Source organism: Mucilaginibacter sp. McL0603 (assembly GCF_049992945.1).
GTDB lineage: Bacteria > Bacteroidota > Bacteroidia > Sphingobacteriales > Sphingobacteriaceae > Mucilaginibacter.
On the sequence record NZ_CP188251.1, the window covers coordinates 5413957 to 5471627 of the forward strand.

Annotated in this window: 53 protein-coding genes, 1 tRNA gene and 1 pseudogene (1 of these 55 running past the window's edge); 29 read left to right on the forward strand and 26 right to left on the reverse strand. The window is 38.9% G+C overall.

Features of this window, described 5'->3' with window-relative positions; all coding sequences use genetic code 11:
* The 4 genes in view from ACPPVU_RS24785 to ACPPVU_RS24800 are tightly spaced (at most 14 nt apart) and all read right to left on the reverse strand, a layout consistent with a single transcriptional unit that may run on beyond the window.
* Positions 1-1238 carry the 5' portion of a C45 family autoproteolytic acyltransferase/hydolase gene (locus tag ACPPVU_RS24785; protein WP_426669417.1) on the reverse strand. It extends 445 nt beyond the left edge of the window, so 1238 of the gene's 1683 nt are visible here — the first part of the coding sequence; its start codon is at positions 1236-1238; its stop codon lies off the left edge, out of view.
* On the reverse strand, positions 1231-2742 hold the full coding sequence (locus ACPPVU_RS24790; protein ID WP_426669418.1) for a phytoene desaturase family protein: 1512 nt from the start codon (positions 2740-2742) through the stop codon (positions 1231-1233). The genes ACPPVU_RS24785 and ACPPVU_RS24790 overlap by 8 nt, the downstream gene beginning before the upstream one ends.
* 7 nt (positions 2743-2749) lie before the next feature.
* Positions 2750-6496, reverse strand: coding sequence for a 1-acyl-sn-glycerol-3-phosphate acyltransferase (locus ACPPVU_RS24795; protein ID WP_426669419.1), 3747 nt, complete (start codon positions 6494-6496; stop codon positions 2750-2752).
* 14 nt (positions 6497-6510) lie between these two features.
* Entirely contained in the window at positions 6511-7707 is a 1197-nt protein-coding gene (locus ACPPVU_RS24800) for a DUF2062 domain-containing protein (protein WP_426669420.1), read from the reverse strand.
* 429 nt (positions 7708-8136) lie between these two features.
* On the opposite strand from ACPPVU_RS24800, the gene fabG reads away from it, so the two are divergent.
* From fabG to ACPPVU_RS24880, 16 genes are all read left to right on the forward strand, one after another.
* Entirely contained in the window at positions 8137-8865 is a 729-nt protein-coding gene (gene fabG / locus ACPPVU_RS24805) for a 3-oxoacyl-ACP reductase FabG (RefSeq protein ID WP_426669421.1), read from the forward strand.
* A 103-nt stretch (positions 8866-8968) separates the two neighbouring features.
* Entirely contained in the window at positions 8969-10189 is a 1221-nt protein-coding gene (locus ACPPVU_RS24810) for a beta-ketoacyl-[acyl-carrier-protein] synthase family protein (protein WP_426669422.1), read from the forward strand.
* A 12-nt stretch (positions 10190-10201) separates the two neighbouring features.
* The gene (locus ACPPVU_RS24815) at positions 10202-10456 is read left to right on the forward strand and encodes a phosphopantetheine-binding protein (protein ID WP_426669423.1); all 255 of its coding nucleotides are present in this window, start codon (positions 10202-10204) and stop codon (positions 10454-10456) included.
* Entirely contained in the window at positions 10456-11334 is an 879-nt protein-coding gene (locus ACPPVU_RS24820) for a hypothetical protein (RefSeq protein ID WP_426669424.1), read from the forward strand. Before ACPPVU_RS24815 ends, ACPPVU_RS24820 begins: the two co-directional genes overlap by 1 nt.
* Positions 11325-11759 (forward strand): 3-hydroxyacyl-ACP dehydratase, encoded by a 435-nt coding sequence (locus ACPPVU_RS24825; RefSeq protein WP_426669425.1) that lies wholly within the window; start codon positions 11325-11327, stop codon positions 11757-11759. Before ACPPVU_RS24820 ends, ACPPVU_RS24825 begins: the two co-directional genes overlap by 10 nt.
* Positions 11760-11783: 24 nt before the next feature.
* The gene (locus tag ACPPVU_RS24830) at positions 11784-12434 is read left to right on the forward strand and encodes a hypothetical protein (protein WP_426669426.1); all 651 of its coding nucleotides are present in this window, start codon (positions 11784-11786) and stop codon (positions 12432-12434) included.
* A 261-nt stretch (positions 12435-12695) separates the two neighbouring features.
* Complete coding sequence (locus ACPPVU_RS24835) at positions 12696-13376, forward strand: hypothetical protein (RefSeq protein WP_426669427.1); 681 nt, start codon at positions 12696-12698, stop codon at positions 13374-13376.
* 135 nt (positions 13377-13511) lie between these two features.
* Positions 13512-13937, forward strand: coding sequence for an acyl-CoA thioesterase (locus tag ACPPVU_RS24840; protein ID WP_426669428.1), 426 nt, complete (start codon positions 13512-13514; stop codon positions 13935-13937).
* A gap of 55 nt (positions 13938-13992) precedes the next feature.
* Positions 13993-15240, forward strand: a complete 1248-nt coding sequence (locus tag ACPPVU_RS24845) for an NAD(P)/FAD-dependent oxidoreductase (protein ID WP_426669429.1) — start codon at positions 13993-13995, stop codon at positions 15238-15240.
* Positions 15241-15258: 18 nt separating this feature from the next.
* Positions 15259-15522 (forward strand): phosphopantetheine-binding protein, encoded by a 264-nt coding sequence (locus ACPPVU_RS24850; RefSeq protein ID WP_426669430.1) that lies wholly within the window; start codon positions 15259-15261, stop codon positions 15520-15522.
* A 1-nt stretch (position 15523) separates the two neighbouring features.
* Positions 15524-16723, forward strand: a complete 1200-nt coding sequence (locus tag ACPPVU_RS24855; protein WP_426669431.1) for a beta-ketoacyl-[acyl-carrier-protein] synthase family protein — start codon at positions 15524-15526, stop codon at positions 16721-16723.
* 3 nt (positions 16724-16726) lie between these two features.
* Positions 16727-17791, forward strand: coding sequence for a beta-ketoacyl synthase chain length factor (locus ACPPVU_RS24860; protein ID WP_426669432.1), 1065 nt, complete (start codon positions 16727-16729; stop codon positions 17789-17791).
* Positions 17785-18561 (forward strand): polysaccharide deacetylase family protein, encoded by a 777-nt coding sequence (locus tag ACPPVU_RS24865; RefSeq protein WP_426669433.1) that lies wholly within the window; start codon positions 17785-17787, stop codon positions 18559-18561. Before ACPPVU_RS24860 ends, ACPPVU_RS24865 begins: the two co-directional genes overlap by 7 nt.
* The gene (locus ACPPVU_RS24870; RefSeq protein WP_426669434.1) at positions 18554-19189 is read left to right on the forward strand and encodes an outer membrane lipoprotein carrier protein LolA; all 636 of its coding nucleotides are present in this window, start codon (positions 18554-18556) and stop codon (positions 19187-19189) included. The genes ACPPVU_RS24865 and ACPPVU_RS24870 overlap by 8 nt, the downstream gene beginning before the upstream one ends.
* Positions 19167-19784, forward strand: coding sequence for a hypothetical protein (locus tag ACPPVU_RS24875; protein ID WP_426669435.1), 618 nt, complete (start codon positions 19167-19169; stop codon positions 19782-19784). The genes ACPPVU_RS24870 and ACPPVU_RS24875 overlap by 23 nt, the downstream gene beginning before the upstream one ends.
* Positions 19784-20155 carry a hypothetical protein gene (locus ACPPVU_RS24880; RefSeq protein ID WP_426669436.1) on the forward strand — a complete coding sequence of 124 codons (372 nt, stop codon included), beginning with the start codon at positions 19784-19786 and terminating at the stop codon, positions 20153-20155. The genes ACPPVU_RS24875 and ACPPVU_RS24880 overlap by 1 nt, the downstream gene beginning before the upstream one ends.
* A 510-nt stretch (positions 20156-20665) precedes the next feature.
* Here the strand turns inward: ACPPVU_RS24880 and ACPPVU_RS24885 are convergent.
* Positions 20666-20989 (reverse strand): helix-turn-helix domain-containing protein, encoded by a 324-nt coding sequence (locus ACPPVU_RS24885; RefSeq protein WP_426669437.1) that lies wholly within the window; start codon positions 20987-20989, stop codon positions 20666-20668.
* Positions 20989-22437, reverse strand: coding sequence for a HEPN domain-containing protein (locus tag ACPPVU_RS24890; RefSeq protein WP_426669438.1), 1449 nt, complete (start codon positions 22435-22437; stop codon positions 20989-20991). The genes ACPPVU_RS24885 and ACPPVU_RS24890 overlap by 1 nt, the downstream gene beginning before the upstream one ends.
* 140 nt (positions 22438-22577) lie before the next feature.
* On the opposite strand from ACPPVU_RS24890, the gene ACPPVU_RS24895 reads away from it, so the two are divergent.
* A complete protein-coding gene (locus ACPPVU_RS24895) occupies positions 22578-22946 on the forward strand; it encodes a helix-turn-helix domain-containing protein (RefSeq protein WP_426669439.1) in 369 nt (122 codons plus the stop codon).
* Between the two features lie 17 nt (positions 22947-22963).
* Here ACPPVU_RS24895 and ACPPVU_RS24900 read toward each other — a convergent pair whose 3' ends face one another.
* From ACPPVU_RS24900 to ACPPVU_RS24930, 7 genes are all read right to left on the reverse strand, one after another.
* Positions 22964-23479: a hypothetical protein gene (locus ACPPVU_RS24900; RefSeq protein WP_426669440.1), complete on the reverse strand. Its 516-nt coding sequence runs from the start codon at positions 23477-23479 to the stop codon at positions 22964-22966.
* A 38-nt stretch (positions 23480-23517) separates the two neighbouring features.
* The gene (locus ACPPVU_RS24905) at positions 23518-24447 is read right to left on the reverse strand and encodes a relaxase/mobilization nuclease domain-containing protein (protein ID WP_426669441.1); all 930 of its coding nucleotides are present in this window, start codon (positions 24445-24447) and stop codon (positions 23518-23520) included.
* Positions 24428-24826, reverse strand: coding sequence for a plasmid mobilization protein (locus tag ACPPVU_RS24910; protein ID WP_426669442.1), 399 nt, complete (start codon positions 24824-24826; stop codon positions 24428-24430). Before ACPPVU_RS24910 ends, ACPPVU_RS24905 begins: the two co-directional genes overlap by 20 nt.
* A 219-nt stretch (positions 24827-25045) precedes the next feature.
* Complete coding sequence (locus tag ACPPVU_RS24915; protein WP_426669443.1) at positions 25046-25354, reverse strand: hypothetical protein; 309 nt, start codon at positions 25352-25354, stop codon at positions 25046-25048.
* The gene (locus ACPPVU_RS24920) at positions 25351-25614 is read right to left on the reverse strand and encodes a helix-turn-helix domain-containing protein (protein ID WP_426669444.1); all 264 of its coding nucleotides are present in this window, start codon (positions 25612-25614) and stop codon (positions 25351-25353) included. The genes ACPPVU_RS24915 and ACPPVU_RS24920 overlap by 4 nt, the downstream gene beginning before the upstream one ends.
* A 12-nt stretch (positions 25615-25626) precedes the next feature.
* Positions 25627-25896: a helix-turn-helix domain-containing protein gene (locus ACPPVU_RS24925; RefSeq protein WP_426669445.1), complete on the reverse strand. Its 270-nt coding sequence runs from the start codon at positions 25894-25896 to the stop codon at positions 25627-25629.
* A gap of 173 nt (positions 25897-26069) precedes the next feature.
* Positions 26070-26831, reverse strand: coding sequence for a hypothetical protein (locus tag ACPPVU_RS24930; RefSeq protein WP_426669446.1), 762 nt, complete (start codon positions 26829-26831; stop codon positions 26070-26072).
* Between the two features lie 539 nt (positions 26832-27370).
* Here ACPPVU_RS24930 and ACPPVU_RS24935 point away from each other — a divergent pair.
* Positions 27371-28417, forward strand: coding sequence for a phage exclusion protein Lit family protein (locus tag ACPPVU_RS24935; RefSeq protein ID WP_426669447.1), 1047 nt, complete (start codon positions 27371-27373; stop codon positions 28415-28417).
* Positions 28418-28467: 50 nt separating this feature from the next.
* Here ACPPVU_RS24935 and ACPPVU_RS24940 read toward each other — a convergent pair whose 3' ends face one another.
* The 4 genes from ACPPVU_RS24940 to ACPPVU_RS24955 all read right to left on the reverse strand — a co-directional run bounded on the left by ACPPVU_RS24940 (position 28468) and on the right by ACPPVU_RS24955 (position 34707).
* The gene (locus ACPPVU_RS24940; RefSeq protein ID WP_426669448.1) at positions 28468-29838 is read right to left on the reverse strand and encodes a HEPN domain-containing protein; all 1371 of its coding nucleotides are present in this window, start codon (positions 29836-29838) and stop codon (positions 28468-28470) included.
* 92 nt (positions 29839-29930) lie between these two features.
* Positions 29931-31145: a hypothetical protein gene (locus ACPPVU_RS24945; RefSeq protein WP_426669449.1), complete on the reverse strand. Its 1215-nt coding sequence runs from the start codon at positions 31143-31145 to the stop codon at positions 29931-29933.
* Between the two features lie 40 nt (positions 31146-31185).
* Positions 31186-32139, reverse strand: a complete 954-nt coding sequence (locus ACPPVU_RS24950; RefSeq protein WP_426669450.1) for a hypothetical protein — start codon at positions 32137-32139, stop codon at positions 31186-31188.
* A gap of 438 nt (positions 32140-32577) precedes the next feature.
* Positions 32578-34707: an ATP-binding protein gene (locus tag ACPPVU_RS24955; RefSeq protein ID WP_426669451.1), complete on the reverse strand. Its 2130-nt coding sequence runs from the start codon at positions 34705-34707 to the stop codon at positions 32578-32580.
* A 353-nt stretch (positions 34708-35060) separates the two neighbouring features.
* Here ACPPVU_RS24955 and ACPPVU_RS24960 point away from each other — a divergent pair, with 353 nt between their 5' ends.
* Positions 35061-36554, forward strand: coding sequence for a hypothetical protein (locus ACPPVU_RS24960; RefSeq protein WP_426669452.1), 1494 nt, complete (start codon positions 35061-35063; stop codon positions 36552-36554).
* 81 nt (positions 36555-36635) lie between these two features.
* On the opposite strand, the gene ACPPVU_RS24965 is transcribed toward ACPPVU_RS24960, so the two are convergent.
* The 3 genes from ACPPVU_RS24965 to ACPPVU_RS24975 all read right to left on the reverse strand — a co-directional run bounded on the left by ACPPVU_RS24965 (position 36636) and on the right by ACPPVU_RS24975 (position 41185).
* Complete coding sequence (locus tag ACPPVU_RS24965; protein ID WP_426669453.1) at positions 36636-37706, reverse strand: hypothetical protein; 1071 nt, start codon at positions 37704-37706, stop codon at positions 36636-36638.
* Positions 37707-37825: 119 nt separating this feature from the next.
* The gene (locus ACPPVU_RS24970) at positions 37826-39571 is read right to left on the reverse strand and encodes a hypothetical protein (protein WP_426669454.1); all 1746 of its coding nucleotides are present in this window, start codon (positions 39569-39571) and stop codon (positions 37826-37828) included.
* A 3-nt stretch (positions 39572-39574) separates the two neighbouring features.
* Positions 39575-41185: a hypothetical protein gene (locus ACPPVU_RS24975; RefSeq protein WP_426669455.1), complete on the reverse strand. Its 1611-nt coding sequence runs from the start codon at positions 41183-41185 to the stop codon at positions 39575-39577.
* A 152-nt stretch (positions 41186-41337) separates the two neighbouring features.
* Here ACPPVU_RS24975 and ACPPVU_RS24980 point away from each other — a divergent pair, with 152 nt between their 5' ends.
* From ACPPVU_RS24980 to ACPPVU_RS24995, 4 genes are all read left to right on the forward strand, one after another.
* Positions 41338-42333 (forward strand): hypothetical protein, encoded by a 996-nt coding sequence (locus ACPPVU_RS24980; protein ID WP_426669456.1) that lies wholly within the window; start codon positions 41338-41340, stop codon positions 42331-42333.
* Between the two features lie 78 nt (positions 42334-42411).
* Entirely contained in the window at positions 42412-42888 is a 477-nt protein-coding gene (locus ACPPVU_RS24985; protein WP_426669457.1) for a hypothetical protein, read from the forward strand.
* An 89-nt stretch (positions 42889-42977) separates the two neighbouring features.
* Entirely contained in the window at positions 42978-43235 is a 258-nt protein-coding gene (locus tag ACPPVU_RS24990) for a hypothetical protein (protein ID WP_426669458.1), read from the forward strand.
* Between the two features lie 601 nt (positions 43236-43836).
* Positions 43837-45351, forward strand: a complete 1515-nt coding sequence (locus tag ACPPVU_RS24995) for a Kelch repeat-containing protein (RefSeq protein WP_426669459.1) — start codon at positions 43837-43839, stop codon at positions 45349-45351.
* A 315-nt stretch (positions 45352-45666) separates the two neighbouring features.
* Here ACPPVU_RS24995 and ACPPVU_RS25000 read toward each other — a convergent pair whose 3' ends face one another.
* From ACPPVU_RS25000 to ACPPVU_RS25025, 6 genes are all read right to left on the reverse strand, one after another.
* Entirely contained in the window at positions 45667-46200 is a 534-nt protein-coding gene (locus ACPPVU_RS25000; RefSeq protein WP_426669460.1) for an ORF6N domain-containing protein, read from the reverse strand.
* Between the two features lie 238 nt (positions 46201-46438).
* Positions 46439-47662: a site-specific integrase gene (locus tag ACPPVU_RS25005; RefSeq protein ID WP_426669461.1), complete on the reverse strand. Its 1224-nt coding sequence runs from the start codon at positions 47660-47662 to the stop codon at positions 46439-46441.
* Positions 47663-47907: 245 nt separating this feature from the next.
* Positions 47908-47984 (reverse strand) — tRNA-Asp (locus ACPPVU_RS25010).
* 103 nt (positions 47985-48087) lie between these two features.
* Entirely contained in the window at positions 48088-49314 is a 1227-nt protein-coding gene (locus ACPPVU_RS25015) for an alanine dehydrogenase (RefSeq protein ID WP_426669462.1), read from the reverse strand.
* A gap of 50 nt (positions 49315-49364) precedes the next feature.
* Positions 49365-49781 (reverse strand): tRNA (adenosine(37)-N6)-threonylcarbamoyltransferase complex ATPase subunit type 1 TsaE, encoded by a 417-nt coding sequence (tsaE, locus tag ACPPVU_RS25020; RefSeq protein WP_426669463.1) that lies wholly within the window; start codon positions 49779-49781, stop codon positions 49365-49367.
* A 23-nt stretch (positions 49782-49804) separates the two neighbouring features.
* Entirely contained in the window at positions 49805-51358 is a 1554-nt protein-coding gene (locus ACPPVU_RS25025; protein ID WP_426669464.1) for a PglZ domain-containing protein, read from the reverse strand.
* Positions 51359-51492: 134 nt separating this feature from the next.
* Between ACPPVU_RS25025 and ACPPVU_RS25030 the strand changes: the two genes are divergently transcribed.
* The 6 genes and pseudogenes from ACPPVU_RS25030 to lpxA (ACPPVU_RS25055) form a co-directional block, all read left to right on the forward strand.
* Positions 51493-52719 (forward strand): HD domain-containing protein, encoded by a 1227-nt coding sequence (locus ACPPVU_RS25030; RefSeq protein ID WP_426669465.1) that lies wholly within the window; start codon positions 51493-51495, stop codon positions 52717-52719.
* 61 nt (positions 52720-52780) lie between these two features.
* Positions 52781-53827, forward strand: a complete 1047-nt coding sequence (gene lpxD / locus ACPPVU_RS25035; protein ID WP_426669466.1) for a UDP-3-O-(3-hydroxymyristoyl)glucosamine N-acyltransferase — start codon at positions 52781-52783, stop codon at positions 53825-53827.
* A 46-nt stretch (positions 53828-53873) separates the two neighbouring features.
* A complete protein-coding gene (locus tag ACPPVU_RS25040; protein ID WP_426669467.1) occupies positions 53874-55283 on the forward strand; it encodes a bifunctional UDP-3-O-[3-hydroxymyristoyl] N-acetylglucosamine deacetylase/3-hydroxyacyl-ACP dehydratase in 1410 nt (469 codons plus the stop codon).
* On the forward strand, positions 55280-56062 hold the full coding sequence (lpxA, locus tag ACPPVU_RS25045; RefSeq protein ID WP_426669468.1) for an acyl-ACP--UDP-N-acetylglucosamine O-acyltransferase: 783 nt from the start codon (positions 55280-55282) through the stop codon (positions 56060-56062). The genes ACPPVU_RS25040 and lpxA (ACPPVU_RS25045) overlap by 4 nt, the downstream gene beginning before the upstream one ends.
* A 90-nt stretch (positions 56063-56152) precedes the next feature.
* Entirely contained in the window at positions 56153-56776 is a 624-nt protein-coding gene (locus ACPPVU_RS25050; RefSeq protein ID WP_426669469.1) for an ABC transporter ATP-binding protein, read from the forward strand.
* Positions 56777-56896: 120 nt separating this feature from the next.
* Positions 56897-57495: pseudogene (gene lpxA / locus ACPPVU_RS25055) on the forward strand (acyl-ACP--UDP-N-acetylglucosamine O-acyltransferase); the annotation flags it as partial.
* Positions 57496-57671 lie beyond the last annotated feature (176 nt).

A 57671-nucleotide genomic window follows, 5' to 3' on the forward strand; every position in this document is an offset into this window, starting at 1 on the left:
TGGGCGACAAATTGATTAATTGATTTCTCATTGCCAATACCAATATTAGCGTTATTTAATCCTTTGGTATCTCTTAATATGTCAATAGTTTTTTGAACGGTGTTTTTACCATTATTTTTCAACAAGTCCATTAGATGATTATACCGGTAAAATGAAGCACTATTATTCATTTGTTCGATATTCTCTTTTGTATGAACCAAAGAATTGCCCTGGAAATGATTAGTACAAACTATATAATTACTATTCGGATCATAAACATCATACGTAGTCGGCGTTTTTTCAATAACAACCGCCTTTTTATCATTAGCCGATCCTATGAGCAATGATTCAGAAACAAACATTTTACGTTTTTTAGCGATCTGGAGAGCTTCATTGACATTTTTGGCATACTGTAAAATTTCACGAGCAACTAACGATACTGGCGTAGCGGCACCTGTTGGTAAAGTACTTTTCGCGGCATTGATTGTGATGCTTAAGCCCTGTTCATTCATGCCGGAAACTGCCCCTATAAACCCTCCCCAGGTAACCGTCATAAACTTATACCCTTGTGCAGGGTTATAAAAAGCCACGATCTTATCACGGGCAAAATCGTCGTTCACATAAAAATCGAAATTACGGCCGATGATCATTGTACCATCTTGCGACCGCGCATCCCAGGTGCCGAATGATGTGCAGCCTACCAAAGCCATACCCTGTAAAGCGTGTCCTATATCATGTGCTCCATGATAATTAAAAATACGTTGATAGTTAGATCCTATATATTTATATTTATCCGAAGCTGATTGTGATATACCGTATATCTCTTCCTTATACTCTTCAGTTACATTTTTGGATAAGTCGCGGTTAAACCAGGCAACAAAATATTTAAGAAAGGAGCGATAAAACTTGGAAGGTACCATTTTCACGATCTGTGAGGTAAAATAATCCTCTTGCTTTACTACCTGCTCTTTCGTAAGCTTCCCATTAATCACTCCCCGCTCAAAAGGTTGCCCTTCAACATATAACTCATAAAGGCCGCTTTTACTTTTCCGGAACCAGTTGTTTTTGATGGTATAAAAACCCGGAGATAGTTCGCTTCGCTGTAATTGCTCGCTACTAATATCTTTTGGCTTTGGCGGATAATCAATAGCTACACAATACAAATAAATAGCAAGAATTAAAAATAAAGCAACAAAGCCCGAAAAAACATATAAGAAGCCTTTCAATAGCTTTTGCAGCATGGTTTTCTTCTTACGCATTTCTTATTTTAGTTATGACATTATCATTACCTAATAAAGCGCAACAGGTAACAATACCGCTCATTGATGCGCCCAATATCCCATGGAGGTTAAGGTTTTGTCCTGTTAAGTATAAATTGGGCAATTTTGTTCTGGGCGATATAAAAGTTTTTAGAGTGTGTTTGTAGTCCTTAACTATTCCATACAGCGATCCGTCATCATTACCAATATAATCCCGGTATGATAATGGTGTAGACACATAGTACGATTTTATACAATCTCTTAGCCCCGGAAATTTTCTTTCAACGGCATCCAGCAATGTTTCAGCCTTGCGTTTTTTAAATTCGTTATACGTTTCTCCCCGGTCGTTCACATCGGAAACAGTGTTAAACGTGTCTTTCCATTGCGCCACTTCTTCAAATCGCATATAACTGAGTATGGATAAGCCATCAGCATATTCTTCTGATTTTGATGAGGCGCCGCAAAATATGGCATATCCTAAGGGCCAGTTATCCTCGGTGTGGTCTGCAGTGGTCCAAACGTAACCCTCGCGACCGCAGTAATAGTTGTGTTTTAAATATTTAAAGGTATCCTTCTTAAAAACAATATTTAATGTAAATGCCGATGTAGAGTTCTCCAGGCTCTTTAACCGGTTACGATAAGCGTTTTTTATCAAAGGGGTATCAGTGATTTCCAGAGTTTTAACCGGGTGCATATTAGAAATGAACTGTTTGGCGTACATTTTAGCGCCATCCTGGCATTCAACGTAGCTTACCAGCCCATTTTCTTCAACGATCCTTTTTACTTCGCAATTGCGGATAATTTTGCCACCGTTTTCCTTGATGTTTTTTGCTAGTAATTTTGCTATTTGTGAACCGCCATCAACACATTTCCATGAGCTCTCGATATAACTGTTCAGAATCAAAGCATGAACATATAAAGGAGTTTTATCTGCCTGGCCGGCATATAGCGCATTGTTGGCAGCCAGTATTCCTTGTAATTTGGTGTTGCTGGTCACCGAATTAATGTAGGCCTCCGTATCAATTTCAAGTACATCCGATTTCTCGTTAAAATCATTAGTCGATCTCAGGTTATACAGAGGGAATTTACTGCAGATCTCTTTTATCTTATCGCAATAGGTGCGTATCGCTTCTTCTTCATCCGGAAAATTTACCAGCAGTTTAGCAATAAAGTTTTCGTAGCCCTGGGCAAAGTCATATTCCGTGTCATCGCCTTCAATAAGAATACGGTCAAAAACATCAACATCCTGTTGCTGTAATTTAAGCTTATCCATAATACCCAGGTATTGAAATATCTGATAAAGGTTTTGACCTTTTGAAAGCCCGCCGAGGTAATGTACACCAGAATCAAAAATTACCTTATCGCGTACGTAGGTTTGAAGACTGCCACCTATTTGTTTGTTTTTTTCGAGTACACAAACTTTATAACCCTCACGGCCTAAAATATCGGCACATACTAACCCGCCCATGCCACTTCCGATTATTAGGATATCAAAATTCTCCATTATTAATTTAGTCGTTCTTATCTATTGCAAAAATAATATCAGATGTATTTTTTACCTGATCAATAACTGTCCATTTCGTATGATTAAATGCTGCCACATTTGGCGTCAGATCTTTATTATCGGTTCTTATGATAAGCTTTCCTCCGGGGTTTAGGTGGCTTATGCATTTTTCAACCAGCGGCTTTTGTGCTGCCTTTTGCATATGTTGCAGAAAATCAACCATGATTATAGCATCATAGTTTTTAAACGCGAACTCCGATATATCGGCAAAAATAAAATTTATTTTGTCACCCTTACTAAAGCAATTATTTGCCATCTCAACTTTATCCTCATCGTTGTCTACACCTGTAAATTCCCTTTCTTTTGATGCAAAATGGAGCAGATAAGCCCTGTCACCGTAGCCGCTGCCAATATCGAGAATCTTCCCATTTGCAGGCAGCAATTCGTGAAAAAGCTGATAGTTTTTTTCGCGCATTAGTTTTATCGTTAACTGCCATTTAAGTAAGGGGCCTTTATAAATGTAGTTGTATATCAACTGCTCTTTAAAATAAGAAGGTTGTTCTATAAGTATACTCAGTTGTTTAAACTCCTCTTTAAAATAGCGGCCGATAAGCTTGGTTTTTTTAGAATAACCGGTTCCAAATCTAATATCACTTTGTTTTATTCTCGGCAGGTATTTGATCGTTATTTTCCCATCTTTCAATAAAAAATCGCCTTTGGTCATGGTATAACCTGTCCCGTGTAGCAGTATCGGCAAAATATCAATGTTTAGTTGCTCGGCAAGGTAAAACGCCCCTTTGTGAAATCTTTTAATTTCCCCGTCCACGGCTCGGGTACCTTCCGGGAATATCACAACAGAGTAACCATGTTTAACCCTGTCGGCTAATAGTTCCACGCTGTTCTCGGCACCATTAGCTACCGGGTAAAAATCAGCCATACGTGCTACTGCCCCAAAAACCGGGGAGTTCCACACCCAATTATTAGTTAATAATACCAATTTTGGATGCAGCATCACCAACGACAATATATCTAAAAATGATTGATGATTGCTGATGATCACCGCCGGCTCTGAAAAATTAGCATACTTCTGATCGATGATCTTCTTTTTTACATTCATCATAATGTAAATCATTGACCCGGCAAACTTTGAAAGGATATAGTGATAAACAAGTTTGCCTTTCTCCTTACTAAACGGGTTTAATTTAAACAGGAAACCTAAAATCGTTAAAATGATACAGCCTGTAACGAAATAGGTGAAAGCGAAAACACTTTTCAACAGACCGAAAAATGTCCAGGGGAATCGTTTTCCCCTGATACGGTTTCTTACCATTAGGTTGAATAACAACGGGATCAGTATCTGCGCCATTATAACCACGCAGCAGATACCTATTATAGATATAAACGCGATGGATTTTAATGCCGGATGCTTTGCAAATATGAGCACCCCTAAACCTGTTATAGTAGTTATAGCTGATAAAAAGATCGATGTTTTATAGGATGACATTATTTTTTTGCCGGTTTTATACTCCTGCAGCAATCCATCCATAATATACAGGCTATAATCATCACCTAGGCCAAAAATCAAGGCCGAAATAATGATATTGATAATATTAAACTCTATCCCAAATATGCCCATTAGTCCAAGTATCCATATCATAGCTATAAACATCGGGATAAAGGAAACCAGCGTAAGTTCTATGCGCCCATAGGTTAACCACAGCACAATTAACACCAGCATAGACGACATTACTGCTATTTTTGTAAAATCCGAATTGATGATTTGAACCAGTTTGGTTGTGATGTATTGTTTATCGACAACAGTTACATTAGGGTTATCCTTAAAAGCATCATAAACTGCCGCTTTGTTTTGGAGAGTGGTTTGCACGAGTGTTACTACGGTTGCATGGCCAGGCCTTTCATTAATAAAATCATCAAGAAAACTTTTTCTTAGCTCGGCCAAATTTTGTTGGTCTGCCGCATCGAAATGTTTATTAAGCAATGCCTTGAAATTATCAAAAGCTGCGGGTTTGAAGCCCATAGCGGTGCCTTGCTGCTCCAAAGTTGCAAACAGTTGCTGTTTCTTTTCCAGCGTCCAGTATTTATTCCAGCGCTTTATTCTTTCTTTTTGCAACGAGTCGGAGATAATGAGAGAAGAAACTCCTGAGTATTTGATAACGATATTCTTTCCCTTCAGCGCTTCAATCTGAGCAGAGAGCTTTTCATTATTAACCAATGCCTCATCCAGCGTTTTGCCTTCGGTAACCAGGTAGATGGATTTTAGCGAAAACTTATTGATCCTGTTCAGTTTCGCTTCAGCCTGCTTCAATTTGGGCGACATATAGCTCATGTCGGCCAGATCAAATTCAAAAGTTACATAGTTTGCGGTATACCCAAAAACTACAGTGAGCAATACAATACCTATCACAATAAATTTATTGTATTCAGGATTGTACGAAGCTATTTTATCAATCCAGGAAAACTGTATTATTTTATGATGCCGTTGTTCCTCTTTCGTAGAAATAAACTGAGGTAAAAACACCAATGAACAAAGCGATGCACCTATTAAACTAAACCCGGCAAACAACCCCAGATCCTTTAACATTTCTGATTGTACAAACTCCAGGCAAAAAAACCCCCCTATGGTAGTAAAACTGCCTATCGTTAATGGGAGCGTTAAATCCTTAATTACCTGTTCAATACTTTTAGTATGCCGGTAGTGATTGAAAACATGCAGTGAATAATTGATGGCTATTCCCAATACTACTGATCCGGTACCCAAGGCTATAATGGACAGGTTCCCCTTAACAAAATAAATAATGGTTAATGAAAACAAGGCGCCAAACAAAACAGGAATAAGAATAATAAAGGGTGCTGCCTTTTTGCGAAAGTATAGTCCTAAAAATAAAACAAGTACAACTACTGTAATACTAAGCGTAATGTTGGTGTCTTGCCGTAGTTGTAATGCATTACCGGAGAAACCTGCAATGGCACCAAAGTATGAGGCATTTATATTTCTAAAATCCTTATTGTTTAAATCGCTTAAAATATTATCGATCCCCTTTAAAAACAAGGCGTTTTTACCCGTATTGTTAGCAGGGTATAAGGGGGTGACAAACATCAACAAGGTTTTATGGTCCCTGGTAATTACATAATTATCATACAACTCAAAGTTTTTGTCGTATTGCAATTGTTGTAATTTTTTCAGGCCGATAAATGATAAGCCTACCGGGTCATTAACAATGATCTTTTTTAACCCAATGCCAGCTGGTGATGAAAGTGTTCTGATATCATATTGCAGTGTTGAATTAATTTTTGCTGGGGTGATAAGGGAATCAATGGTCAAATAATCCTTTTCATTTAAATAAATGGGGAGCTGCTGATTGATGGTTTCAAACATCTTTAAAGCCACCTCATCATCAACCCTGAAATTTACTTTTTTTATATAAGGGCTAAATTTCTGCTGTACCGCTGCACCAAAAACATCGGCATAAGCCACCAGGCTATCTGGGGTTTGTGCTGTGGTATCTTTTAATGATACCATGATCACCAGCTTATCTATAAACTTAGAGTTTTGGAATATCTCATTAAGTTTCTCTATCTTTTTGTCTTTTGGTATTATTTTCGAAATATCCTCTTCAAACTTTACTTGTGACGCAAAATAAGTAATAAACACAAACGTTGCGGCAAATACCAGGTAGAACACTTTACGGTTTCTTTCGAAATAGTTATAAATAATTAACAGGGCTTTTTCCATGTGAATATGCCGACTTAAAAAGCCGAAACCGCTTTTCTTTTGAACAGCTTTAGTAAGATAAAGGTTAATAAGGCGGCCAGTAAACCCGCAATAACAGCAAGTGCTATACTGCCATAAATATATTGTTCAAGGTGCTGACTGATGGATTGTGCCGATAAATGGATGGTAAAAGCCATGTCTGTATTTTTACCGCCCATCAAAAAACCACCTGTTTTGTAGCTAAGAAAAACAACCAATGGGATCATAGGTGGGATGCTGATATTTGAAGCAATAACAACCAATGCTTTGTTTAGCCTGAAAATAACGGCTAGAAACAAACCAACAAATATCTGGAATCCCCATATGGGCAGTATTCCCGAAAAAACGCCTATCCCGACTGATACGGCTTTAAGTTGATCAGAATGGTTAAGACTTAATAATTGCTCGAAAAGTGCCCGTCTGCTTTTTTTTTTACCGAAAAGTGAGCGAAAGAAATCACGGGGTTTTATATAAGCAAATGCTATAATTACCAAAAATGTGTTTAAAATACTAACCCGTGAAAAATCCTGGAACGGCCTGAAATGTGAGACCCTTGTCTCCTTCGGTTCGTAATGTACTGTTACCGGCACATCACCTATGGCAATTCCTTTCCATGCCGCACGCACCAGCACCTCAATTTCAAACTCGTACTTGCGGGTAATAAATTTGAAGTCTTTCAATAATTGCAATGGGTACAAACGAAACCCCGACTGTGTGTCGGGGCAATTAATTCCGGTTTCTACTTTAAACCAGAAATTAGAAAATTTATGTCCAAAGCTGCTTTTGCCAGGTATAGTGGCCTGGTCCATATTGCGCGAGCCTACGATGATAGCATTGGGCATGCTCTCCAATCTTTCAATAAAAGCCGACAGGTCTTTAGCAAAATGTTGCCCATCCGAATCGATAGTTATCGCATAATCATAATCTTTGGATACCGCGTATTTAAAAGCTTTGCGTAAAGCCCAGCCTTTACCAACATTTACCGGATAGTTTATCAATTGTGCAAAAGGAAACCCTTGCACAATTTGACCGGTATCATCAGTCGAACCATCGTTTACCACAATAATATGCTCTGTATATTTCGCAACATCAGTAATAATACCAGCAAGTGTACCTGCATTATTATATGTTGGAATAATTACACATACTTTTAAACCATCAACCTTTTTGGTAATCGCTTCAAAATGGCTCATATGTTAATGGCTCTTCACTTGGATATTAATTAAAAATCGGCGAACATACATTAACAATCTGGAATGCAATAAGGCTTCATTTCTATTTGCAAATTTAATTAAGTTTTAACAATTTGAGTTTTTTTGCCCAAGTTATTTATGCTTTTTCTAGATTAATGCTATATCAGGCAATAAATAATTTTACGGTTTAAAGCTGTCTGTTAACCATCTGAGTGAAGTTAACTTTTAAAATCTGAAATATTTGACTTATTTTTGAGGGAAGTTTGTAGTTAACAATTTGCAAATGACGAAGTAAAAAAATAGCCACTGTAACCTTTACCTTGAATAAGTAATTGTAATCACAATACGTTAACTACAAACCTAACAACCTAAGCTAAAAATCTTGAATTATCACAAAATCTATAACATCCTTTCGTCAAGTACAAACACATGAAATGCGCATTAGTAACCGGGGGGTCAAGAGGTATTGGAAGAGCTATTTGCTATAAAATGGCCGAAATGGGCTATTATGTTTTGGTTAATTATAAATCGAACATCAATGAGGCCGATAAAACCCTTAGTCAAATAAGAGAAAATGGCGGCGACGGCGAGTTGTTAAGATTTGATGTAGCCGACAAAACGGATATAAATAAAATATTGGGTGGTTGGATTGAAGCAAATACCGAAAAATATATTGAAATACTGGTAAACAATGCAGGGGTTAAGGACGATGTGCTGATGATGTGGATGAAAGATGAGCAATGGGACAGTGTAATCAAAACAAGCCTGGATGGATTTTTCTATGTTACACGGTTGGTTTTAAACGATATGCTAATCCGGAAGTACGGACGTATAGTTAATGTTGTGTCTTTGTCAGGATTAAAAGGTTTGCCTGGACAAATCAATTATTCGGCCGCAAAAGCCGGGGTAATTGGCGCAACCAAAGCGTTGGCCCAAGAGGTTGGCCGCAGGGGAATAACCGTAAACGCTGTAGCACCCGGATTTATCAAAACAGACATGACCGAAGGGCTTGATGAAAAAGAGTTGAGGTCGATGATTCCCGTTAAAAGGTTTGGGACACCAGAAGAAGTAGCGCATGCTGTAGGCTTTTTAGCATCATCAGAAGCTGCCTATATTACTGGCGAAATATTATCTATCAATGGTGGCCTGTATTCCTGAAAATTTAATGATCAACATAATTTTAACATTAAATTGTTTTAAAGATTAATATGCTTTTGTATTCTTATCACATCAAAAACGACAGCGAACGAGATTACTGTATATGAATAGGGTTGTAATTACGGGTATAGGCATATACTCATGCATAGGGAAAAATCTGGATGAGGTAAGCAATTCCTTATATAAAGGACATTCTGGTATAATCCTGGATAAGGGGCGAAAGGAGTTTGGCTATCGTTCAGGCCTGACCGGGTTCGTTGAAAAACCAAATTTAAAAGAACTTTTAGACAGGCGCTCACGTATTATGCTTCCTGAGCAAGGCGAATACGCTTATGTTGCTACACTCGAAGCATTAGCACAAGCGGGCATCGATCAGGATTACCTCAATCAAAATGAGGTAGGAATACTATATGGTAATGATAGCTCTGCAAAGGCTGTTATTGATGCGACGGATATTGTCCGCGAGAAGAAGAACACAATGATGATGGGATCTGGTGCAGTGTTTCAAACCATGAATTCAACGGTAACAATGAATCTGGCAACTATATTTAAGTTGAAAGGAATAAACTTCACTATTAGTGCGGCTTGCGCAAGCGGGTCACACTCAATTGGGGTGGCTTATCAATTTATAAAAGCAGGCCTGCAGGATTGCATTATCTGCGGCGGCGCTCAGGAGATCAATCAATTTGCCATGGGGAGCTTTGATGCTTTGTCGGCATTTTCAGTTAATGAGTCAGATCCATCTAAAGCCTCTCGTCCGTTTGATATCGGCCGCGACGGGCTGGTGCCCAGTGGTGGCGCTGCAACCGTGATTTTAGAAAGTCTTGAGTCGGCCATCAAAAGAGGTGCAACTATATTAGGCGAGGTTATAGGCTATGGGTTTTCATCAAACGGGGCCCACATATCAAACCCGACTGTAGAAGGGCCGGTACGTTCCCTTTCAATGGCATTAAAAGATGCCGGCTTAAATGCTGCCGAAATAGATTATATCAATGCTCACGCAACATCAACACCAGCCGGTGATGCAAGCGAAGCAAAGGCCATTTACGAGGTTTTTGGTGCCGGCAATCCGCCAGTTAGCTCAACTAAATCAATGACCGGGCACGAATGCTGGATGGCGGGAGCAAGTGAAATTGTTTATTCGATGTTGATGATGAAAAACTCATTTGTTGCCCCAAACATCAATTTCGAAACCCCAGATGAAGATTCGGCCAGATTAAACATCGCAAAAAAAACTATTGAAAAAAAAATAAATGTATTTTTATCTAATTCCTTCGGCTTTGGAGGAACAAATTCATCCCTAATAATTAAAAAACTAAATTAAACCTACGCCGCAATGCAGAATGAAGAGATTATTGAAAAGATAAATAGCTTTTTGGCTGAAGAATTTGAAATTGATGCCGATAAAATGCTTCCGGATGCTAATTTAAAGGAAACGCTTGACCTTGATAGCCTGGATTATATTGATCTTGTTGTTGTAATAGAAAGTAATTTTCCATTTAAAGTAAAACCAGAAGATTTTATAAACATTGTTACATTCCAGGATTTTTACGATTATGTGATGACTAGCAGTAAAAAAGAACTGGTGTAATGTCGTCCTGGAAAGGTAGATCAAAAGGTAAGCCTTTAGGTTATGGAATTTTTGTTTTTGTTTTAAAGACAGGAGGAGTTTTACCTGCATATCTCCTGCTACGCTTCGTTACATTATATTATTTAATATTCTCGTATAAGTCTACAAAAAGCACATTCAATTACTTTCATAAAAAATTTAATTACAATACCTTAAAATCTATTTATAAAGTTTACATAAACTATAACCTTTTAGGGCAAAGCCTTATTGATAAGGTTGTTATAATGTCGGGCATCCCTAATAAATTGACCTTTGAATTTGATGGCATAAATAATTTACATCACATAGCATCCTTAAAAAAAGGGGGCTTATTGTTAACTGCACATATCGGAAACTGGGAAGCGGCCCGGCATTTATTAAATGAGATTGATGCCCGCATAAACGTGGTGGTTTTTGATGGCGAAGATGAAGGCATTAAGGAGTACATGGAATCTGTAGTAGGTAAAAGTGTACTGAACCTGATTGTTATTAAAGACGATATGTCTCATATCTTCGAGATCAGCAACGCCTTTTTAAATGACGAACTGGTATGTATGCCAGCCGACCGATATTTAGAAAGTAATAAAACTACTAAACTGAAATTTTTAGGAGAAGACGCCCGATTTCCATTGGGGCCGTTTATGTTGGCAGCTAAGTTTGGGGTGCCGGTTTCATTTGTGTATGGTATGAAAGAAAGTACCTTTCATTATCATTTTTTTGCAAGTGAAGTGAAGGAATATCCGGATTTGGAACAAGATGTAGTAGTTCAGCAAATGATGGCCGATTTTGTTGAAGATATGGAAATTAAGGTCAAGGCATATCCCGAACAATGGTATAACTATTATAACTTTTGGCAATAGTTGAAATGATTATATTGCAAGATGATATAACCTCTATTATTCCGCAAAGGCCGCCCTTTGTAATGATAGATAAATTGGTTAGCTGCGATGAAACCTGTTCCAACACAATATTTAAAATTACCGAAGAAAATGTACTTGTTGATGACGGGGAGTTAAGTGAAGCCGGCATTATAGAAAACATTGCGCAAACAGCAGCGGCTGGATTGGGGTATGTCACCTTGCAAAGTAATACCCCTATTGTAATTGGTTATATAGCGGCTATTAAAAATCTGGAAATTTTTGTGCAGCCTAAGGTTGGAGATATTATACAAACCAATGTTACTATTATAAATCAAGTTTTTGATGTAACTATAATATCTGGAAGCGTTAAATGCAATGAGATATTAGTTGCAAAATGCGAAATGAAAATATTTACTAAAAAATAAAAACTAAATCAATTTGAATTAATTATGAAACCTATCACAAATTTAAAATGGCTGTTAGCCATAATCTTTATTGCCGTAAATACACAAAATCTTATGGCTCAATCAAGGGCAGATATTTTTAATGAAAAAGTACCCGTTACATGGTTGGGTGTCGACTACTCTCAGACTAAATTTATAGGTTCTGCTACATCCAAAGATGTTGTCATATCAAACGATGAATTCAGAGATACCTATGTTAACTCTTGGAATTATCTTTTTCTTAATGAGCAAAAGAAATATGATGTTGCTAAGGCGTTACATCGCGAGTCAGTAAAATATGCAATCGATGTAACTTTACAGGCGAATAAGCAACTTATCAAAAAGGATTTCTATTCAAATAATCCAAGCGATTTTAAATTATTAAATGAAGCTGCTATATCCGATTTGGTGAAGAATTACGATTTCCAGAAAAATGATGGTATAGGCATGATGTTTTTTGCTGAAGGCATGAGCAAAGGGATGGGATCAATGGGTATATGGGTAACTTTTGTTGACATGAAATCAAAGAAGGTGCTTTATACAGTCTATGAAACAGGCAAACCAGGTGGCTTTGGATTTAGGAACTATTGGGCTAAACCATTGTACACTACATTAAAGGATATAGAAGATAACTATAAAAGCTGGAGTAAGAATTAATACGCTACCTGATATTTAATGATGTCTAAAAGGCAAGTTGAAAAACTTAAGAATACAGTAGAGCGGGACATAAGGTTTAGTGAGGTTGATTCATTAGGCATCGTTTGGCTCGGGCATTAGGTACAATATTTTGAAGATGTGCGGGAGGCATTTGGTAAAGAATATAACCTGCATTATCATGATTTTTATGAGCAAGGATAAGTTGTTCCACCAGCGTAATATTCACTAAAAAATAAAAACTAAACCAATTAAAACTTAATAATGAAACCTATCACAAATTTCAAATGGCTGTTAGCCTTAATCTTTATTGCCGCAAATTCGCAATATCTTATAGCTCAATCAAAGGCCGATGTCTTTAATAAAAAAGTTCCGGTTACCTGGCTTGGTGTGGATTACTCCCTTACAACGTTTATAGGTACCCCTTCTTATACAACTTTAGCTTTTAGCCCCTGGACTGTTGTCAAAAAAACGGGAGAAGGTGTTATTACAAAGGACGAATTCAGGGATTCATTTCTTGTTCAATGGAACCAGCTGTTTATCGATGAGTCAAAAAAATATAATGTGGCCAAAGCAATAGGTCGTTCATCGGTAAGTTACGCAATTGATGTATGTATTAATGCAAACAAGAAACTTGCCCAAAAAGAGTTTTTTTCTAATGATCCAAATGATTTTCACAAGAAAACTGAAGCTGATATAGTAAATGCAGTTAAAAACTACGACTTCCAGAAAAATGACGGCATAGGCATGATGTATTTTATTGAAGGCATGAATAGGGGGACAGGGGAAGAAGGCTTATGGGTAACTTTTGTCGATATAAAATCGAAAACTGTTTTACTTACTAAGTATGAGTCATCAAAAGGTCAGGGCTCCGGCTTCAGGAACTATTGGGCGAAACCATTGTATGTTGCTTTAAAGGAGATGGACCTGAATAAATGGAAATAACAGTATATAAGGCTAATTAACCTTATAACCTAAATTATTTGATAAACAAACACTCATTTGTGTATACCGTCATCTGCAGGTGACTTCTTACCAAGCGTCTGGGAAAAATATAATATTTCATTTAATAAAATTTCGTTGCAAAAGAATTTAATACATACCATCGAGCAGGAGGTAAAGTTTAGTGAAGTGGATTCGTTGGGCATAGTATGGCATGGGCATTACGTGCGATATTTTGAAGATGGGCGGGAAGCCTTTGGAAAAAAGTACAATTTGAAGTATCTTGATTATTATGCTCATGGATATGTTGTGCCTGTTGTAAATATCCAATGCGATTATAAGCAGGTTGTACGCTATGGCGATAGGATAATTATAGAAACTATCTATGTGCCTTGTGAGCCCGCCAAAATAAATTTTAAATATCGCTTACTAAATCCGGTGACAGGCGAACTGATAGTAACCGGTTCAACTACACAGGTGTTTTTAAGTAAAGATAAATTTACCCTTCAGCTAACCAACCCCGATTTTTTTACAGATTGGAAAGTGGCCCAGGGCTTAATTTAAATAAACGCTACCTTAGAAAGGTGCAGCTTATAATTCGAACCTATTAAACATATCAATGAGTATAGAGAAATTAGATGTTTTGGTAATTGGCGCAGGGCCGGCGGGTACTGTTGCTGCTTCAATAATTAATAAGGCCGGGTTTAAGGTCAAAATTATTGAAAAGCAAAAATTCCCAAGGTTTGTAATAGGCGAAAGCTTATTGCCACGCTGCATGGAAGCACTTACCGAAGCCGGTTTTGTTGATGCTCTGAAAGAAAAAGGATTCCAGCAAAAGTCGGGTGCTAAATTTGTAAAAAACGGCAAGATATGTGATTACTACTTTGCCGATCAGTTTACTGCCGGATGGAACTGGACCTGGCAGGTGCCGCGTGCTGAATTTGACAAAACCCTTGCCGATACCGTTGAAAAGATGGGCGTACCGGTTTGTTATGAAACAGAAGTAACGGCTATCACATTTAACGGCTCAGATTCTGTAACCACTGTTAAAGATCTAAGTGGCAATGAAACAAAAATTGAAGCCAGGTTTATTGTTGATGGCAGCGGCTATGGCAGGGTAATTCCGCGTTTATTTAACCTTGATAAGCCTTCAAATCTGGCTCCGCGTAAAGCTTTATTTACACATACCGTTGATTTGAAGCGATTAATGGATGAGGAGCCCAACCGCATTACCATAATTGTACATAAACCCGGGGTTTGGGTTTGGGTTATTCCATTTTCAAACGGCATCACTTCGGTTGGTTTTGTAGGCAATCCGGATTTTTTTAGCAATTATGAGGGTAATAATGAAAAGATACTGCGCGAATTAATTTCTACTCAGCCTCACCTGGCTGAGCGTTTAAATGGTGTTGATTTTGTTTTCGAACCCAGAATTTTGCAATCCTGGTCAACTACAACTGATCAGTTTTATGGCGATGGTTTTGTATTAACCGGCAATGTGACTGAATTTTTAGATCCCATTTTTTCATCCGGTGTTACCTTAGCAACTGTGTCAAGCCAAAAGGCGGCAAATTTGGTAATCCGTAAATTAAAAGGGGAAGATGTGGATTGGGAACAAGAATACACTAAACACCTGTTGCAAGGTGTAAATACTTTCCGCTCATATGTAATGGCTTGGTATGAAGGCACACTGGATACCATATTTTTTGCCGAAAAGCAGAATCACGAAGTGAAAAAAATGATCTGCTCTGTTTTGGCGGGTTATGTGTGGGATATGGACAATCCTTTTGTAAAAAACCATGATATGGCGCTTCAAAAATTAGCACGTACCATTGAGCTGGAGATTTTAGCAGATGAAGAATTATAGGATAAAATTGGCATATATATGGATAAATTAATAGACGAACTGAAAGAACAAATCGAAGTTCAATTGAGATTGAAGAAAATTAAGCGTGAAGATATTGGAGATGACCAACCGCTTTTTGGGGCAGGATTAGGACTCGATTCTTTAGATGTACTGGAGCTGATCGTTCTACTAAAACAGAAATATAAGCTTAAAGTATCCGGCCCTGAAGAAGGGTTAAAGGTGTTCCGATCAGTAAGGACGATGGCCGAATTCATAACTGAGAACAGAGTGCAGAACACTTAAAATGAATAATTCTGTTTTTGTAGTTGGGATGGGCGTTATTACAGGCATTGGCAACAATGTCGCGGAATGCCTGCATGCCTTAGAAGAAGGAAAAACGGGGATTGACAAAATTAAATTTTTAAAGACCAATCACTGCGATTTATTACCCGCCGCTGAAGTCAAGTTAAATAACAATGAGCTGTCGGCAATTTCGGGGTTTGCACCTCAAACAAGCCGTACAGCGATGTTAAGTATGATAGCGGCTCGGGAAGCCTGGGATAGTTCTGGTGTGGAAAGTATTCCCTCTCTGCGTACCGGTTTTGTTTCAGCATCGACGGCAGGAGGCATAGATAAAACCGAGGAATTTTTCATTGATTTTTTGAGCGATAGCAATAAGGGAAAACTCAGAAATATTATTAACCATGAATGCGGTAGCATTACAACGATGGTTGCTGAAAAATTGGGAGTCAGCAATCATATCAGCACCATAAGTACGGCTTGTTCATCATCTGCTAACGCCATTATGTATGGTGCACGATTAATAAAACACGGTATGCTCGATGCAGTGATTGCCGGAGGTACAGATGCCCTCACCCGCTTTACCCTAAATGGTTTTAATACTCTGATGGTCCTTGACGAGCAATATTGCCGGCCGTTTGATGAAAATCGAAAAGGTCTTAATTTGGGTGAAGGTGCAGGTTACGTTGTGTTGGTGTCAGAATCTGTTGCTTCAAAAATAAAAGAAAGAACTAATTGTATCCTCAGTGGTTATTTTAATGCTAATGATGCTTATCATCAAACATCAACATCTGTCGACGGCGACGGGCCTTATATGGCCATGTCCGGTGCTTTAGCCATGGCTGGCCTACAGCCAACAGATATTGATTACATAAATCTCCACGGAACTGGCACCCAAAACAATGACAGCTCGGAAGGCGCTGCTATACAACGGCTATTCCATCCGCATTATCCTAAAATGAGCTCTACTAAATCGTTTACCGGTCATACACTGGGTGCTAGTGCCGGTGTTGAGGCGGTATTCTCGTTATTGGCAATACAAAAGGCGATTGTTTATCCCAGTTTGCGGTTAACGAAGCCAATGACAGCGTTTTCGTTTGCACCTGAAATAGAATTTTCAAGGCAGCCTGGTCTAAAGCATGTTTTATCAAATTCGGTTGGCTTTGGTGGTAATTGTTCATCACTTGTCTTTTCAAAGATTTAAAAAATGAAAGCGTACATCAGATCAACAATAGCAATATCTCCACAAAAAACATTTGATAATCAAATGTTTTTAAATGAATTGGTTGCCTATAATGTCAACCGATTAACGAGTATTGAACCTGATTATAGTGAGGCAATTGACCCGAAATTGATTCGGAGAATGAGCCGGATAATAAAAATGAGTGTGGCTACTGCAAAAGCGTGTTTAAAAGAAGCGGAAATAGCCAACCCGGATGCAATAATTACCGGGACAGCATATGGCTGTCTTGAAGATACCGGAATTTTTTTAACTAACATGGTGGAGCAGGACGAAGAGCCCGTTAGCCCGGTTGCATTCGTACAATCCACCCACAACACCATAGGCGCGCAGGTGGCATTATTAGTTAAATGCACCCGTTATAATAATACATTTGTTAGTGGAGGATTCTCTTTTGAAAACGCACTACTGGATGCCATGATGTTCTTAACCGAAAATAATAGCGCTAATGTGTTGGTAGGCGGAATGGACGAAATAACCGATATGAGCCATATCGTGTTAAGTAGGCTGGGTTTATATAAACCCCAGCCGGTGTCAAATCTTAATTTGTTTAATACAAATTCAAAAGGAACCATAAATGGCGAAGGGGCCGCCTTCTTTTTACTTTACAATACTTCATCCCCAGATAACCTGGCTTGCATTGACTCCGTTATTTCCTTTTATAAGCCCAGAGATTTAGCAGAAATACAACAACATATAGACTCCTTTTTAGTTTCCCAATCAATGAACCACTCAGATATTGATATACTGATACTGGGTAAAAACGGAGATGTAAAAAATGATGGGGTTTATTCCCGGTTACAGCAATCCACATTTAAGGGGGTAGCATCGGCAAACTATAAGCACCTATGCGGTGAATATCCTACCTCTACTGCTTTCGCTGCATGGTTGGGAGCAAACATTATCAAAAGCAACAGTATTCCTGATGCATTAGATTGCCAGAGCATATCGAAGAGTAAAATAAGCAAGGTGCTTATCTACAATCATTATCAAAATATTTATCATTCCTTAATTTTAATGTCGTCATGTTAAATTTCAGGAATGCGAATATATTTTTTATAAGTCTGCTACTGTTAAGTGTGGCTATTCAGATAGTAGAAAAAAGCGTCGCGGTTTACTTTTATATAATTTTAGCCGGGGTATATTCATTACTGTTATTTTATGGCTGCTATTACGTAGGGTCGAACTTTTTTATCCCTGTTATTTGCTCGGCACAGACTAGCAAAAAAGTGATTGCGCTTAGTTTTGATGATGGTCCGACTGCCGGGAATACTCTTCAAATATTAAAGATATTAAAAGATGTCAATGCAGAGGCTGCCTTCTTCTGCATAGGTAGCCATATAGCCCAAAACAAGGCGATATTAAAGCAGGCTTATAATGAAGGGCATCTTATTGGCAATCATACATTTTCTCATCATTTTTGGTTTGATATGTTCTCTGCGAAAAAGATGCTGGCTGATATGCAAATGATGGACGAGGCGATGAATGGCGTAATTGGCAAAACACCAAAGTTGTTCAGACCGCCCTACGGGGTTACTAATCCCAATCTCAAAAAAGCAATTATTCAAGGTAATTATATACCGGTTGGCTGGAGTATACGCTCAATGGATACAATAATAAAAGACGAAAAAATGCTATTAAATAAAGTTGTCAGGAAAATAAAGCCGGGTTCAATTTTTTTATTTCACGATACGAGCGACGCAACTATAGCCGTGTTGCCTGCCATAATTAAGCATATTCAGATAAACGGATATGAGATATTAAGGCTCGATAAGATGTTAAATTTGCAAGCATATGCGTAAAATAGTTTTAGTACTTTCTATATTGATATACGGAATTACTGCAAAAGCTCAACTCACCGGATACGCTCCTATTGCTGAACTGCCTAAATTTAAGGAACAGTTTGCGGTGATCGCCAAAAAAACAGAGACCATTACAAGCGATTTTGTACAGGAAAAAAACTTGAGCATGCTTTCAGAGAAAATTGTATCGAAAGGAAAATTTTGGTTCAAAAAAGACAACATGCTTCGGATGGAATACAGCAAGCCATTTGAATACCTAATGATCCTAAATAAAGACAATATGTATATTAAGGATGGACAAAAAGAAAATAAGGTTTCGACTAAATCCAGCAAATTGTTTCAACAGATCAATAAAATAACTATTGATTGTATACAGGGAACAGTTTTTAGTAATCCTGATTTTAGAACTAAAGCATACGAAAACAAGAACAGCTATCTGATTGAGCTGACGCCGGCAGACAAAGCCCTAAAAGAGTTTTTTAAAGCCATTAATGTGATCATAGAAAAAAATGGTTATGAGGTAACTACAATTGAAATGGACGAGAATTCCGGTGATAATACCATTATCCGTTTTACAAACAGAGAAATAAACACTCCTATTCCCGATGCGATATTTGCTATTAAGTAGCTGCTTAATTATACTGGCAGGATGCTCGTCGGTTTATAAAAATCTGCAACCTGCCACAGGCAATATAAATTATATACAAAAGTTTAAGCCGGATTTTAAAAACACACTTTATAAAGCGGAAATTGACGTGGTAGGCCATCACCTAAGTGGATTACTATTAATAAAAACATTGCCTGATAGTAGTATAAGAATGGTGTTCTCAAACGAGATAGGGTTTAAATTCTTCGATTTTGAGTTTAGGCTCAATGGTGGCTTTAAGGTACTTTACGTAATTAAGCAGATGGGTAAAAAGCCAGTTATAAAAACGTTAAAAAAAGATTTCGAGCTAATATTGCTGCTTGAAAGAGATACCCAAAACGCGTATTTACGTAAGGATGATAATAGCATGTATTACATATTTCCTAAGGAAAAAGGATCATTCTGTTACATTACCGATTTAAATGGTACCGAAATGAAGGCAATGGAAATTTCATCTCCGCATAAACCAATTGTACTGGCCATTATGAAAAACTATACTAGTGATATACCTGATACAATTGGTATTACACACACAAATTTTAACTTTATCATTGGCTTAAAAAAAATAGAAAGATAATGCTGCAACATCACCTTTTTACTTTTACTGATTTGCAAATAGAGAAAGATATTGTAAAAACACATATTAAACTTAATCCATTACATCCAATATTTAAGGGTCACTTTCCCGATAACCCGATTTTACCTGGAGTTTGCATGATGCAAATGGTAAAGGAAGTGTTAGAAGCTTATACGAACAAAGAAATCAAATTGGTATTGGGTCAAGATTTTAAATTTTTGTCGATTATTTGTCCCGAAGAAAATACAATGATCCAAATGGAATTTAAGATTAATACCGAAAATGAAAAAATCAGGATAGTGGCGCAATTACTGACCAATACAATCGTTTTTTTTAAATTCAAGGGGACATTCCACTACCGATGGAACTAAATTCGGAGCAATTAAATCCGTTTAAATCATAACAAATTCGGTAACCAATCTAGGCTGTAAACCATCGAGGTCATTTAATCGTCCATTTAAGAGTAGTATAGAAATAGCCATAAAGCGTTCCGACTAGGATATTTCGAATTTTTGAACTCTGTTAATGATATTTTCGAAAGAATATGGGGTTGATCAATTGAGGTCTTTACGATTTAGCGATGTATTCAAGCCGTCATTGCACGCACCATCCCAATTTTACCTCTTAGGCAACAAAAACGAAAGGCGGATAAAGTGTCAAGGCCGAAGCGCCGCTAAAAAACAATACAAAACGCTTCGCTTGTGTAGCCTTGACATTTTATTCCGCCGGTCGGTAACTTTGCCGGATGCGGTGAAATGGGAATTTATTTTATACCAGGGAAAAATCAGGTGTGTTATGAGCGAAGCAAATTTCACTCATGATTGTGCAGCATCGAGGCTGACGGCGTAAGTATGAAGCCTTCTGCCGCAGATGCTTTTGGGTCATTTCTTCAAATAATAAAATATCGCCCTGATCTCGTCTTCCGTGAAATAGCGGTTCTTGCCAACTTTTGTACCCCGGATAGTCCCCTTCTGCATCCAGTTATGAACGGTCGCTTTGCTTACTTTAAACCGTGCAGCAATATCCGCAATGGTAGATAACGAACGGGCACCATCTTCGATGTCTTTTTTCTTTAATAATACAGCCTCGAGACTTTCTGTAAAGAACTGTTTGATGATTTTCTCCACTAGCCTGAACTTGAAGTCCGCCCTAAGATCTTCCAGGGCTTTCTCATCCTTGTCGAAAAATTGGTGTTTACCTTTCATTAGACCGTTGTAATCATCAAGTGTTTCTCATAGACTTTATTGGTCAGCATAACCAAATCCTTTGTAACCAGATACAAAGCAGCTACAGATTTAGTATCCGGCTCAAAAATATCCCGGTACCTGACGTTCACATAGGCATGTTTAAGCAGGTCGAACATTTCCTTGTTTTCCGGAACATCTAAACCGAAAAGATCAATCAGGTCAGTCGTAAACATCTGTGTGATTTGTAACAGCTTTGAAAGGTTATGGTTATTGATCCGGTAATCCAAGACTGCCCGAATGACAGCTATTAACAAGCATTCTGCGCATTGATGCAAAGAAAACAGGGCCGCCTTATGAGCATTGTTCTCTAAATAAAATTCTGCGCCAAGTAAAAACTCCCTGCCCTGTTCCTGCCAGCGTTCCCAATTGAAGCTGGCATCTTTACTTGCCGACAAACATGGCGGTTTAGGCACGGGTAAAAGCAGGTCGCCCGATAGATAGATAATAGGACAATGTAAAGCCTTGCCGAAGAACAGATTGTCGTCACTGGCTCCCTTAAATAATGCTGAAGCATAATGCACCAGTGCCGTTACGTCAGCAACCGGCTGAACACTTTCTTCAATCATACTGCCCAACGAACTTGCCTGATTGAGTTCGTCGCCCGATGTTAATATCAATAAAAAGATTCTATCGGGCTCACCAGGAATTGCCCCTAAGTATAAGATCGACTGGACTGTTGTTAGTTTATGTTTAATAACAGAAACAACTTTGCGAAGTATGAGTTCGCGATCTGGTGAAATGGAAGTATTTAACTGATAAAGGGAAGGCTGGGTTTCAGTCGTTGCAGAAGTTAAACTGTCGTTTTTCATAGCTAGTTGGTTAAAGTCAATTTTTAAATAAGGTTTACCTGATTCACGCTGATAGATCATCCAGGCTGCAGAATACAATTTTTGCAGATTTTCATAGACTTTGATCAGGTCTCGAGTTTCAATGAATTCATTAGCTGCACTTGCAGACAAACCGTACTCCAGCCAGTCAAAAAGCATTTCACGGTATTGCGGCAAATTATAATCCTTAAAAAATCGCTTGGTGACCAGGTATGGATTGAACAATTCGGATTCATTGAGATTAGCAGGATAGTCCCTCCATGGTAATCGCTCTTCATTCAAATCAGGAATTACTTTTATTTGGTTACATGAGTCTTGTTTCTCATTGAGCAGGAATACTGCGTCAATCAACCGAAGATTTAGCTGATAAAAATATAAGAGTTCAGCAGGACTGTTTTTATGGTCTTTGTAGTAATCATTTTTCAGAATATAATTCCGCCATTTTTGCAATCGTTCGAGGTGTCCCGGCAGCCAATCATCGGAGAAAAAATCGTCCAAGACGATCAAAGGTTGGTGCGCTTCCCCCACAGTTAAGGAAATCGGCAAAAAGTCCCATTTGGTATATTCAGTAGCTTGCATATCACTAAGATTTAAGCCTGCCTGTACCAGCAAGCATATCAAAGTAAAAGACCTTTTATAGCGTACCGAACCATATACAGTTGTACTTTACAATTAAAGAGTTGTTTGTTACCTTTACATATTACTTATACCTTTAATTTATGGCAGAGACCTTACATATTGGAAGAAAGATTACTAAACTCCGGGAGCTACGTGGTATGAAGCAAGAGGCTTTAGCAGCGGAGCTGGGCATTAGTCAGCAAGCCGTTTCCAAAATTGAACAAAGCGCCGATGTGGAAGATGATGCCTTAATCAAGATTGCTAAAATCTTAGGAGTGACTGTTGAGGGCATAAAGCATTTTACAGAAGATTCGGTCTTTAACAATATCAATAATTTTCACGACCATTCAGTTCAAAACAACTTCAATCCTATTGAAAAAATTGTTGCTCTGTACGATGAGAAAGTTGCTCTGTTAGAGCGCTTACTTGCAAGCGAGCGCGAAAAAGTCGAATTGCTAAAAAACAAATAGTCGGTACTCAGTTCTGGTTAGTTTGCCCGTCTGCTTTTTATTTTTCTTTTCACCAGCCCGCGTTTGATTAGCGTTCGTGAATTGACTTTGGCTGCCTCTTCCAAACTATCTGTTTGTTTAATCATAAATTCAGCGTTAAACCGGTAAACACTATCCACCCAATCTGCTTGCTTCGGAAATACCTGCCTGATCGCCCGATATTTCAAATCATTTGCCTCCAAACTGCTTTTTGATTTCCATAAGTATATGTTGACACCCGTCTGTATCGCCGTGACCATAAACCAAATGATGCTTGCAGCAATGATCTCTTTCGTTTTCAAACTTAGCGTGACCTGGTACTTAACGGGAATATTCTTAGGGACCGTTTTCAGTATTTCTTTTACTTCTGTTATCTCGCTTTTCAAAACCTCCGTACATTGTTTTAACTCCACTGTCACCTTAGAATAATCAGGGTATTCCCGCTTATCCAGTTCGTTAACTTTAATCACCAACTGGTCTATAATTTCATTATTGATATTGTTGTCTGTTCCCATTTGTTTCTATTATTTATTTCCTTTATTCCTTAAAAAAATCACCGGCTGATCTCTTGCTTCTTCTTTTTCTTGCGGTACTTGCCGTCATCTTCATCCGGGGTAATGTAGGGGATCGGACCGATGTCTTCCTGCCGGAGCAGGGTATCTAGCATCGATGCGCCTGGCTTATGCATTTGTGTTATCTGCCGAAGTTCAGCTACCATCTGCCGGTGATCTTCGTGTGCCATCTTGAGTTCTGCCTGCTGCCTTTCTATCGTTCCGCTTAGCTTACTATAACTAAAATTCCGGTCTATCTCAGAGCCCTTAAACATACAGCCGTCTTTGCCAAAACTTATACCCTGTATTTCGTTACTTCCGCTTTTGAGTTTGTATACTGTTCTGATTCCCTTTAATTGTAACCGTCTCTCCAGTTCTCCTATGCTGTAAACATTTTTTACTTGTGACCGAATGGCATCATAAATCAAATATTTGACCTGGTCGCTGCCTTTTAACTGCTGGCGATTGACCGCATCTTTTCCTTTTGCCAGATATAAATTATGTTCCTTTGTGAGCTCCTTACAAACGTTTATATTTCTTCTCCACTGAAAATTATCGGTTATCGTTTTCCCGTTATTATCGACCCGGTTATAAATGATATGCAGGTGAGGATGTGCCCGGTCGCTGTGCCGGATCATGAGCAGCTGCGTCTCACCAATTTTCATTTTTTGCAGGTATTCACCGGCAATGGTAACCATCAATTCATTGGTGATTTTTTCCACCTCGTTTGGGCTAAAGCTTAAGATCATATGACCTACCGCCTGGCCTAAACCGGGATTCATTTTTCGCTGCATGTTAAAGTCAGCCGTGGCTTGACTCACCTGCGCATATCTTACCCCTTCAGCCAACAAAACTTCGGCTTCCGGTTTCAGCATATTGTACCGGATACAACCGCCAAAGCTCTTGCCCGGTTTAGGTATCTTGCCTATCATCTGCGTTCAAATATTTTAAAGCCTGGTCGATCTCTATCAGAAGTTCATTACACTTTCGTGCTATGCTTAAAATGCCTCCGGTATGCGCCAGCCTTGTCAGTTGATTCAGGTTGTTGGCAGCACCTGTAAGCATGTGCAGGATTCTTCTATCTTCCGGCTTCAGCCGTTCCATCACTTTTGCATTTTTAGCAGCAGCCCTAAACCAGTCACTGAGCTTCATACCGGCCCGCTTAGCCTTACCGGCGATAAACATCCGCTCGGTAGCAGTCAGCCTCACCATGATAAAGGCTTCTCTTTTGATAGTCTTTTTCGGTGCGCCCCCCTTATGCTTTCGGCGATCTTTCGCCCGTATATCTTTACCTTCTGGTAAACTTTCCATTAATCAATGACCATTAAAAATCCAATTTCATTCTTCCCCTTTATGCGACCAACGGGAGCATAAAGGCAAGTTTGCCCCGGGTGCCGCAGGCATCCGGGGAGTTTTTGTGAAGCAAAAACACAAACTTGCTCCACTTCGTCGCTCATGCTCCTCGTGCTGCCCAGCTGTTCAGTTGTCTGGTTGTGCTGCTGCTGGCAAATTCCGCATTTACTGCTTCGATTAATTTTTTTCAAGATTATCCGGCCAATAAATAAGGCTCCCTTTTGCCGGGTGAAAAGATGGCTGGTAACGGATATAGCCATACTCATCCAGCTCCCTGATACACTTGTGGTAAGTCGCAATAGATGCGATCTTAGCATAAGCCATCAACGTTTTACGGGTGATGGCAAAAGGGCTGACAAAGCCTCTGCGTTGCCAGAAAATAAATAGAGCTGTGAATAAACTTACATGAGTTGCCAGTACCCGATTGTCGCTTCCCATGCGTTTGATCAGGTCGTTATAGCTTGCTAATTTTTTTGAGAGCATCATCTTCCGTTACCCTCCAAAATCTTGTTAATGTCTTCCATCTTGTAATACATGATGCTGCCTATTTTGGTAAAGCGTAGCGTGCCGTTAATGCGCAGGTTCTGTAAGGTGCCGGGTGATATATTCAGCATCTTTCTGACCTCGCTGCTTTTCAGCCATTTCTTGGATTGCCCTTGTCCCGGCTGCATGATCTGTTTAAGTTCGTTGAGCAATTCGTTTTTAAAATCCCGTAGATCCTCGCGGGTGATTAGTTCCACATTCATCTGTCGTCCTCCTTAATCTTTAATGGTTTGTTGCATGGCATTAAGTACTTCACTTTTTTTGAAGTACACCCTTTTATGCAGGCGCAAATAGGGTAAGCCTTTTTTCATCCAGTCAGTAAGCGTTACCAGTGACACGCCGAGTTCGGCTGCAAGCTCCTGCTTGGATAAAAGTTTTTCTGAATCCGGCGGCTGGCTGCCGCCTGTTTTAAAGTGTTGTTGTAGTTCTGCCCTGACTGCATCCCTGATGCATTGGCTAAGGGCTTCGTGGTTAATGATCTGCATCGCATTTGTTTTGGTACAAATGTGTGCTATACACCGTAACCTTCTTGACCACGCAAATCTGCGTGGTTAAAATGGAGTGGTTTGAGGAAAGTTAAAATTGTTTATAAAATATTGATTAACAGATAAATGCCATAGTAGCAAAACAACCGACTAAGTGACTGGCAAAACAATAATCAACTCCGCTTTTTAGCATGATTAATCGTAAACAGCTTGGATTTTGCAGGAATATCGGCATGTTTATCACCCGGTTCCCGCTTATCAGTGGGGAAATAACGGCGTATAGTTTCGTGGTTGATCTCCTTACCACCCTCGCGGAAATACTTGCAGATCATCTTCGTCCAAACGCTTTGCGTTTGTGAAAACATCAGCTCTTTTCCTTCAGGAGTCTTCAATTCCTGCATTTGTAAATACAAGTCTAATACGGTATTGCGGTAGCCATCTGGAATATTGATACAACCTTCAGTTTCCAGCGCAGTTGCTTTTTTAAGAGCGGCTTTAAGCTGGATTACTTCTTGTTTAAGCACATAGATTTCGGAATCCTGTTGTGCGATTACCGCGTCGTTCGATTTATGGAAATTCCAGCGGTCGAGTGAGATCAGCAACTCTGTGAATTTTTGCAGCCTTGCTAATTGACGCTCATTGCGTAAATGGTTATCATCATAGACATCTTTCTTCAATAAAACTTTTAGCTGCCTTTCGACGAGTGACCAAAAATACTTAAAGAACACCTCTTCTGTACCATTGGGATGATGTGATAAATAATAAGCCAGGTGGCGCTGGTAAAACTCCGCTATACGATCCTCAGGGATGGCGAACACCCGTTTAAAAAAGTGTTTTAAAAAATGTGACCGGTTCCATTGCACCGGATTGCCAATATCCAGGGTATCCTTTGAAAAGTCAAAGCGGTCACGGGGTCTGAAATAGGTTACGCTCATAAGTAGGTGATTTACTCAAAAATAAACGTTTCTGCGATTGGAAAAAAGGCTGATGAAAGCGTATCATCAAATAACAATGAGGTTAATTAAAAGAAGGGCCATCAGGAGTGGTTCAATTTGGTTAGCTAGATTTAACTTGAGGCTGAACTCCTATTGACCCACACTGGCCAATTATATAACCATTTCTTAGAAAATTAGGCGTTTAGCAATATGGTCGTTGATTCGAATCACATAATGTTCGCTTATAGGAGTGACCCACATGGGATTATTTTCGAACAAATATTAACTCCAGGCCCATTATGACTGAATATTAGCCGAAGTGAAAGATTTTTGGAACGTTTAAGCCGAATTGACAAAGGTTGAGTGATTTTGAAAATCTATTACTTCAATTTAATAGGAAACATATTTCTCCTGCATTATTCGAAACCCATGATTACAAAAACATTGGGTAATGCCGTTCTTAGGTATACCCAATAATCTTTATTTGTTATATGATGCTTTGCTACATAATTCTTAAATTGTAACTTAATATTTGAATTATGGATGATGCAGAATTAGAAGCCATACTTAAGCAACTTTCAATTCCCAAAGAAGAAATGGAAGAAATAAAAAAGAGTTGGGTTTTCCAGGAGTCCGGTGAAATTAATCAATTAAAAGATCATCATGTTGGAACGCAACCGATTCGAGTTGTTCATAATATGGTACTACACATGTTTGCCAATACGTACCCTGCTTTCAAAGAAAAACTTCAGAAGCTGGTGGACGAAGGAAAACTAAATCCTAAGATTAACTTGGTTTTGAAGCAGGAATGCATATCAGGCGATGGGTTGATAAATACACCCCGCGTAAGTGGAGATAGCCGACAAATCTGCGTGCATGAAACATTTTTATCTTACTTATGGTGCGTATCCTATGCGGTATATATACTTTATATAGAAAAAGTAGATTATCCCAAACTCAACAAAGCGGCTGGTAAGATTATTTACCCTGTCAGTCAAGTTGAAATTGATAAAGCGATGAAACTGTTTGATTATGGTAAGTCTCTAATCGCATATTTTTCAGAATGGGATATTGATGCGCTACCTAACCCCGAAAAATATTTGGCTGAAAATAGAAACTACGTAGAGCAATCCAGTATGTGTTATACTGAAGCAGTCAGTTTTATTTTAGCACATGAGCTTACACATCTTGAACGACATATTGATGAATTAAATGAGAATACACCGGATTCGCATTACCTGAATTTCGAAATTGAGGCCGACAAAGAAGCGATCTTTCATACTATTCAAAGTGCAAAAGTTATGGGGCCTAAATCGGTTAACAGTGGTATAGTTGTCGCTTTACTATCTATGTTATATTTTAGTTCGGTTACCTCAGGGAAGAGACATCCGAATGTAGAGGATCGAATAACCACTGCCTTAGAATTGCTGAATATTGATGAATTCGACCCGGCGTGGGGTATGGCATGTGTAGGCCTTGAGCTTTGGGAACAGCAGTTCAATTTAAATTTTGAATGGTTGCAGGATTCTTATTCACCTCAACAACAATACTACCATTTGCTAAAGCAGATCAAAAGCCGTAATTAATTATCAATGCGAGTAATGAATATATAAGGTATTTACTTATCGCACAGACATTACAAAAAATAATTAGAGTAATAAGAACTCTCGATATAGTATTCAAATCGTTTTTCTAAGACGTCTTCGGGTACCGCCAAATGTTTTAAAATGAGGTAGTTTATTAAGGCGCGACATGATACTGTTAACGCCTCTAAATCATCTCCGGATACTGCTTTGTTTTTTAAATTGGGATTGTAGTGGGTATAGTAATTTCGAGACTGCTTTACTTTTCGTTTAAATTCGTCATCATAAATATAGTCAAATCCGATTTTATTACCCTTAACTTCAGAAAACAATTTTGACAGCCGTTGATCTAATGTAAGTTCATTTTTAAACGCTAAATACTCATTAACTTCTTTTTTGTATACCTCTGGCACCCCTGCAATAATCTCCGTTAACTTCAGTTTAAAATCAGCATCAAGCATTGGCTTGCCTGGATATTTGTAGATATGATATATTTCTAATGCCCTAATGAGATTTAAGAAATTATTTTCGTCAAAAGCACCGCGGTAAAAATAATCCAGGAATACTAGTTTAAGAATATGCTGTGCCTGTGTAGCGAAACTGAACCAGTTTGCGAAAAACACATCCAAATTGCCCTGAACATCGTTCCTGCTGACCAGGTATTTCCGGTGGCGATCTTGAATAGGGTATTCAAATTTATTAAATGGTGTTGCACCATACACCATTGTACCTAAAAACTTATCTCTATTGTAATGTTCAACCGTGTTATACACACGTGCAGCTGAAACATTTGCGCCGTCTTTCGACAGAAAGGAAACAAGTTGCTGAAAATATAGCAAATACTTCATGAGTTCAGCTAAAAGCATCCCTTCTTCACTTTTGGCGATGAGATTTACCAATGCAAATTGATGTAGGATGATTTTGTTCCGTTTCTCCGTGGATGGTACAAAACATTCAAAATCTATGCTGATATCAATGTTATCGTTAAGGACTATATTTAGTTTTTCGGGTGTCAGGTATTCAATTGAAAAACCGTCACGACTGGTTGTTTTTTTAAAGCTTTCGCTTCTAATCCAATTGTCAAAATTAGGTATATGTACACCTAAGATTTTAAATTTCTGTTCATTGAATTCATTATAATAATCATCGCCGTAGAGCATTAACCTTGCGTTAAAGCTTTCCAAAAATCCGGAGCAGTCATAAAGCGTTATTTTTTCTCCAAAACGCCCCAAACCATGTACTATAGGATATTTGCGCTCATCGATATCACTTCCCGCAATTTTTTCAGAAAGGTCCCGATTAGTGGGATCTGTCAGATGAAGTTCAATAACAAAATCGGTTACAGTTAGGTGCCCTTGGATTTTCACTGGACTATTTGGCAAAAACCATACACCGTGATAAATTTCTTCTTTGCTTTCGACCATAATTTAATTTAGCATATAGATTGGTATTAGCATTAATTTAGATTCATCTTAATGAACTTGTAATTCAAAAATTATCGGAATTAAATTTTTAGTCATCCCTTCGCCTTGACCTTATAAGCAAAATCCCAGTCATCGAAATCATGTACATTTACTAAGATATCGGAAAGCTTGAAAGTGTTTTCATAAAGCATACAATAAATAAATTTAGTGATAGCGGCGGAATCTTTCAATTCATCAAATTCTATAATCTTAATACCAAACCTTGTCGTAGAGCCAATAAATGGCAATACTGAATTTAAAGAATTTAATTTATGGTAATCCAGTTCTTCGCTATTGACTGGCGTTAATTGAAAACTTCCAGTCTGTTCGTCAAATTCGAAATCATAACTTGTCAACCCTTCGTTCGGTAACAATATCATTCGAAAATTTATGGCATTGAAATAATTGTCAAGTTCATACTGCTCATACAAGCTCCAGAACTTTTCACGATTATTTTGAAACATTTTCATCAATTTAATAACATTTCCAAGAAATATGACTTCCCCGCAAAGAATTGAAAAACCAGGACCCTCAGTACCGTCATTAAATCGCGTATATGTGTGGCTAAAATTTATGATACATGTAAACTTTTTATAGGTAACATGCCTAAACGTTTGAATTGCCGCAGCTTTTATAATAAATGCAATAAGCAATTTCTGACCATCAATATCTATTGACGGAAGCAAAATTTCACAATCTGGGATAGTTCTAAATTCCTTCTTTTGACGTGGTGCTGCTGCTATCTGCTCTCGTATCAGCTTTTCCAGAAATATCAATTTTTCTTTGATTTCATTCTGAATACCGTCGTAGTTAGGCCTGTTTTCTTTCAACGCCGGGTAGTACGTATTTCTAATGGCAGGGTATTTTGCGATTTGCGCCTGAATATCAATCCAGCAAAAGAATTTTATTTTTCTGTTCCCGGACTTGCTCTCCGCCATACAGATATCCTGAAGTTGAACTATTCTGTTTGTTGTTGTAGCAAAATAGAATTGCTCAATATCATGTGGAAAATTACTAATTGACTTGACAGTCGAATTAAAATCATCTTTTAACTCTCTAATCAATGCAGCTTTAGAACGGTTCAAGTCCTTTTTCTTTGCCTGTACTGCAATTTTAAGTTCGGGACTATAAATATCAACACCGAACTGCACCATACCCTTTGAACCATATTCTTCAAACGAATCGGTCTTATACATGGCGTTGAATAAATCCTTTAGGAAGGTTTGAAATGCGTACTCATCACCCAATGGTTCATATTGGTATTTCATTGCTGTCAAATTTTGGCTTAGGCTTAAAAAGCGTCGGGTTTTAATAATATCGGAAAATATTAACATCCTCTATGAATTCACCTTTATGTTCTACGCGATACTTTCCGAATAAATTCAAAAATATCGGCGAAAAGTCAAGTCCGGCGGACAAGCTTAACTGTTTTGCTTTATCACTTACGTACAGTAATGTTTCATTATTGATAAGCGTTTGAAGAACTGCTTTAAGAGCCGCAACCCCTTCGATATATAGTGGACTAACGCTTGCCTTACCAGCAACAGTATGATGTGACATGTCCTGAAAAACTTTACGCGCCTCTTTTGTGACTTTACCTGTAGTGAAAATTATCGTCTTCGTTGCCTTGAATTTAACCGCACGATAGGTTAATGGGTGCGCATCTCCTGGTTCAAAATCCCTGTCTTTGAGTTCAAAAATCCAGGTCTTATCCCTAAACTGAACTACACAGTCTACCTCTTCGCTATCCTGCGTTAAGTTCCAGATAATACTTTCCTTTGGAATACCGGATTCGATCAACGAACTGGTAAGCAAAATTGTCATCCAATGACTTCCCGAGGTCATTTGTCTTCCTAAATCAGTTAAAATAAAACTTTCCTGAATCAGTTCATCGGCAAAATTTCTTCCACAATGCGGACAACTGAGTACAAATTTGCCAAGTTCTTCCTTTGATTGCACCACGCCAATTGGTGTTGACTTCTTTTTACAGCTGACGATATACCTGGTAGTTACCAGACTATGATTAATCAGCTCGTTTATAGTTTCTAAAATGGAATCCTTGTGTTCTCCCTTGACATGTTGCGTTTGGAAGGATTCATGTTCTGCAATTCTTCTAAGTATTTGCCTAAGCTTATTATCACTTATGATTAACGCAGCTTGGGATTCAATATCGGTCAATATCGGATATCGGAACAGGTTATAATAAGTAACGTGCGTATCAAGTTTGTCATTCTTGGAAAAAATAAACCAATTCTTTTCCATGTGCCTAACCTTACGGCCATCAACGTTGCTTTTAAGGAGGCTTCAAACTGTTTGACATATCGGATTAATATGTCGTTTGCCCAGGTTGTGCTATCAGATATAACCCCAATTTCGATTCGGCGATCCGGTGAAGAAAACCCGGAAGATTCGTTGGTTATATATATCACGGTTTTATCCTCGACGAATAGATCGGTCCGATAAATGAATGAATTGGTCCCTTTTACATTATAATACCCAATCCAATCTAAAATTTCTTTACTAAGATTTTTAATCCCAGCCGTTTCTAAAAATTTTATTTTTGACTGCCAAATCACTGATTGATACCCCGCCTCATTTATTCCTTTAAGGATCTTGGTAAAATCAGTTGAATCAAGTGTTAGTTTGGAATAACAGTTAAAAACTTCAATCATATAATTGTCTCTTGTTCAAATGGTACAACTATAAATTTAAGCTCGATGTTCCGTGAGTTAATTTGGACAGAAATATTCTATTGCGTTGTTGCGCACGTTTGAGTAACGTTGAATATTTAATGACTTCCGAATAAATTGCACCGTCGGTACGTCCATCAAATCCAATTACTTTGGTGGCTGGCCGAAATAAATAATCAAATTGATAAGAATGCTCATAGCTACTTACTCGTCCTAAAACATCCCTTGGTTCAATGCTTTCGCCTATTAGATATCCATAAAATTGAATTATTTGAAATTCATCTTCTGAGTAATTCCTAATAAGATTTGCATAGCTATCAATTTGGGTTAAATGTTCCGAGATATTTGTGTCAGGTGTTTTAAATTCGATTATTATACATTTTCCTTCTTCGGGAAATAATAGGATATCAGGGCGCTTAAGTTTTCTATTTTCTCCCAAGGACGTTAAGTAACGATCTTCTTCCTCTGTGAATTTGTCTTTAAAAACCTTTTTACCATCTATCGTAAGTTTATCCAATTGCGACTCTGAGGCACCTTTAAAATAGATGAAATCTTCGCTAATGATCCATAGGTCGCTGGTTTCTGAGTCACCAGAATGTTGTTGATAAAGCAGGTTATGAATCAAGGCTTCATCAAAATTCCGGCCCGATCGCTGAACTTCCAGACTACGATCTAATATTTTCTGAAAAAGGTCAAGCACGAGTTTACGGCGCGCAACATAATGGGTTAATGAAGTTTTGTTTTGAAGGGGAATAGTCCTGACAAGTTTATTTATCTCCTTTTTAAGATCTTCATTGTAGGTATCAGACGTCGTGTCAAGTTTGTTTAATTTATCAAATGATTCTTTAATACTTGCATCTATTGTGGCAGCCTTTTTGGCTTCCGCTTCATAAAACTTTTCCAGAATCTTTGCTTCGCTATCATTAATCGAAATATTAATACTCTGGGCAATTTGCTCATCTAAACCAAACATTTCCTTAAGTTCGGAAAATTGAAGTAAGTGATTTTGCTTTACTTCCTCTATTTCCGGATACATTTTTGTAATAGTGGAATTTATTTCTTCCTGGATATCTTCAACGAAAATTTCTTGGTTGGAAAAGAGATCCCCCGTTGCTTTAGTAAAGCTTTCTTTTGACGGGATGTTTAGTTGACCGCGTATGTTAGTATCCCTTGAATCAATGTAGTCGCTTGAAACGATGAAAAGAAATTTGTTCCCTTTGATGTTGTCGTTTTCGGACAGACTTTCAAGCATAATCCCCGATTCTTCAATAATTTCACCTTTAGAACTCAGCTTCAGTTCGTTGCTTTTTAATATATCCTTGCTGATCTTATAAGCATCTAGTTTGAACGATTCACTTTTGTTATCTACCGCGACAATATCGCCAAAAGAGGATATCTCTTTGTAAGGTAGTGTGATGATTTCAGATTTTTCAATACTTGGGATGTCATTATTGGAAACGTTCACGGTATTTTGAAGTTTGCCCTGAACATGAAAGTTAATAGTAATTTGTGGCAACGACAGCCTATTGGCACATAGGTAGGATATATATCTTTCCAAAAGAGATGCCTTAAATGTATCTGCATTAAGGCTGTTGTATATATTACTGTCTTCAAGTAGTGTGTTGAATGTCAACGTGGTTGTGACTTGGGCTGGTCGATCAATTTCAACACAAGATTCATGATATACCAATGCATTTTTATCAAGAAATCCTTTTTTTTTAGACATAGTGAATTTTCTGAAGAAACACTTTTCGCCCTCCAAAAAATAGCTTTCCAAAATGGTATTGTCGAAATATTGCACAAATTGAATTCGTCCAGATCCTAAGTTTTTATACCCTTTAGATGTTAGCTTGAATGTGTTGAATCTTTGAAATTCACTATCGTTAAACCCGATTCCGTTGTCTCTAATTGATAGTTTTGAAAATTCGAAACTATCTGTTGTCGTTTCGGTGACAAAAATATCAACCTGAATGTTTCCGATCAGAGAGATATCAATAGTTTGCTTTATTTTGATTGCTTCTAATGCGTTTGTAAAGGCTTCCCAAATAGGTTGCAAAGCTGTTCTTGATTTCTTTACGTCCTGTAAAACCCCGGCAAATGATAGATCGTTAGCAGAAATATATGTTTTATCAGCAGCCATTGGAGTTCATTGTGGTAATTAATTGGCAATAAAATGTAAAGTAAACGAATATTAAATATAACACAAATTTAAGTCAATCAAAGATAGAGGTGAATCGATTTTATCTGATCTTGGTGATTTTATCTAATTACGTACTATTTTATATATGGCTATATAATATTGATGCCCGTAAGAGCCCCCCGAGATTTTAGGCGATTTAAGAAGGCTGTGTAAAGTGGCTGGAACCGCTGTCTTGAAGTATCATACTTGGCGAAACAAGTACATTCATTGAATAGTCGCCACAACAGGGCTGAGCATAAATTGCGCACCATAACAATAATTACCTTAACTTAGGTATCATTAATTGTAATGCTTTGACTAAACCCACAATAACCCGGACTTACGGCCAAATACATTTCGAAGACCTTGACCCTAAACGTTTTGAAGACCTGATAAGGCAACTCATTTATGACTTTAAGGATTGGCAGAGTATTGAAGCCACCGGACGTGGCGGAGCTGATGACGGCTTCGATATCCGGGCGTATGAACGGAATTATGCAGAACGCGAACCCGTAGACGATACTGAGGAAATGGCTGATGCACATCCAATGAATGGCAATCTTTGGATGATCCAATGTAAACGGGAGCAAGATCTGGGACCCATCCGGGTAAGAAAGATCATCCAGGAAAATATCACTGCCGGTCAGACACCTCCTTATGGTTACATCTTGGCTGTATCCGCCAACGTTTCAAAGAAAACGCATGATGCCTTCCGGGAGGAATTGCAAAAGCTGGGCGTAATGGAATTCTATCTTTGGGGGAAAGCAGCCTTGGAGGATATGCTCTTCCTGCCCAAAAATGATCGTATACTTTTTACCTTTTTCGGATTATCACTGGTGACCAAACGACGATCGAGGGCGACCGAGATCAGGACTGTTGTAACTGTAAAAAATAAATTGCTGTCTATTTTAGGTAATAGCAAAACCACGCATCACCCAATACTCGTCCGGGATATTAAAGATGACGATTATCCCTACGAGGATGCCTATCCCGATTTCGAGACTTACCCCCGCTGGAAAACCTATACTGCTGTGGAACAACACCCGATAGGTCTTATTTTCGAGGAGTTTGAGTATTATGCCTATATCGACACCATCAAGAAAGAGTATGATTTTACCGGCTTTGTTAATTTGCAGGAACAGCCAACTGATGATGACGAAGAATACCAACAGAGATATAAAAAGAAGGAATTAGTTCTTGACTTTTTCCACTCCTTACCTAATGCCCGGCACAGCTATTATTTGTCTTACGCATTGATCGGCTATAAGGACATAATACTTGTTGATGCCAAAGGCGACAATTGGAATGAAAGGCCTCATATTTTTGTGGATTTTATTAAGGGTTTACCCTTTTCACGGTCCCGACAGGTGATCAAATTGCGCAATGAAGATATTGACCTGGAAGGTTACAAACGGATTAGTGTTTTTCCAAAAGATTTTACAAAACAAGGCAAAAGGCACTTTCACGAAGATAAAATTGTCGCCCTCGACGATGATACCTTTTTCAGGTTCAGCAATTTCAGGGATATGACCTTGTACGCTACAGATGATCGACACACCGATCTATCCCCAAAAGATATATTTCAAATCGAGGGTATATTGGAGGGAATCAAACAAAAAGCGAAAGTATCGCTGTCCTGCGCCTATCAAATGACGGTCAGCGACTATTTTACGGAAAATGACAAAGATTTCGAGTTAAAGGAAAAGATCAAATTACAAGTGGGCAAAGTACCTGGGGGGAAGGCAATACTGCATATCTATGAATTAAAGCCTGTCTATGATTATGAGTTAGATCAGGACATTGAATAACAGCATGTATTCTTTTTACGGCAAAGAAAGTTATAATTAGCTGCCAAGAAACGGCCCGCCGATTATAGGATAGCAGTAAAATTAAAGCGCAATCGGTTTTATCTTTAATTCTCTAAATTGTTTTTGCGCGACATATACAAGCTTGGCTGTATCTCTTTGAAGTTCAAAACAAGCCTGATTAAAAGCATTTAGTATAAATACTCGGTCAAAGGAACTACTTATAGCCGTTGTAAGCGATTGTTCCGATACTTTAAAACCAGATGAAAGGCTGGCATCGCCGTATACCAACAGTAACCAACATTCGTCAATATTGGTATTTTGACGATAGGCATTTAACCGCTTTTCCTTTTTTTGAACACCGGCGACTACCATATCCGTAAAATCATTCCGGACAAAATAATCCTGATTGTATCTTAGGCAAAATAGTTCGTTGGAAGGTTGGTAACTAAATGTTTTGACAAATACAGGAATTACCGGGCTGGTTCCTCTTATGGTTGCCATGATAAAGTCAGCCAGTTCTTTTATGATCTGTAGGGAGTTAGATTTAATAACTTTATTATTGAAATCCCGGAGTGATTTGTCATCATATAACTTTATATCTGTATCAAGGGTGAGGTTGCCAACACCGGTTAGATCATGCGTTTCAGCTAAAATCAATGCAAGGGTAGGATTGAGATATTTTTTCCAAAGTTCAGCGATATATGCTTTTGCTTTACCTTCCTCCAACCTGGAGTGTTCAACCCCGATAGATAGTTTTTCCGACGTTAAAATGAAATCAGGTACTTCCGTTGGCTCAATCTCAAATTTCATTTGCGTGGTATACAGGAATTTACCTAAACTAATCAGTTCATCATTTTTACTGCGTTGCCCGGTCGTATTTTCTTTATAAAGATGTTCTTGTATAATTTCTTTTACATGAAATTTGGAAGCAGCGATCTCCTGCTCGCCCAATAAAAACTCTTCCCTGTCGATGCGTTGCGGATCAATGCCATATATTGCAGCCGTCTGTTTGATTCTTTCTTCCAGGCTTCCATCATTGGAAACAGTTTTGCTGGTCGATAAGATCAGCGGTGCATCGGCTTTACCTAATATTGATTTCACAAAATGGTCAATAAATGGCTGTTTTTGTTCTGCCGGAAGGCTATCAAGCATTTCTATAAAGTTCTTCTCCGTCAGCTTAATTACGATTGAAGATACAAAAGATTATTTTACATATGGTTATTCAATGTGTAAAGGTAATTAGGTAACAGATTAAATCTGAAGTGGACCTTTTATTTACCTTCTTCCAAACCCGCTGACATGCCTTGCGTCAATTCAAGTGTATCTACGACAGTTCTAACATACCCTTCTTGCCGGTACATAATGTCCCCATGTTTGTATTTTACTGCCATTTCAAACGTTTGGTAACAATCAAAATAGGCGTTTAGATCATCTGTACGCCGGACCTTCTTTAGCGTTCGTGCCTGTTCGTGATAATACAATTTAAACAGGTCAATAAATCCGGTACCATTCTTACGCAAAAGGTCTAAATGATTGATCAGAAATCGGATATTTATAAATACGAGCGGCTGGATCTTTTTGAATTTATTCATCATTCCGGCTTTTGTTATCTTTTCAACGAAAGCCTCCTGGAGATATTGATTAACGCCCGGCATACTAAAAAAATGGTCTGTATAGATCATAACTGGGTAAATAGTCAAATTCCGGGAATGTTTATAACCCTTTATTTTTTCGAAAGGGGTATTTATTATGTGCTGAAGTTGACTTATTAATTGTCCTGTACCTTTATTTGCCTGATTGTATTTGGCATCTATCGCATCTTTAATTGCTTGAAAAGAGGTAGTATTGATCGCGTTCGCGGGAAAAAAGGCATCTTTGATCTCAAAAAGGATAACATCGCCACCTGCTCTGTAGTAGGCATCAGGAAATCCCTGTGTTGTTTTTTCATCAAAAAGCAGTACGCTATGTTTTTTCTGCAATGATGCGCGTAATAACTTTTTAAATAAAATACCTTCCGTAACCTCCTCAGAAACGTACTGTTTAAAGTTTGGGAAAGTTTTAAAACCCCCAGCTGATGCTATATCGGAATGCGTATAAAGATCATATAGCAGGCCTTCGTAAAGCTTATTATGGAAGAAATTCCAGTTCAATATAAAATAGCTGTCTTCGCCATACCGAAATATTGGTTTATCCTTTATTCCGCTGTAATTACGGTGATCGACGGCGTAAGTTGCAGTATAGTTCCGTGCATCCATTGAAATGGAATCAAACAAAGGCTTGAATTCTTCGGTCACCGAAATAATGGCGCTGGATGATTTGTCATTGTTGCGCTCCGTCTGTTTCCAGGAATGTTGGATGACATTAAGAAGGGCAAAAACATAGTTCCATGAACTGGTATGGCCCCGTTTTGCTAGGAACTGACGGATATTTTCAGCATAAGGAGAATTATATTCTAAAAAATTAAAGAGTACGATGCCCCGTATCATTTCCGTGAAAGGATTGATGATGTTTCCTGCCTCGTATTGACTGCTTAATAATGGCCAGGTATTCTTATAAAAAAAATCAACTGCGTGATGCCTGTTCTCATCAAATATACCTGCATCAATTTCCTGGCGTTTTTCAATAAAGATGATATAAGCTTTAAATAACCTGAATTCCTGATCAGGGGTCGTATCGTCCCCCATAGGTATTTTCCGGTAATGGCCAAGGCAGTAATGCATAAACTCCAGGGTGTGAAGTTCCGAAAAGATAGCATAAGCATCAGCTCCTCTGTCTTTGCGGCTCTCCATTACTTTTAAGCCGATACGGTGCTGTATTGCCAAAGGCTGTCTCCGAAGAAACAACTGAAGAATTTCCACCTGGACCTTAAAATCAGCGCTATCTAAATGCAATTTCGCCTGGATCATGGTCAAAAGGCCAATGATAACTTCGGAAGAGATATCTCTTAGCAAGTCTTCCAGCTCGGGAACAGGTTCATCAAAAATATCCGCGTAACGCGGAACTATAGCCATTTTCATAGATCAATATTCAACGGCTGTTAAGTTTTTTTCATCAAACGCCAGATAACCAAACGGAACATTGACCAGTTTTTTCATTTCAGCGATGAACTGAAGGTCTTTTTTGCTGGGTTTACCCGGCCCGACGATCATTATATACTTTTTCTTTTTGGTATTTTCCCGATGCATATAGTCAAACAGTTGCCCAATCCCTTCTCTAATGCAGGTATAAACGCTGGCAAAAGGTTTGATCTCATAAATGATATATTCCTTGTCAGTTATCCTTTTGGCATCGATGTACCGTTTTTCGCCGCTACAGGAATGATTTGGATACGTATTTTTCAGATAGGTTAAAAATCGGTTCTGTATACGATTGTGTACAAGGTTTACCGTTGCGCCAGCGATAGCACCCCTTTGAAAACTGCCTTCCTTCTTGGGGTTGTAGCCATCTTCATCACCCTCATCATCTTCGATATCTGGTTCCGATTCGATCAGCGGGTCTTCTTCAACCGGGGATTGATCATTTTCCGCGTACCAGTTAAAAATGTCATAAAATGCATTTCCATCCTTACCTGCTGTTAATTGGTGGATGGTAGCGGCATAGTTGTAATTAAAACTTCTGACAAATGAGGCATCTAGGAATTCCACATGAATATGGTGCCCAAGCGAATTGGTATCGTAAAAATAAACCGACCCATTGCGTTCGACAACCTGAGCATATCCGATGATCTGTAATTTGTTGAATGAGCCATGTGATTTGACAGCAATAATATCGCCAGATCGCATCTGAGAAAATAACCTAAAATACCCTTTTACCTTACCCATAGCCGGTTTTGCATCCTTGTGATGTTTAGCTACCCAAGCGTTTACTTCATTGTTTTTTTCGCCGATCAAGGCCGAAAAATTATGTCCCCAAACCCATCCCATAGCAACGCTTTTACTGCTTAAGAACTCCTTCATGACCGAGACAGTATCGTCTCCGTTGTCATCGCTATATTTACTACCGATGATATAAAAATTTGGTTTTACAGGCCCACGGGCGTACAAGTCATATAACCGGTAAGAATAATCGATCACGTCTTCCTTTTCAGGTTTTAAAGAAAGTATCGCTTCCTGTAAAGCGTAAACCGGTGAATTGTTATTAAATGACAAGCCTAACCCATCAGTGATAGCCAACAAAGCCCGCTTACTGTACACCGGAAGTAATTGCTTGCCGGAAAATAAAAATGCCAACTTCCATTTCCCGATAGCATGAAATGGGATTTCCTCGATTGCTTTCCAGTCTCCCGCTTGACTAAGGCTGACGATCTCGGATGCCATTGCCCGGACGTTTTTAAATGCGGTATCAAGATCATCGCCACGATTTCTATTCCAAGCGTAACCTCCATGCTTTTTATATCGTTCGTCTTTAAACTCTTTATCATTTTGGATTTGCCATAGTTCAAATTTATTCAAAGAGATTCGGCCTATGGCTCCAAGGTATTTTGTACCATATTCCAGCCAATAGCAAAGGGAATCATGATCATCCAAATGAGCATAGGATGCTAAAGACATATTCGCTACGCGTTCTGGTGTCCACGATTCTAAAAAACTGGTTAATGTTGTGTCGGCGAATTTGGGATTAAGTTCCATCATTAATTGGTTTAGGAGCACTGTCGTTGACCAATGCTATTGCGATAAATTATAGAGCGTAATGTACAATAATTAGGATATGATCATGTAGTTGTTCCACAATATCCTGTTTATTGATCGATTTAATTTAATTTAGGTCGATCAAACCTTTATCCATGTATAAACTAATTTGCATTCTGTTTTTAATACTCCAAAACAATATTTCCCTTTCAAAGCAAGTCAACCCATCCCCTAATCACAGGCCATCATCCGTAACAACCGATTCAGTGATCGACGCGCTTAGTAAGAAAAATAAATTATTGGAGAGCCAAAATGAACTTATTACAACCGCGCTTAATGCCAATAGTAGTGTGTTTTCAGGCATTTCCACCTATTTTGCAGTTATATCCATTTTGCTGACCATAATTGTTGTTATTCTTCCGCTTGTCAATTATTTTTTCGTGCTTAAGCCATCAGAAAAAGCGATGAGGAAAGTGGCAGCGCTTGAAGGCGAATTACTATCAAGAGTTGAAAATAATTTTGAGGATTACCTGGCGAAAATTGAACATAAGAAGGCTAAAGAATTGATAAGGTCCCTAAACACAGGTCCCCAGGCGATAACAGCATTCGCTAATTTCTTTTTATTGAGATCCTACTCTGATTTTGATGTCGAAGATCAAAATACGGTTATAAACTTTCTTGAAAAAAAATATGAGATCGAAGTGATCAATAGGCTAACCTTGCATAATGTATTGACCTCTAATCCTTCCAGGAGCTGCGAAGCTTTTTACAAAAAGGTATTGGAAACCGGAGATAAACCTAACCATGAGTACGCTATCAACTACCTGATAGATAATCATCCAGAAGAAAATATCGCCTTTTTTGAATTGATTATCATGAATTCACCTGACGGGCATAAAATATTGAATGAGATTGTTAGGCATATTGAAGACGATTATATCGGCAGTCCCATGACCAGCTTGAAGATATCGGAAACAAGAGCTATTGGTGAAGAAAAGCTCAAGCTTTTCCTGGATAATACAAAAATTTGCGATTCTGTAGAAAATAAAAAAGCTGATTACCACCATCAAAATATAAGCTTTATGTCCTTTGCCCAGAATGCGTTTATTAAGGAAACTTACTATTTCAAAAAATATAAGCAAAAAAAATAGTACGCGATAGGTGAAATCTTGTTCATAGATCACCTGATCTTTAATTTGGCATAGGACAAAACTCGATCATTCAACATAATGGAAAACGAAAAAATTAAGGATTTTATAGGAAAAGGTGCCGAGATCGCCGGTGGCGCGGTAGGCGGGGCAATTGGTTTGATAGGCGGACCGGTCGGCGCAATTTTGGGTGGTGCACTTGGTGCAGCCTTTGTGGTTGGCATTAAAGAGGTTATCAACCGGCAACTTTCGAACCGGCAGGAAATGCGCGTAGCTGCCTCCACTGCTTACATACTCACAGATGTAAAAGAAAAGCTTGACCGTGGGTATCATGTAAGGACTGATTCTTTTTTTGACGCAACGAACGGTCGCAGTACTGCCGAAGAACTTTTCGAAGGCATTCTTTTAAAATGCAAGGATCAATATCAGGAAAAAAAATCTACTATATATCAAAGATATTTGAGAAAGCGGCATTTGACAGCAGCTTTAGCGCTGAAACTGCCAACCAGATTCTCTGCACCGCTGAAAGTTTTACTTACAGGAAACTTTGCATCATAGGCTATTTCGGCAGAAAGACCGAGTTTGATGGCTCGCTATTAATGAAAGAACCATATAGTTGGTATGAAAATGCCATTTTTCCAATTCCTTTGGAATTACTAAAACAGGATATTTTTGATCTGGTCAATTTAGGTATAGTCGATCAGGCTAATATCATGTTAGGAAGCCGACACGATATCATTCCGGCAGAGTTTTCTTTGACAACTTTAGGAAATGAATATTTTTCCGCTATGGAACTATCATCCATACCAAAGAATGATATAGAGCCGATATATGATGAGTTAAAATACCGAGACATCTTTGGCTTGAACGAAAAAGGCACAAAGAACGTAGGAATACCGCATTGATCATCGTAAAAGGCAGCCAGAATTTCAGCTGCAACTCTTATGCAAATAGTCATTTAACATAGTTAATTATAGTAGCATAATTCTTGGGTGAATTAGTGACAATTTGGTGAGCACCCGATGAACCGGGTCAAAAACCAGAATATGAATATTGTAAGTGACCCAGTTACTAATTTTAGCGTTCACTTCGGAAATTATTAATCATAGTATATATTGCATCAATCAGCATTAATGATTATTTTTACCTAAGTCATTAGGAATTAAACTGTAGCAAATTATTTGTGGAAAATTCGGGAATTGCCACATTTGCAAACCTGTAAAATATTGAAATAGTGTGTGTTAGAGGGATAAGTTCGAGTCCCGTCCATTGCTAAATAAACTGCAAAAACTTCCCAAAACATTAATTCGTAATATTACAGGCTTTTGCATTTTTGGGCCCGGATCGCTAGCTATTTGTTTCAAATGTACTCCGGAAATTCGAATGATCTTGCTTGCATTAGGCACCTGTCACTTTCGCGGCCTTCCGGCATGGTGCAAGCTGAAACGCAACTAGTAATTGTGACCACCTAAATTATTTTTATATTTACCCGCCACTTATCACACGATGAAAAAGATACTAACCTTATTATTTGTTCTGCTTACCATTTTATCAGCCTGTAAAAAGGAAACTACCCAACAGGGAATAAACCCAAAACCGCCTGTCATGAGCCGGGTGAAAATAGAGCCTTTATATTCAGCCTATACTTGGGGCGACGAAGTTAAGCTAACCATTGATTCGCTCACGATCCTCAACGCTGGCGATATAACTATAGACTTCGGTTCAAATATAACGCTTCATCCGTCACGCATTGATACCACAAGTGTTTTTTTTAAAGTGCCTAATACGCTTCTGAATAGATCTAATCTTTTTAACGTTATTATCGATGGGCTGAAAAGTAATGACGGTTATTTAGCGCTTCAACCTCCTTCAGTGTCAGTTGTGAATAACACCAGTTTAATACCAGGTAGCACAATTACCATTACGGGGCAATATTTTAATCCTGTACTAGCAAACAACCGGGTATTGCTGGACACCGCGACCCTTAGCGTAGTTTCGGTCACATCCACACAGTTAGTTGTAAAAGGAGATAATGTATCTATCTCAGATATGGGAAACTTGACTATCAAAACGGGTAATGATCTTTCAACAGTGGTACAAGGCAATTATATAGTTTACAGATATTTAACACCTAAGAATAATTTTCCTGGCCCAGCCCGTTTCGGGGCAACCGCTGTCGCCATTAATGGAAACATTTATTTCGGACTAGGGAAATCGCAGTCAACGAATAATGCCTTGGCTGACTGGTGGAAATACGACCCTGGTGCAGATAAATGGACACAGCTGGCCAATTGCCCGGTGGCGTCATATATTATGAATTCCTTTAGTATCGGCACAAAAGCCTACGTAGGTATGGGAACAGGAACCTTATACGATACTAATTTCTGGTGTTATGATACTTCCTCAGATAACTGGAAATCGATAGCTTCATTTCCTGGCACCTACACGATGTTCCCGGTATGCTTTAGTTCAGACAAATATGGTTATATTATAGGAGGCAGTCTGGATACACCCGGTGCTATTGTCAGGACCAACGATGTATGGCGCTATGATCCAGTGGCTGATAGTTGGCAGCAGACAACGAGTTTTCCAGGGTTACCGCGTGACGAGGCCATAGGATTCACCTTGAATAATAAGGGTTATGTAATTGGCGGGGCAGCGCAAACCGGAGGTTCGGAACCATATATAGCAGATGCATGGTCATTCGATTTCGGGACCGAAACATGGAAGCAATTATCGATGCCTCCACAGAATGTCGCCCGGAGCCAAGGCTTCGCTTTTTCTGTTCAAAACAAAGGGTACGTAGGTGGCGGTACTATTACTGATAGTGGTAGCTTGCCATACGTTTATGAATATGATCCTGTAGCGGACAAGTGGGCCCTGAAGGAAAAGATTTTTGGCCCAATCAACCTTTACTCTGCTTTTGCGAGCGTTAACGGTATTGGCTACATAATTACGGGAGAGGGATATTTCAACTGGTATTTTTCGGGATCGCAGAGTTTTTTCCAGTTTAAGCCATGACGTGTTCGAAGCAGATCTATATTGAAAACAAATATTTGCCGGATACGAGTAGAAATTGCATGATTTAAATGGTGACATTAATCGCTCTGCCACTTGACAATATACCTGATAACATGTCTAGCTCTTGGTCTGTGAACGCATTGGGAGCCATGTGTGCTCCACGCCATCTTACTATCCTATTTTGGAAGAACAAATATTTAGGCACATAGTTGAGCGTTAAGTACTGGCTGTACTTTTGAGGTTATCACGATTTGTGATAACCTGTAAACAACCTAAATCCATTTTAGGCAATTAATGCTCAGTCGCTGAAAGTCTCTATAAATTGTCAGGTTTATAACCTATTCGTTTACGCTCTTTCGGCTCGTCCTTTCTGTCAATCAGTTCATCCAGATAGCGGAATACGATTTCCATATTTTTATCTTGATTGTTGAGCTTGGATTTAATTTTGTCGATCTCAAGCCTTAGTTCCGTATTGTCTAAAAGCATCTGGCGGATCTTCGTGAAAATCCTCATTACCTGAATATTTACTTCTATGGCTCTGTTGCTGTTAAGAACACTTGAAAGCATAAGAACGCCGTGTTCTGTAAAGACAAAAGGTAATACCCTTCGTCCTCCACGTCCATTCTTTGACATCACAAATTGTGATGTCAAAGATGAATACTCATCTTCCGAAAGCTGAAACATGAAATCAGGTGGAAATCGTTTTAAATTTCTATTCACTGATTGATTTAAAACACGTGTTTCAATATTGTACAATTCCGCCAAATCGCTTGCCAACATGATTTTTTGTCCGCGGATATAATATATTTTATTCATGATGATTTCATCAGGTATCAATTGATTTTCCATTTTACTAATTTTTAAAAGCTTCGAGTGGTTTTAATATGCCGATTAAACCCCAATATTTTATAATTTGAACTGCATCTTAATTCTGTTTAAAAACACGGCGTTATCCTAAGTTACTTTTGTATCCAATATTGCTTTGTAGTATCATCGACTTGCTCTTCCGAAATGGAATAGCAAGTTCTTTGATTCCTAAGTATTTAGGTAACCCATTTTTCAAAATCTACCCATCTATGAGCTTATTTTAATTTGTTGATTGTAATTTTGACTTTAGCAAATTCATATCCTCACTTATCTTCAGGTCAACTATTTTGGCGTAATGCTGGGTTTGTTTGAGTGATTTATGGCCCAGCATTTTGGAGACAGTTTCAATCGGCACGCCATTACTTAAAGTGACGGTGGTTGCGAAGGTATGTCTGGCAATGTGGAAGGTCAGATTTTTATTTATCCTGCACCCATCAGCAATTTCCTTTAAATAAGAATTCATTTTCTGGTTGGTAAGCACCGGCAGTACTAAACCTTTATTTACGCATTTAGGGTCATCCTCGTATCTGGCCATAATCGCCAGCGCAGCCGGCAATAAAGGTAACCGGGTAGCAGATTCTGTTTTCTGCCGGGTAGTTACGATCCACTTGCCACCATCTACACCTGTAACAATATCAGAACGCCTTAATCGGTAGACATCAACGTAGGCCAATCCAGTATAGCAGCTGAAAAGGAAAATATCACGGACATGGTTGAGCCTGTCGGCCTCAAACTCCTTGCAAGCGATATCATTCAGCTCTTCTTTTGTCAGTGCAACACGGATCACTTCTTTTCTGTTAGTTTTAAACCCCGCGAAAGGGTCTTTCAGTAACCAGCCTTTTTTAATGCACTCCAATACGATCTTTTTAAAATTCCCGAGGTATTTCATCGTTGCATTGTGCCCGCACTTCCTGACACTTTTCAGCCAGAATGCAAACTGGGAAACAAATTCATAGTTCAAATCTTTTAACTCAACGTCTGCCGCCTGATATTTCCAGCGTATAAAAGCTGCCGCATGGTCGTGTGCCGTCTTATAGCGCATTAATGTCGAAGGGGCGAACTCCTGGCCAACCAGTGCTTTCATTTGTTCATTGTGGTGCTTGAACTCAGCAAGGATCATTCGCTTTTCTTCACCCTGGCCCGTCAATACATTTTTGAGATTTTCTGCGGTGAGTATTTTATCCTCATCCATTAGCTTTTTTTTGGCTTGGTAGACCTTGCTGCACATGACATCCAAATAGCTGTTAAGCGCTTTTGCATCTTCTTTCAATCCGGTTGCCCGTCCCGCCGATGCATTCCATCGAAGGTTATCCCATTGCCTTTTGGTGGCAACATCTTTTGATAGGCCATCAACTGTTAACCGCAGGTAAATGTACCTGGCATTTCCTTTTTCATTTTTGGGCTTCTTCAGAAAGAAGAACAGCCCGAAGCTTTTTTCTAACATAACGAACATTAAAGGGTAAAACAAATGTCGAAATGCGGCGTCTTTTAATCAAGATGTTCACTCGCTAAACAAGTTGATATTCAGTTTATTGCAAAGATTCCAGCGCGTCTTTTTTTCAATTTTAAAGACGTCATGAAAGACGCGCTTAAATATTGAATAATTCGGCATACTTTGGAGGGGCTTAAAATCAAAAAAGCCTCTAAATCATATGATTTAAAGGCTTTTGAACATTCTTAAAATGTATTTGGCGGAATGGACGGGACTCGAACCCGCGACCCCATGCGTGACAGGCATGTATTCTAACCAGCTGAACTACCACTCCGTTTGGGATGGCAAATATAGCCACCTTTTTTCATTCCACAAGGATTTTTTTAAAATCTTCCTAAGAGCTTGATTTTAAGGGATATTTTTTGCTTAAACGACCTTTAACGATGCGAAACTATCAGCAGATCGAGGTCCTTGCAAGGGATATTAAAGCGTTCACCGATGTATTTACTGGTCAAATGACCTTCATAAATATAAACAGAATTGCGCACACCCGACTTTTGCCAGATCACATTTTTAAGGCCACCCTGCTCTCCAATATCCAATAATATAGGGGTAAATATGTTGGTGAGCGAATAAGTGGCAGTACGCGCTACACGTGAGGCAATATTAGGCACACAATAATGAATCACATCATATTTCCGGAAAACAGGGTGGGTATGATTGGTCACTTCTGATGTCTCGAAACACCCCCCCTGATCTATGCTTACATCAATAATTACCGCATTAGGCTTCATACGGCTCACGGTGCTTTCTGAGACAATGCAGGGACTTCGGCCGTCTTCCGTGCGCATAGCGCCGATAGCAACATCACAGGTGGTAATTGCTTTTTCCAGAACTATTGGCTGAACAACTGACGTAAATACCCTTGTCCCAATATTATTTTGCAAACGGCGTAGTTTATAAATAGATGGGTCAAAAACTTTCACCTCAGCACCTAATGATATGGCTGTGCGTGCTGCATATTCGCCTACAGTTCCGGCTCCTAATATCACAATTTCAGTGGGTGGCACGCCCGTTATGCCACCAAGCATTAAACCCTTACCGTCAAATACGTTGCTTAAGTACTCTGCTGCTATCAGTATAGAAGTTGCACCCACTATCTCGCTCATGGCCCTAACTACGCTCAAAGAACCGCCTTCGTCCATTAAATGCTCAAAGCATAATGCAGTAACCTTTTTATGTATCAGGGCATGCAGGCAGTCAGCCTTAAGCGTTGAGAGTTGTAATGCAGAAATGAGAATTTGATGTGTTTTCATCAACTCGATCTCTTGCAGCGTGGGTGGTGCTATTTTGATAATAATATTCGCCTCATAAACAGTTTTGGTATCATAAACAATACGCGCGCCCTGATCACTGTAATCCTTATCAGAAAATTTGGCTGCCTGGCCTGCATTGCTTTCCAGCATTACCTCGTGCCCATTATTGATCAGCAACGCTACCGATAAAGGTGTTAAAGCTATCCTGTTTTCCTGGAAAGATGTTTCCTTGGGTATACCGATATAAAGCTTGTTCTTTTTGTTTTTCACCTCCAGCATCGACTCCTGGGGCTGCATCATTGCCTGCTTGGCAACATCCGAAAATCCACTGTATAACTCCGAACTCATTTGTATTTTTTCCGAGTGTTGAAGATAGGCAAAAAACAGATGATGTTAAACTAAATTTTGTCACAAGTTAATAGACGTTCGTTACTGTCTAAAACCTGTATGTTCACACGGATATAATGTGGTGGCAGCAGATCGGCGATCTTCCCGGGCCATTCAATAAAACAATAATTACCTGAATAAAAATACTCTTCGTACCCCATATCCAACGCTTCGCTTTGATTTTTAAGCCTGTAAAAATCAAAATGAAATACCCTTGTCCTCTCCCCCTCATATTCATTTACAATAGAAAAGGTAGGACTGGTTACCGGTTCATGCACGCCCAAACACTCGCATAGCGATTGGATGAGCGTGGTTTTGCCCGCGCCCATATCGCCATAAAAAAGAAAGATTTTTTCTTTACCCCCGAATTCGATCAATTGCTTTGCAGCATCCTTTAGTTCGTCAATGCTTTTAACAGGCAAATTCATGTGCCAAAGTTAAAACATTAAACTTATTTAGGCCCGTAGGTAACTATCGGTATGATCATTTCCTCAAGTGATATACCCCCATGCTGAAAAGTCTCGTTATAGAAATTAACAAAGTGGTTATAGTTATTAGGATAAACAAAATAACTATCGCTCTTTGCAAACACAAAACTTGAGCTTACATGCAGCTTGGGCAGCATAATATCATGAGGATTACGAACATGAAACACCTCTTTAGGATTAAAATTCAGATTCTTACCCTGTTTGTAGCGCAAATTAGTATTGGTATTCCTATCGCCTATTATCTTGCTTGGATTTTTTACTCTAATGGTGCCATGATCGGTAGTAATAATCACCCGCACCTGTTTTTGAGCTAAAAATTTAAGCAGATCAAACAACGGCGAATGCTCAAACCATGATAATGTTAATGAGCGGTAAGCGGCATCATCACTGGCTAATTCACGTATCATCTGCATATCTGTGCGGGCATGCGAAAGCATATCAACAAAGTTGTATACCACCACATTCAGCTCATTATTCATCAGGTTACTTACTGAATCATTAAGTGCGCGCCCTTCGTCGATGTTTAATATCTTATGGTAAGAGTATTTGATGTCTTTGCGTAAAACACGTTTTAAATGATCGCCCAAAAACTTTTCCTCATATAAATTCTTGCCGCCTTCATCTTCATCATTCTGCCACATATCCGGGAACCGTTTTTCCATATCCAACGGCATTAAACCCGAAAAGATAGCATTACGGGCATATTGTGTAGCCGTAGGCAAAATACTATAATAGGTATCCTCTTCCTCCAGCCTGAAATATTCTGATATATATGGATTGATGATCTTAAACTGGTCAAACCTTAAATTATCTATCAGAATAAAAAATACCGGCCCCTTGCCATCCAGTTTCGGAAAAACCTTCTTTTTAAATAATTGCGTTGAAGTAGTTGGCGCCGAATCCGGATTTTGCATCCATTTGGTATAGTTCTTTTCAATGAATTTACAGAACTGCACATTAGCCTCTGCCTTTTGCAGGGTCAATATCTCGTGCATTCCTTCGTCTTCCAATCGTTCAAGCTCAAGCTCCCAGTAGATCAGTTTTTTATAAACATCCACCCATTCCTGGTAACTCAAATTATCGTTAAGCGTCATTCCCAGCGTTCTGAAATCCTGCTGGTAAGCCATAGTGGTCTTTTCAGTTACCAATCGTTTATTTTCAGTGAGCTTCTTTATGGTCAGCAGTATCTGCTTGGGGTTTACTGGCTTTATCAGGTAATCATCGATCTTTGAACCGATGGCATCCTCCATCAAATATTCCTCTTCGTTTTTGGTGATCAAAACGATAGGTACCTCATTATTGATATTTTTGATTTGCGACAGGGTTTCTAATCCTGTCAGTCCCGGCATGTTTTCATCTAAAAACACCAGGTCGAAGTAATTACTTTTGAACGAATCCACAGCATCGTTACCATTGGTAACTGTGGTTACATTGTAGCCTTTTTCTTTCAAAAAAAGCACGTGCGGTTTTAACAGGTCAATCTCGTCATCAGCCCATAATATTGTCGTTTCCTGCATAATATTTTTCTGTATCCGATTATAACCCCAAAGCACGGGTTTTGTTATTGCTTATCAGTAGTAATTAACAAAAATTAACAATAATAAAACAGAATATTACTATTATTTAACATTTTTGCACAGCATTTCGCCCATTGAACAAAAAGAAAATCATAAACGATCCGGTATACGGCTTTATCAGTATCCCAACAGAGCTGATATTTGATCTTATTGAGCACCCGTATTTTCAACGACTGAGGTATATTAAACAACTGGGAATGACCCACTTGGTTTACCCTGGCGCCTTACACACCCGTTTTCATCATGCTTTGGGCGCCATGCACCTGATGGGGCTGGCAATTGAAACCTTGCGCAGTAAGGGACATCAAATTACGGCTGATGAGGAAGAAGGAGTAACCATAGCCATATTACTGCATGATATCGGTCATGGCCCATTCTCACATGCTTTGGAGCAAAGTATAGTGGAAGGCATTTCGCACGAGGATATTTCAACCTTATTAATGAATAAGCTAAACGGGCAATTCAATGGCCGCTTAACTATGGCTATTGACATCTTTAACGGGACCTATAATAAGAAGTTTCTGCACGAACTGGTATCGGGTCAACTGGATATGGACAGGATGGATTACCTTAACCGTGACAGTTTTTTTACCGGCGTATCAGAAGGTGTCATCAGTTTTGATCGCATTATCAAGATGCTCAATGTAGTCGGAGATCATATTGCAGTTGAGGAAAAAGGTATTTATTCTATCGAGAAGTTTTTGATAGCACGCCGTTTGATGTACTGGCAGGTATATCTGCATAAAACCGTCATCGCTGCCGAACAATTGCTTGGCAAAATATTAAAACGCAGCCGCGAACTGGCATTAAGCGGACGACGCCTTTTCGCAACACCGGCATTAGATCATTTTTTGGCAAATACCATCAGTAAAGATGATTTTATAAATAAGGACCATCATATCGAGATATTTGCAAGTTTGGATGATACGGATATCATGTCGGCTATAAAAGTGTGGGCCAATGACAGTGATCCTGTTCTTTCCCAATTATGTCGGATGTTAATGCAACGTAACCTTTATCATGTGGATATTACTAACAAACCTCCTGATAAAAAATTGATAACACACTTAATAGGCAATGCCAAAAAGAAATATCCCGTTAGTGAAGAAGAATTGAGCTACTTCGTATTTGCCGATACGATAAAGAACAATGCCTATAAACCGGGTGACGGAAGTATCCGCATTTTAATGAAAGATAGTACTATACAGGACATTACCATTGCCAGTGATAATTCAAACCTGGAGGCCTTGGCTAAAACTGTAAAAAAGTATATTCTTTGCTATACAAAAACCCTTATATGAACGTATTGAGGCTGATAGATTTATAATTTGCTGCTTCAATTTTAACACTTAAATTTGCCCGATGCAATTTACTGCGCAGGAAATAAGTTTTATGCTGAACGGAACTGTTGAAGGTGATGCCTTTGCTACCGTTAGCCAATTGGCCAAGATAGAAGAGGCGTCAGCCGGTTCACTATCATTTTTAGCAAACCCGAAATATGAACAGTATTTGTATTCAACAAATGCGTCCATAGTGATCGTTAATAAAGACTTTGTACCTGCCGAGCCCATTAAGGCTACGCTTATCAGGGTCGATAATGCTTACAGCGCATTTTCGGTATTGCTGGAAAAATACAATACCATAAAATTAAATAAGACGGGTGTTGAACAGCCCAACTTCATACATCCATCTGCACAGGTTGGGGAAAATAGCTATATAGGCGCATTTGCTTACATAGGCCCTGGTGTTAAAACCGGTAATAACTGTAAATTTTATCCTCACACGTATATCGGAGATAATGTGACGCTTGGTGATAATGTAACCCTGTTCCCTGGCGTTATCGTTTATTTTGATTGTGTGATAGGCAGCAATGTGACCATACACTCAGGTGCCATAATCGGCAGCGACGGTTTTGGTTTCGCCCCTAAACCCGATGGGACTTATAGTAAGATAAGCCAGATAGGAAATGTTATCATTGGTGATGATGTAGAAATAGGCTCCAATACCACGATTGACCGTGCTACGATGGGATCGACCATTATACATAAAGGCGCTAAACTGGATAATTTACTGCAGATAGCCCATAATGTGGAAATAGGGGCCAATACGGTAATTGCGGCACAAACGGGTATCTCGGGCAGTACTAAAGTTGGAGACAACTGCGTAATTGGCGGACAGGTGGGCATGGTTGGACATATAAATATTGCTAAAGGAAGCCAGATAATGGCCAAATCCGGAATTAACAAGAATATTACCGAGGAAAACAAAAAATGGGGTGGAATTCCATTTTTTTCCGGCTACCTGGAAAACATGCGCATGGAGGTAGCTGCAAGTCATTTGCCCGCATTAGAAAAGAAAATATTAGAATTAGAAAAAGTAGTTGCTGAACTAAAAAAAGAAGTTCAGTAGTTCACCGATGAACAACTGAGCTGGAACCAATGAACATTATTAAAAAATGAATGTAAAACAAAAAACTATTAAAGGGCCGGTTTCTGTATCTGGTACCGGGTTACATACCGGTGAGCGGGTAACCATGACCTTTAATCCGGCACCAGAAAACCATGGTTATAAATTTAGAAGGGTAGATATAGAAGGGAAACCAATTATTGATGCCGATTGTGATAACGTAACTGATACTTCACGCGGAACTACTATTTCACAAAATGGTGCCAGTGTAAGTACCATCGAGCATGTTCTTGCTGCTTTGGTTGGGTTGGAAATTGATAACGTGCTAATCGATCTTGATGGACCGGAAACTCCGATAATGGATGGTAGTTCGGTACAGTTTGTTGATGCCATAAATAACATAGGATCTATTGAGCAGGAAGCAGACCGCGAATATTACCACATACCATATAATATTCATTATTCTGAGCCTGACCGTAAGGTAGAAATGGTGGCTATGCCATTAGATGATTACCGCTTTACCTGTATGGTCGATTACAATTCGCAGGTATTGGGAAGCCAGCATGCAAGTATTTCAACCATATCTGAATTTATTAAGGAAATAGCATCGTGCCGCACTTTTTGCTTCTTACACGAGCTGGAAATGTTATTAAAACACAACCTGATCAAAGGCGGAGACCTGAATAATGCGATTGTGGTTGTTGACAAGGAAGTTGACGACGAGGAACTGGCGCACCTGGCTAAAATATTTAACCGTAAGGATATCAAGGTAGCACCACAGGGGATATTGAATAATATTGAGCTTCGTCACCAGAATGAGCCTGCAAGGCATAAATTACTGGATATGATAGGTGATCTGGCATTGGTTGGTGTGCCATTGAGAGGACATATCATGGCTGCAAGGCCCGGTCATGCGGCCAATATCGCTTTTGCCAAAAAGATAAAAGGCCTTATAAAGAAAGAAAGAAGCCGTAAACACATAAAAGTTTACGACCCCAATGCTAAACCGGTATATGACACCGTTGACATAATGAAAATATTGCCGCACAGGCAGCCAATGCTGATGATCGACAAGATATTAGAGATCAGCAAAAGCCATGTGGTAGGTTTGAAAAATGTTACGATGAACGAGGAGATTTTCAAAGGGCATTTTCCTGGTCAGCCTTTGTTCCCCGGTGTGTTGCAAATAGAGGCTATGGCACAAACCGGCGGTATATTGGTATTGAATACCGTACCTGATCCGGAAAATTATATTACACTTTTCTTAAAAATAGAAAATGCGCGATTTAAGGATAAGGTTGTTCCGGGTGATACTATAATATTTTACTGCAACCTCATAGCGCCTATACGCAGGGGCATTGCACAAATGAAAGGAATAGGCATGGTTGGCTCACGCATAGTTGTTGAAGCAGAATTGATGGCCCAGATTGTAAAAAAGACAAAAGAAAAAGAAGCATGATACAACCTTTAGCATATATACATCCGCAGGCCAGGATAGCCGATAATGTAACTATCGAGCCCTTTGTTACTATCCATAAGGATGTAGAAATTGGCGAAGGTACCTGGATAGGCTCAAATGCAACTATTATGGATGGCGCCCGCATCGGGAAAAACTGTCGTATTTTTCCGGGTGCTGTTATTTCTGCTCCGCCGCAAGATCTGAAATACCGTGGTGAGCAAAGTACAGTAAGCATTGGAGACAACACCACCATCCGCGAATGCGTTACCCTTAACCGCGGAACAGCATTGGATAAAAATACCACCACCATAGGTAGTAATTGCCTATTAATGGCCTACGTACACGTAGCGCATGATTGTGTGATCGGTGATAATGTGATCATTGCTAACTCAGTACAATTAGCTGGTCACATCAATGTATATGATTATGCATTTATAGGTGGTACATCTGCCGTACATCAGTTTGTGGAGATCGGTACGCACAGTATGATATCCGGTGGTTCACTGGTGCGTAAAGACGTTCCGCCTTATACCAAGGCAGGTCGTGAACCATTATCTTATATCGGTATCAATTCTGTTGGGCTTCGCCGAAGAGGTTATTCTGCAACTACTATTAATGAGATCCAGGAGATTTACAGGATCATCTTCCTGAAAAAATATAATGTGACCAAAGCCCTTGATATTATCGAAGCAGAATTTGTACCAACCGTTGAAAGGGACGAGATCATTAATTTCGTACAAAACTCACAGCGCGGTATCATGAAGGGATTTGGGATATAGCTTTTTGAGCTTATAGTTCATAGATCATGGTTCATAGTATATAAATTTACAAGCTTGGCCCATGAACTATGAACCATCAACCATGAACTAATGAAAATCACCCTCCAGAACATAGGCCGCCGTTTTAACCGGGATTGGATTTTCAGGAATATCGATTATACTTTTACATCTGGTGAAACTTATGCAATACTCGGTCCTAACGGATCGGGTAAATCTACTTTATTGCAGGTTTTAAATGGCAGTCTGGCGCCTTCAACAGGCACTATCAATTATTTATTGAATAATAAACCGATTGAAGTTGATGCAATTTTCAATCAGCTTAGCCTTGCAGCGCCTTATTTAGAGCTGATAGAAGAGTTCACGCTGGACGAAATGACCGACTTTCATTTTAAGTTTAAGCCTTACCGTCCGGGAATGGATAAAGAAGCTGTTGTAGGTCTGCTAAATTTAGAGGGTGCAAGGCATAAATCGATCAAATATTTTTCATCCGGGATGAAACAACGCCTTAAATTAGCATTAGCCTTTTGTTCTGATACCCCAATGCTGATGCTCGATGAACCTACTTCTAATTTAGATAATCAAGGAGTTGATTGGTACCTAAACCTCGTACAGCAATTCGCTGCCGACCGCCTCACTATCATCTGCTCTAACCAGCAGCATGAATATAGCTTTTGTAAGCATCAGTTGAATATTTCGGATTATAAGAATAAATAGTTCTTTCTGTCCATCCCCATAAATTCCAGATGTTTACGAAAGTATGCATTGGCTGGGCCTGTTTTGTTAACACTCTTTTTTGTCGATCTGAAAAAAAGAATAATAGAATTAAAAAATCATCTCTCAGCTCCACCACAGGACCTTAAATATCGTGGCGAACATAGTACGGTATGCATAGGTAATAATACCACCATCCGCGAGTGCGTTACCCTTAACCGCGGAACAGCACTGGATAAAAATACGACCATAATTGGAAGCAATTGCCTCCTGATGGCCTACGTACATGTGGCGCACGAGTGTATTATTGGGAATAATGTGATCATAGCCAACTCCGTACAATTGGCCGGGCACATAATGTTTATGATTATGCCTATGTCGGGGGTACCTCCGCAGTGCACCAATTTGTTGAGATAGGCGCGCATTCCATGATATCCGGGGGATCGCTGGTTCGTAAAGATGTTCCGCCCTATACCAAAGCAGGGCGCGAACCATTATCTTACGTTGGTATAAACTCAGTTGGTCTGCGCCGCTGCGGCTATTCGGCTATTACTATAAATGAGATACAGGAAATCTATCGTATTATATTTTTAAAAAAATATAATGTAACCAAAGCCCTGGATATTATTGAAGCCGAGTTTGCGCCCACGGTTGAAAGGGATGAGATCATCAATTTTGTCCAAAACTCACAGCGTGGTATTATGAAAGGCTTCGGTATATAAGAGTGTAGATTGGTCCTAAACCTCGTACAGCAATTCGCTACTGATCGCCTCACGATTATTTGTTCCAATCAGCAGCATAAGTATAGCTTTTGCAAACATCAGTTGAATATTTCGGATTATAAAAAATCATAACTCATTTCCAGGCCCCATAGGGGTCGAATGTCGGTAGCAACAAA

What these genes read in the sequence shown, in the direction of transcription:
- ACPPVU_RS24955 (WP_426669451.1), bottom strand. Translation starts at nt 34,707, where the DNA reads ATGGCTGCTGATAAAACATATATTTCTGCTAACGATCTATCATTTGCC.
- ACPPVU_RS24995 (WP_426669459.1), top strand. Translation starts at nt 43,837, where the DNA reads ATGAAAAAGATACTAACCTTATTATTTGTTCTGCTTACCATTTTATCA.
- lpxA (WP_426669468.1), top strand. Translation starts at nt 55,280, where the DNA reads ATGATACAACCTTTAGCATATATACATCCGCAGGCCAGGATAGCCGAT.
- ACPPVU_RS24830 (WP_426669426.1), top strand. Translation starts at nt 11,784, where the DNA reads ATGAAACCTATCACAAATTTAAAATGGCTGTTAGCCATAATCTTTATT.
- ACPPVU_RS24985 (WP_426669457.1), top strand. Translation starts at nt 42,412, where the DNA reads ATGGAAAACGAAAAAATTAAGGATTTTATAGGAAAAGGTGCCGAGATC.
- ACPPVU_RS24880 (WP_426669436.1), top strand. Translation starts at nt 19,784, where the DNA reads ATGCTGCAACATCACCTTTTTACTTTTACTGATTTGCAAATAGAGAAA.
- ACPPVU_RS24795 (WP_426669419.1), bottom strand. Translation starts at nt 6,496, where the DNA reads ATGGAAAAAGCCCTGTTAATTATTTATAACTATTTCGAAAGAAACCGT.
- ACPPVU_RS24835 (WP_426669427.1), top strand. Translation starts at nt 12,696, where the DNA reads ATGAAACCTATCACAAATTTCAAATGGCTGTTAGCCTTAATCTTTATT.
- ACPPVU_RS24975 (WP_426669455.1), bottom strand. Translation starts at nt 41,185, where the DNA reads ATGATGGAACTTAATCCCAAATTCGCCGACACAACATTAACCAGTTTT.
- ACPPVU_RS24905 (WP_426669441.1), bottom strand. Translation starts at nt 24,447, where the DNA reads ATGATAGGCAAGATACCTAAACCGGGCAAGAGCTTTGGCGGTTGTATC.
- ACPPVU_RS24815 (WP_426669423.1), top strand. Translation starts at nt 10,202, where the DNA reads ATGCAGAATGAAGAGATTATTGAAAAGATAAATAGCTTTTTGGCTGAA.
- ACPPVU_RS24940 (WP_426669448.1), bottom strand. Translation starts at nt 29,838, where the DNA reads ATGGTCGAAAGCAAAGAAGAAATTTATCACGGTGTATGGTTTTTGCCA.
- ACPPVU_RS25005 (WP_426669461.1), bottom strand. Translation starts at nt 47,662, where the DNA reads ATGTTAGAAAAAAGCTTCGGGCTGTTCTTCTTTCTGAAGAAGCCCAAA.
- tsaE (WP_426669463.1), bottom strand. Translation starts at nt 49,781, where the DNA reads ATGAATTTGCCTGTTAAAAGCATTGACGAACTAAAGGATGCTGCAAAG.
- ACPPVU_RS24870 (WP_426669434.1), top strand. Translation starts at nt 18,554, where the DNA reads ATGCGTAAAATAGTTTTAGTACTTTCTATATTGATATACGGAATTACT.
- ACPPVU_RS24950 (WP_426669450.1), bottom strand. Translation starts at nt 32,139, where the DNA reads ATGGAAAAGAATTGGTTTATTTTTTCCAAGAATGACAAACTTGATACG.
- ACPPVU_RS24800 (WP_426669420.1), bottom strand. Translation starts at nt 7,707, where the DNA reads ATGAGCCATTTTGAAGCGATTACCAAAAAGGTTGATGGTTTAAAAGTA.
- ACPPVU_RS25015 (WP_426669462.1), bottom strand. Translation starts at nt 49,314, where the DNA reads ATGAGTTCGGAGTTATACAGTGGATTTTCGGATGTTGCCAAGCAGGCA.
- ACPPVU_RS24860 (WP_426669432.1), top strand. Translation starts at nt 16,727, where the DNA reads ATGAAAGCGTACATCAGATCAACAATAGCAATATCTCCACAAAAAACA.
- ACPPVU_RS24920 (WP_426669444.1), bottom strand. Translation starts at nt 25,614, where the DNA reads ATGAATGTGGAACTAATCACCCGCGAGGATCTACGGGATTTTAAAAAC.
- ACPPVU_RS24790 (WP_426669418.1), bottom strand. Translation starts at nt 2,742, where the DNA reads ATGGAGAATTTTGATATCCTAATAATCGGAAGTGGCATGGGCGGGTTA.
- ACPPVU_RS24845 (WP_426669429.1), top strand. Translation starts at nt 13,993, where the DNA reads ATGAGTATAGAGAAATTAGATGTTTTGGTAATTGGCGCAGGGCCGGCG.
- ACPPVU_RS24910 (WP_426669442.1), bottom strand. Translation starts at nt 24,826, where the DNA reads ATGGAAAGTTTACCAGAAGGTAAAGATATACGGGCGAAAGATCGCCGA.
- ACPPVU_RS24935 (WP_426669447.1), top strand. Translation starts at nt 27,371, where the DNA reads ATGGATGATGCAGAATTAGAAGCCATACTTAAGCAACTTTCAATTCCC.
- ACPPVU_RS24865 (WP_426669433.1), top strand. Translation starts at nt 17,785, where the DNA reads ATGTTAAATTTCAGGAATGCGAATATATTTTTTATAAGTCTGCTACTG.
- ACPPVU_RS24970 (WP_426669454.1), bottom strand. Translation starts at nt 39,571, where the DNA reads ATGAAAATGGCTATAGTTCCGCGTTACGCGGATATTTTTGATGAACCT.
- ACPPVU_RS24915 (WP_426669443.1), bottom strand. Translation starts at nt 25,354, where the DNA reads ATGATGCTCTCAAAAAAATTAGCAAGCTATAACGACCTGATCAAACGC.
- fabG (WP_426669421.1), top strand. Translation starts at nt 8,137, where the DNA reads ATGAAATGCGCATTAGTAACCGGGGGGTCAAGAGGTATTGGAAGAGCT.
- ACPPVU_RS24895 (WP_426669439.1), top strand. Translation starts at nt 22,578, where the DNA reads ATGGCAGAGACCTTACATATTGGAAGAAAGATTACTAAACTCCGGGAG.
- ACPPVU_RS25025 (WP_426669464.1), bottom strand. Translation starts at nt 51,358, where the DNA reads ATGCAGGAAACGACAATATTATGGGCTGATGACGAGATTGACCTGTTA.
- ACPPVU_RS25050 (WP_426669469.1), top strand. Translation starts at nt 56,153, where the DNA reads ATGAAAATCACCCTCCAGAACATAGGCCGCCGTTTTAACCGGGATTGG.
- ACPPVU_RS24925 (WP_426669445.1), bottom strand. Translation starts at nt 25,896, where the DNA reads ATGCAGATCATTAACCACGAAGCCCTTAGCCAATGCATCAGGGATGCA.
- ACPPVU_RS24965 (WP_426669453.1), bottom strand. Translation starts at nt 37,706, where the DNA reads ATGCTTGATAGCCTTCCGGCAGAACAAAAACAGCCATTTATTGACCAT.
- ACPPVU_RS25000 (WP_426669460.1), bottom strand. Translation starts at nt 46,200, where the DNA reads ATGGAAAATCAATTGATACCTGATGAAATCATCATGAATAAAATATAT.
- ACPPVU_RS24850 (WP_426669430.1), top strand. Translation starts at nt 15,259, where the DNA reads ATGGATAAATTAATAGACGAACTGAAAGAACAAATCGAAGTTCAATTG.
- ACPPVU_RS24930 (WP_426669446.1), bottom strand. Translation starts at nt 26,831, where the DNA reads ATGAGCGTAACCTATTTCAGACCCCGTGACCGCTTTGACTTTTCAAAG.
- lpxD (WP_426669466.1), top strand. Translation starts at nt 52,781, where the DNA reads ATGCAATTTACTGCGCAGGAAATAAGTTTTATGCTGAACGGAACTGTT.
- ACPPVU_RS24820 (WP_426669424.1), top strand. Translation starts at nt 10,456, where the DNA reads ATGTCGTCCTGGAAAGGTAGATCAAAAGGTAAGCCTTTAGGTTATGGA.
- ACPPVU_RS25040 (WP_426669467.1), top strand. Translation starts at nt 53,874, where the DNA reads ATGAATGTAAAACAAAAAACTATTAAAGGGCCGGTTTCTGTATCTGGT.
- ACPPVU_RS24855 (WP_426669431.1), top strand. Translation starts at nt 15,524, where the DNA reads ATGAATAATTCTGTTTTTGTAGTTGGGATGGGCGTTATTACAGGCATT.
- ACPPVU_RS24980 (WP_426669456.1), top strand. Translation starts at nt 41,338, where the DNA reads ATGTATAAACTAATTTGCATTCTGTTTTTAATACTCCAAAACAATATT.
- ACPPVU_RS24810 (WP_426669422.1), top strand. Translation starts at nt 8,969, where the DNA reads ATGAATAGGGTTGTAATTACGGGTATAGGCATATACTCATGCATAGGG.
- ACPPVU_RS24875 (WP_426669435.1), top strand. Translation starts at nt 19,167, where the DNA reads ATGCGATATTTGCTATTAAGTAGCTGCTTAATTATACTGGCAGGATGC.
- ACPPVU_RS24945 (WP_426669449.1), bottom strand. Translation starts at nt 31,145, where the DNA reads ATGAAATACCAATATGAACCATTGGGTGATGAGTACGCATTTCAAACC.
- ACPPVU_RS24890 (WP_426669438.1), bottom strand. Translation starts at nt 22,437, where the DNA reads ATGCAAGCTACTGAATATACCAAATGGGACTTTTTGCCGATTTCCTTA.
- ACPPVU_RS24900 (WP_426669440.1), bottom strand. Translation starts at nt 23,479, where the DNA reads ATGGGAACAGACAACAATATCAATAATGAAATTATAGACCAGTTGGTG.
- ACPPVU_RS24885 (WP_426669437.1), bottom strand. Translation starts at nt 20,989, where the DNA reads ATGAAAGGTAAACACCAATTTTTCGACAAGGATGAGAAAGCCCTGGAA.